General features: G+C 66.1%; 47 protein-coding genes and 1 tRNA gene. 22 read left to right on the forward strand and 26 right to left on the reverse strand.

Annotated elements, in window-relative coordinates; genetic code table 11:
* Positions 1-232: 232 nt before the first annotated feature.
* The 4 genes from AAG816_RS21970 to AAG816_RS21985 are packed head-to-tail and all read left to right on the forward strand — an operon-like array spanning position 233 to position 3,755.
* On the forward strand, positions 233-1,051 hold the full coding sequence (locus AAG816_RS21970; RefSeq protein WP_341991825.1) for an ABC transporter permease: 819 nt from the start codon (positions 233-235) through the stop codon (positions 1,049-1,051).
* 4 nt (positions 1,052-1,055) lie between these two features.
* On the forward strand, positions 1,056-1,862 hold the full coding sequence (locus tag AAG816_RS21975) for an ABC transporter permease subunit (RefSeq protein ID WP_341991826.1): 807 nt from the start codon (positions 1,056-1,058) through the stop codon (positions 1,860-1,862).
* Positions 1,859-2,914 (forward strand): ABC transporter ATP-binding protein, encoded by a 1,056-nt coding sequence (locus AAG816_RS21980; protein ID WP_341991827.1) that lies wholly within the window; start codon positions 1,859-1,861, stop codon positions 2,912-2,914. Before AAG816_RS21975 ends, AAG816_RS21980 begins: the two co-directional genes overlap by 4 nt.
* A gap of 7 nt (positions 2,915-2,921) precedes the next feature.
* Positions 2,922-3,755, forward strand: coding sequence for a phosphodiesterase (locus AAG816_RS21985; RefSeq protein WP_341991828.1), 834 nt, complete (start codon positions 2,922-2,924; stop codon positions 3,753-3,755).
* A 27-nt stretch (positions 3,756-3,782) separates the two neighbouring features.
* Here AAG816_RS21985 and AAG816_RS21990 read toward each other — a convergent pair whose 3' ends face one another.
* The 4 genes from AAG816_RS21990 to uraH all read right to left on the reverse strand — a co-directional run bounded on the left by AAG816_RS21990 (position 3,783) and on the right by uraH (position 8,416).
* Positions 3,783-5,060: a cation:dicarboxylase symporter family transporter gene (locus tag AAG816_RS21990; protein ID WP_341991829.1), complete on the reverse strand. Its 1,278-nt coding sequence runs from the start codon at positions 5,058-5,060 to the stop codon at positions 3,783-3,785.
* Positions 5,061-5,348: 288 nt separating this feature from the next.
* Positions 5,349-6,611: an allantoate amidohydrolase gene (locus tag AAG816_RS21995; RefSeq protein WP_341991830.1), complete on the reverse strand. Its 1,263-nt coding sequence runs from the start codon at positions 6,609-6,611 to the stop codon at positions 5,349-5,351.
* Complete coding sequence (gene puuE, locus AAG816_RS22000) at positions 6,608-8,056, reverse strand: allantoinase PuuE (protein ID WP_341991831.1); 1,449 nt, start codon at positions 8,054-8,056, stop codon at positions 6,608-6,610. The genes AAG816_RS21995 and puuE overlap by 4 nt, the downstream gene beginning before the upstream one ends.
* Before the next feature lie 6 nt (positions 8,057-8,062).
* Positions 8,063-8,416: a hydroxyisourate hydrolase gene (gene uraH / locus AAG816_RS22005; RefSeq protein WP_341991832.1), complete on the reverse strand. Its 354-nt coding sequence runs from the start codon at positions 8,414-8,416 to the stop codon at positions 8,063-8,065.
* 208 nt (positions 8,417-8,624) lie between these two features.
* Between uraH and AAG816_RS22010 the strand changes: the two genes are divergently transcribed.
* Positions 8,625-10,016 (forward strand): nucleobase:cation symporter-2 family protein, encoded by a 1,392-nt coding sequence (locus AAG816_RS22010; protein WP_341991833.1) that lies wholly within the window; start codon positions 8,625-8,627, stop codon positions 10,014-10,016.
* 40 nt (positions 10,017-10,056) lie between these two features.
* On the opposite strand, the gene AAG816_RS22015 is transcribed toward AAG816_RS22010, so the two are convergent.
* Positions 10,057-10,983 (reverse strand): LysR family transcriptional regulator, encoded by a 927-nt coding sequence (locus tag AAG816_RS22015; protein WP_341991834.1) that lies wholly within the window; start codon positions 10,981-10,983, stop codon positions 10,057-10,059.
* A gap of 136 nt (positions 10,984-11,119) precedes the next feature.
* Between AAG816_RS22015 and AAG816_RS22020 the strand changes: the two genes are divergently transcribed.
* Together AAG816_RS22020 and AAG816_RS22025 are read left to right on the forward strand one after the other, a co-directional pair.
* Positions 11,120-12,343, forward strand: coding sequence for a urate hydroxylase PuuD (locus AAG816_RS22020; protein WP_341991835.1), 1,224 nt, complete (start codon positions 11,120-11,122; stop codon positions 12,341-12,343).
* An 85-nt stretch (positions 12,344-12,428) separates the two neighbouring features.
* On the forward strand, positions 12,429-13,658 hold the full coding sequence (locus AAG816_RS22025) for an ArgE/DapE family deacylase (protein WP_341991836.1): 1,230 nt from the start codon (positions 12,429-12,431) through the stop codon (positions 13,656-13,658).
* Between the two features lie 57 nt (positions 13,659-13,715).
* Here AAG816_RS22025 and AAG816_RS22030 read toward each other — a convergent pair whose 3' ends face one another.
* The 4 genes from AAG816_RS22030 to AAG816_RS22045 form a co-directional block, all read right to left on the reverse strand.
* Positions 13,716-15,719, reverse strand: a complete 2,004-nt coding sequence (locus AAG816_RS22030) for a methyl-accepting chemotaxis protein (RefSeq protein WP_341991837.1) — start codon at positions 15,717-15,719, stop codon at positions 13,716-13,718.
* A 354-nt stretch (positions 15,720-16,073) separates the two neighbouring features.
* On the reverse strand, positions 16,074-16,814 hold the full coding sequence (gene truA, locus AAG816_RS22035; protein ID WP_341991838.1) for a tRNA pseudouridine(38-40) synthase TruA: 741 nt from the start codon (positions 16,812-16,814) through the stop codon (positions 16,074-16,076).
* A gap of 129 nt (positions 16,815-16,943) precedes the next feature.
* Entirely contained in the window at positions 16,944-17,867 is a 924-nt protein-coding gene (gene fmt / locus AAG816_RS22040) for a methionyl-tRNA formyltransferase (RefSeq protein WP_341991839.1), read from the reverse strand.
* Positions 17,868-17,902: 35 nt separating this feature from the next.
* The gene (locus AAG816_RS22045) at positions 17,903-18,421 is read right to left on the reverse strand and encodes a peptide deformylase (protein ID WP_341991840.1); all 519 of its coding nucleotides are present in this window, start codon (positions 18,419-18,421) and stop codon (positions 17,903-17,905) included.
* An 82-nt stretch (positions 18,422-18,503) separates the two neighbouring features.
* Here AAG816_RS22045 and rmuC point away from each other — a divergent pair, with 82 nt between their 5' ends.
* The 5 genes from rmuC (at position 18,504) to AAG816_RS22070 (ending at position 23,238) form a co-directional block, all read left to right on the forward strand.
* A complete protein-coding gene (gene rmuC, locus AAG816_RS22050; protein WP_341991841.1) occupies positions 18,504-19,712 on the forward strand; it encodes a DNA recombination protein RmuC in 1,209 nt (402 codons plus the stop codon).
* A 215-nt stretch (positions 19,713-19,927) separates the two neighbouring features.
* Entirely contained in the window at positions 19,928-20,809 is an 882-nt protein-coding gene (mutM, locus tag AAG816_RS22055) for a bifunctional DNA-formamidopyrimidine glycosylase/DNA-(apurinic or apyrimidinic site) lyase (RefSeq protein ID WP_341991842.1), read from the forward strand.
* A gap of 80 nt (positions 20,810-20,889) precedes the next feature.
* On the forward strand, positions 20,890-21,921 hold the full coding sequence (locus tag AAG816_RS22060; protein WP_341991843.1) for a hypothetical protein: 1,032 nt from the start codon (positions 20,890-20,892) through the stop codon (positions 21,919-21,921).
* A 135-nt stretch (positions 21,922-22,056) separates the two neighbouring features.
* The gene (locus tag AAG816_RS22065; protein ID WP_341991844.1) at positions 22,057-22,830 is read left to right on the forward strand and encodes an enoyl-CoA hydratase; all 774 of its coding nucleotides are present in this window, start codon (positions 22,057-22,059) and stop codon (positions 22,828-22,830) included.
* A gap of 321 nt (positions 22,831-23,151) precedes the next feature.
* A tRNA-Leu gene (locus tag AAG816_RS22070) sits at positions 23,152-23,238 on the forward strand.
* Positions 23,239-23,264: 26 nt separating this feature from the next.
* Here the strand turns inward: AAG816_RS22070 and AAG816_RS22075 are convergent.
* From AAG816_RS22075 to AAG816_RS22105, 7 genes are all read right to left on the reverse strand, one after another.
* Positions 23,265-24,344, reverse strand: coding sequence for a tyrosine-type recombinase/integrase (locus tag AAG816_RS22075; RefSeq protein ID WP_341991845.1), 1,080 nt, complete (start codon positions 24,342-24,344; stop codon positions 23,265-23,267).
* Positions 24,345-24,352: 8 nt separating this feature from the next.
* Positions 24,353-24,556, reverse strand: a complete 204-nt coding sequence (locus AAG816_RS22080) for a hypothetical protein (protein WP_341991846.1) — start codon at positions 24,554-24,556, stop codon at positions 24,353-24,355.
* Between the two features lie 5 nt (positions 24,557-24,561).
* Positions 24,562-24,759, reverse strand: a complete 198-nt coding sequence (locus AAG816_RS22085; protein WP_341991847.1) for a hypothetical protein — start codon at positions 24,757-24,759, stop codon at positions 24,562-24,564.
* Positions 24,756-25,340: a hypothetical protein gene (locus AAG816_RS22090; RefSeq protein WP_341991848.1), complete on the reverse strand. Its 585-nt coding sequence runs from the start codon at positions 25,338-25,340 to the stop codon at positions 24,756-24,758. The genes AAG816_RS22085 and AAG816_RS22090 overlap by 4 nt, the downstream gene beginning before the upstream one ends.
* 92 nt (positions 25,341-25,432) lie before the next feature.
* Positions 25,433-25,927 (reverse strand): hypothetical protein, encoded by a 495-nt coding sequence (locus tag AAG816_RS22095; protein ID WP_341991849.1) that lies wholly within the window; start codon positions 25,925-25,927, stop codon positions 25,433-25,435.
* On the reverse strand, positions 25,927-26,289 hold the full coding sequence (locus AAG816_RS22100) for a hypothetical protein (protein ID WP_341991850.1): 363 nt from the start codon (positions 26,287-26,289) through the stop codon (positions 25,927-25,929). The genes AAG816_RS22095 and AAG816_RS22100 overlap by 1 nt, the downstream gene beginning before the upstream one ends.
* Positions 26,286-26,480, reverse strand: coding sequence for a hypothetical protein (locus AAG816_RS22105; RefSeq protein ID WP_341991851.1), 195 nt, complete (start codon positions 26,478-26,480; stop codon positions 26,286-26,288). The genes AAG816_RS22100 and AAG816_RS22105 overlap by 4 nt, the downstream gene beginning before the upstream one ends.
* A 512-nt stretch (positions 26,481-26,992) precedes the next feature.
* On the opposite strand from AAG816_RS22105, the gene AAG816_RS22110 reads away from it, so the two are divergent.
* The 4 genes from AAG816_RS22110 to AAG816_RS22125 all read left to right on the forward strand — a co-directional run bounded on the left by AAG816_RS22110 (position 26,993) and on the right by AAG816_RS22125 (position 30,339).
* A complete protein-coding gene (locus tag AAG816_RS22110) occupies positions 26,993-27,682 on the forward strand; it encodes a helix-turn-helix transcriptional regulator (RefSeq protein ID WP_341991852.1) in 690 nt (229 codons plus the stop codon).
* Positions 27,683-27,917: 235 nt separating this feature from the next.
* Entirely contained in the window at positions 27,918-28,403 is a 486-nt protein-coding gene (locus AAG816_RS22115) for a helix-turn-helix domain-containing protein (protein WP_341991853.1), read from the forward strand.
* Between the two features lie 101 nt (positions 28,404-28,504).
* Positions 28,505-29,185: an Abi family protein gene (locus tag AAG816_RS22120; protein ID WP_341991854.1), complete on the forward strand. Its 681-nt coding sequence runs from the start codon at positions 28,505-28,507 to the stop codon at positions 29,183-29,185.
* Positions 29,182-30,339: a hypothetical protein gene (locus AAG816_RS22125; protein WP_341991855.1), complete on the forward strand. Its 1,158-nt coding sequence runs from the start codon at positions 29,182-29,184 to the stop codon at positions 30,337-30,339. Before AAG816_RS22120 ends, AAG816_RS22125 begins: the two co-directional genes overlap by 4 nt.
* Positions 30,340-30,448: 109 nt before the next feature.
* On the opposite strand, the gene AAG816_RS22130 is transcribed toward AAG816_RS22125, so the two are convergent.
* From AAG816_RS22130 to AAG816_RS22175, 10 genes are all read right to left on the reverse strand, one after another.
* Entirely contained in the window at positions 30,449-32,014 is a 1,566-nt protein-coding gene (locus AAG816_RS22130; protein ID WP_341991856.1) for a terminase TerL endonuclease subunit, read from the reverse strand.
* Entirely contained in the window at positions 32,007-32,438 is a 432-nt protein-coding gene (locus tag AAG816_RS22135; protein ID WP_341991857.1) for a phage terminase small subunit P27 family, read from the reverse strand. The genes AAG816_RS22130 and AAG816_RS22135 overlap by 8 nt, the downstream gene beginning before the upstream one ends.
* A gap of 2 nt (positions 32,439-32,440) precedes the next feature.
* Positions 32,441-32,794: an HNH endonuclease signature motif containing protein gene (locus tag AAG816_RS22140; RefSeq protein WP_341991858.1), complete on the reverse strand. Its 354-nt coding sequence runs from the start codon at positions 32,792-32,794 to the stop codon at positions 32,441-32,443.
* 1 nt (position 32,795) lies between these two features.
* On the reverse strand, positions 32,796-33,404 hold the full coding sequence (locus AAG816_RS22145; protein WP_341991859.1) for a hypothetical protein: 609 nt from the start codon (positions 33,402-33,404) through the stop codon (positions 32,796-32,798).
* 208 nt (positions 33,405-33,612) lie between these two features.
* The gene (locus AAG816_RS22150; protein WP_341991860.1) at positions 33,613-34,773 is read right to left on the reverse strand and encodes a phage major capsid protein; all 1,161 of its coding nucleotides are present in this window, start codon (positions 34,771-34,773) and stop codon (positions 33,613-33,615) included.
* 4 nt (positions 34,774-34,777) lie between these two features.
* Complete coding sequence (locus tag AAG816_RS22155; protein WP_341991861.1) at positions 34,778-35,281, reverse strand: HK97 family phage prohead protease; 504 nt, start codon at positions 35,279-35,281, stop codon at positions 34,778-34,780.
* Positions 35,281-36,486 (reverse strand): phage portal protein, encoded by a 1,206-nt coding sequence (locus AAG816_RS22160; RefSeq protein ID WP_341991862.1) that lies wholly within the window; start codon positions 36,484-36,486, stop codon positions 35,281-35,283. Before AAG816_RS22160 ends, AAG816_RS22155 begins: the two co-directional genes overlap by 1 nt.
* 50 nt (positions 36,487-36,536) lie before the next feature.
* A complete protein-coding gene (locus AAG816_RS22165) occupies positions 36,537-36,812 on the reverse strand; it encodes a hypothetical protein (protein WP_341991863.1) in 276 nt (91 codons plus the stop codon).
* 387 nt (positions 36,813-37,199) lie between these two features.
* Positions 37,200-37,736, reverse strand: a complete 537-nt coding sequence (locus AAG816_RS22170; RefSeq protein ID WP_341991864.1) for a hypothetical protein — start codon at positions 37,734-37,736, stop codon at positions 37,200-37,202.
* Between the two features lie 160 nt (positions 37,737-37,896).
* Entirely contained in the window at positions 37,897-39,198 is a 1,302-nt protein-coding gene (locus tag AAG816_RS22175) for a virulence-associated E family protein (RefSeq protein ID WP_341991865.1), read from the reverse strand.
* A gap of 820 nt (positions 39,199-40,018) precedes the next feature.
* Between AAG816_RS22175 and AAG816_RS22180 the strand changes: the two genes are divergently transcribed.
* From AAG816_RS22180 to AAG816_RS22205, 6 genes are all read left to right on the forward strand, one after another.
* Entirely contained in the window at positions 40,019-40,387 is a 369-nt protein-coding gene (locus AAG816_RS22180) for a hypothetical protein (RefSeq protein WP_341991866.1), read from the forward strand.
* A 2-nt stretch (positions 40,388-40,389) separates the two neighbouring features.
* Positions 40,390-41,127, forward strand: a complete 738-nt coding sequence (gene maiA / locus AAG816_RS22185; RefSeq protein WP_341991867.1) for a maleylacetoacetate isomerase — start codon at positions 40,390-40,392, stop codon at positions 41,125-41,127.
* Between the two features lie 54 nt (positions 41,128-41,181).
* The gene (locus AAG816_RS22190; protein WP_341991868.1) at positions 41,182-41,787 is read left to right on the forward strand and encodes a TRAP transporter small permease subunit; all 606 of its coding nucleotides are present in this window, start codon (positions 41,182-41,184) and stop codon (positions 41,785-41,787) included.
* A gap of 55 nt (positions 41,788-41,842) precedes the next feature.
* Entirely contained in the window at positions 41,843-43,708 is a 1,866-nt protein-coding gene (locus tag AAG816_RS22195) for a TRAP transporter large permease subunit (protein ID WP_341991869.1), read from the forward strand.
* Between the two features lie 115 nt (positions 43,709-43,823).
* Positions 43,824-44,915 carry a TRAP transporter substrate-binding protein gene (locus AAG816_RS22200; protein WP_341991870.1) on the forward strand — a complete coding sequence of 364 codons (1,092 nt, stop codon included), beginning with the start codon at positions 43,824-43,826 and terminating at the stop codon, positions 44,913-44,915.
* A gap of 89 nt (positions 44,916-45,004) precedes the next feature.
* Entirely contained in the window at positions 45,005-47,365 is a 2,361-nt protein-coding gene (locus tag AAG816_RS22205) for a xanthine dehydrogenase family protein molybdopterin-binding subunit (RefSeq protein ID WP_341991871.1), read from the forward strand.
* Positions 47,366-47,426 lie beyond the last annotated feature (61 nt).

The following is a 47,426-nucleotide window of genomic DNA, read 5'->3' on the forward strand; positions in this document are numbered from 1 at the left end:
AAACGCTCTCCTTCTGTGGCCGGTCGCCGGCGCGTGTGCCGGGACGGGTCCCGCACTGGGATCTTTATGCCTCCATCTTGCCGGGTGCCCGTGGGCAGCCGTTTCACCCCCCTCCCCAACCCTCCCCCGCAAGGGGGGAGGGGGCGCGCTGCGCGGGGGGGGAGGCGACCAGTTAGCCGATGATCAATACACACCGCGTCCGCGCGGTGGTCCTCGCTCCGAAGTGAAAGCCATGAATAGCGCCGACCGTCTGGCCCGCCTGTTTCTCCTGCCCTTGGGCGTGTTCGTCCTGGCCTTCTTCCTGCTGCCGCTGGTGCGGCTGGTCCTGGTGGCCGGGCAGGGGCCGAACGGGGCGTGGGAATATCTCAGCATCCTCACCAATGCCCGCCATCTGGGCACGCTGGTGGCCACCCTCGTTCTGTCCATCGCGGTGACGCTGGCGACATTGGCCATCGGCGTGGTGGTGGCCCTGTTCCTGGGCCGCAACCGCTTCCCCGGACGGGTGGTGCTGATCTCTTTGCTCACCTTGCCGCTGGCCTTTCCCGGCGTGGTGGTGGGCTTCATGGTCATCCTGCTGGCCGGGCGCCAGGGCCTGATCGGCAGCGCCACCCAGGCGCTGGGCATGGGGCGGCTGGTGTTCGCTTATTCCATGGCCGGGCTGTTCGCGGGCTATGTCTATTTTTCCTTGCCCCGCGTGCTGGTGACGCTGATGGCGGCGGTGGAGAAGTTGGATCCGGCACTGGAAGAGGCCGCCCGCTCGTTGGGGGCCAGCCGGATGCAGGTGCTGCGCGACGTGACGCTGCCGGGCATCGCGCCCTCGCTGATGGCGTCCGGCGCCATCGCCTTTGCCACCGCCATGGGCGCCTTCGGCACCGCCTTTACGCTCGCCACGCGCATCGATGTGCTGGCCATGAGCATCTATACGGAGTTCACCTTGAACGCGAATTTCGCCAGCGCCGCCGCGCTGTCGCTGTCGCTCGGCCTCATCACCTGGGGTGTGCTGGCGGCGACGCGCAACCTCTCCGGCGACCGCGTCGCGGCGGCGGGCTGAGACCATGCGCAGCCATCCCCTCGTGTTTGCTTTGCAACTGCTCATCACCTTGCTGGCGGCCGCCTTTCTGGTGGTGCCGGCGGCCACCTCCATCCTCGCCGGCCTCACCGTGAACTATTTCCAGGGCGTGCGCTCCGGCCTGACGCTGGAGTGGGTGGCGCAGGTGTGGGGCCTTTATGCCCCCACCATCTTCCGCTCCATTGGCCTGGCGCTCGGCACCCTGGCGGTGACCCTGGTCATCGGCGTGCCCGCCGCCTGGGCGCTGGTGCGCAAGCCGGGCCGCATGTCGCGGCTGGTGGAGGAAGTGGTGACGCTGCCCGTCGCCATCCCCGGCCTCGCCTTGGCGCTGGCCCTGATCCTCACCTATGGCGGGGTGCGGGAGTTCCGCGCCAGCGTGCTGTTCATATTGGTGGGGCATGTGCTCTACACCTTGCCCTTCATGCTGCGCTCGGTGATGGCGGTGCTGGCCGCCGTGGATGTGCGCACGTTGGAAGTGGGCGCGGCCAGCCTTGGCGCCTCGCCCTGGCAGCGCTTCATCCAGGTGGTGGTGCCCAATGCGCGGCCGGGCATTCTGGCCGGGGCGCTGATGGTGGTGACGCTGTCCATCGGCGAGTTCAACCTCACCTGGATGCTGCACACCCCGCTCACCCAGACCCTGCCCGTGGGGCTGGCGGACAGCTACGCCTCCATGCGCCTGGAAATCGCCAGTGCCTACACCTTGGTGTTCTTCATCATGATCGTGCCGTTGCTGATCGCCATCCAGATGCTGGCCGGCGAGCGGAAGGCCAAAGCCCGGAAGTCCCGCCCGTGACCGAAACCGCCCCCTTGGCCGCCCACGGCGCCGCCATCACCTTGACCGCCTGCGCCAAGACCTTCGCCGATGGCACCCGCGCCCTGGAGCCGGTGGACCTCGCCATCGCCGCCGGCGAGACCGTGGTGCTGCTCGGCCCCTCCGGCTGCGGCAAGACCACCACCTTGCGCATCATCGCCGGGCTGGAAGCCCCCGACGCCGGCGGCGTGGTGCGCTTCGATGCGGAGGACGTCACCGCCAAGCCGATCGAGAAGCGCAACGTGGGCATGGTGTTCCAGTCCTACGCCCTGTTCCCCAACATGACGGTGGTGGAAAACGTCGCCTATGGCCTGCGGGTGCGCGGCGTGGCCAAGGCCGAGCGCCTCGCCCGCGCCGCTGAAGTGCTGGAGATGATGCGCATCGACGCCTTGGCCAACCGCGGCATCGACCAGCTTTCCGGCGGCCAGCGCCAGCGGGTGGCCCTGGCGCGCGCGCTGGCGGTGCGGCCCCGCGCCATCCTGCTGGATGAGCCTTTGACCGCGCTGGACGCCGCCTTGCGCGAGCATCTGCGCGCGGAGATCGACGCTCTGCTGCGGCGCCTCGCCATCACCGCCATCTATGTGACCCATGACCAGGCGGAAGCGCTGGCGCTGGGGGACCGCATCGTGGTCATGCGCCAGGGCGCCATCGCCCAGATCGGCACGCCGCGGGAGATCTACTTCCAGCCGGCTAACGATTTCGTGGCCTCTTTCGTGGGCATCACCAATCGCCTGGACGGTATGGTGCGCAACGGCAGCTTCGAGGGCGCGGCGGGACGGGTTCCGGTGACGGGTCCGGATCGCGCGCACGCGACCTTGGCGTTCCGGCCGGAAGGCGCCCGGCTGTGCGGCGTTGCGGAGAGTAGCCTTCACTTCAAGGTCGAACAGGTGCATTTCCAGGGGGCGCGCCAGCGCGTCCTGCTTTCGGCAGGCGATGGCGCGCGAATCACCGTCGAGGCCTCGCCCGATCTGCCGCTTGTTGCCGGCGACACCGTGGGTGTTGCTCTGGATCCCTCCCGTCTTGCTCTGGTCTGATCACTCCATGCTCATTGCTCAGCTTACCGATACCCACATCCGCGTCCCCGGCAGTCTGGCCTATGGCGTCGTGGATACGGCGGCTTTCCTGGAGCGGGCGGTGGCCCATCTGCGGGCGCTGTCGCCCCAGCCGGATCTGGTGATCGTCACCGGCGATCTGACCGACTTCGACCAGCCGGAGGAATATGCCCGCTTCCGCGCCCTGCTGGCCGGCCTGCCCATGCCGATGTTCGCGGTGCCCGGCAACCATGATTCTTCCGCCGGCCTGCGCGCGGCCTTCCCCGAACTGGCGGTCCGTGCCGCGGGGGCTGCGGGCGACAAGCTCAATTACGTGCTGGAGGGGCATCCGGTGCGCGTGGTGATGCTGGATTCCTCCGTGCCCGGAAAGCCGCATGGCGAACTGGGGCGTGAGGGCCTTGCCTGGCTGGAAGCGCAACTGGCTGCGGCGCCGGAGCGTCCCACCCTGGTGGCGCTGCATCACCCGCCGTTCCTCACCGGCATCGGGCATATGGACGTGCAGAATTTGCGCGATGCGGACGGGCTCGAGGCGGTGTTGCAGCGCCATTCCCAGGTGCAGGCGCTGGTGTGCGGCCATGTGCACCGCGCTGTCACCACCCGCTTTGCCGGGCTGCCCGCCAGTATTGGCCCCGCGCCGGCCCATGCGGTCAGCCTGGCGCTGCACCCAGGCGCGCCGCCGAGCTTCCACATGGAGCCCCCCAGCCTGCACCTGCATCTATTCACCGATGGGCGGCTGGTGACCCACACCAGCTTCATCGGCCCCTATGACGGGCCGTATCCGTTCTTCGACCGCAACAACCGCCTGGTGGGGGCGCCGGCCTGACGGCGGCGCCGCCGGTCTTCGCGGCGCTTACACCGCCGCGGCGATGGCCACATCCTCGTCCGCGTCGGGGCCGCCGACGTGGACATTCTCGCCCTCCCAATGGGCCACCACCACGGTGGCGATGCCGTTGCCCACCACATTGGTGGCGGAGCGGCCCATGTCCAGGAACTGGTCCACGCCCAGCACCAGCAAGAGGCCGGCGGAGGGCAAATGGAACATGTCCAGGGTCGCGGCCACCACCACCAGCGAGCCGCGCGGCACCGCGCCCATGCCCTTGGAGGTAATGAGCAGCACCAGCAGCATGATCACCTGCTGCCCGAGCCCGATCTCGATGCCATAGGCCTGGGCGATGAACAGCGTCGCGAAGGTGCAATACATCATCGAGCCGTCGAGATTGAACGAATAGCCCAGCGGCAGCACGAAGCTGACCAGCTTCTCGCTCACCGGCACCTTCTCCAATTGCCGCATCATGCTGGGATAGGCCGCCTCGCTGGAGGCGGTGGTCAGCGCCACGATGAAGGGCGCCCGCACCAGGGAGATGACGCGCACCGCTGTCTTGCCCAGCACCAGATAGCCGGCGCCGAAGATCACCAGCCACAGCACCACCAGGCTGAGATAGAACGAGCCGATGTATTTGCCATAGGTGATGAGGATGCCCGGCCCGTGCTCGGTGACGATGGCGGCCATGGCGGCGAACACCGCCAGTGGGGCCAGCGCCATGACGAAGCCGGTCACCTTCAGCACCACATGGGACACTTCCTCGATCAGCGACACCAGGATGCGCGCCCGGTGGCCTACCGCCGCCGCCGCGAGGCCGAACAGGATCGAGATGATGACGATCTGGAGGATCTCATTGTTGGCGAGCGCCCCCACCGCGCTGTCCGGCACCGCATGCTTGATGAAGGCCTGGAGCGAGAAGCCGGTGGAGGACAGGCCGGTGCTGGCGCTGGCCGCGGGCAGCGGCATGTTCAGGTCCTTGCCCGGATGCAGCAGGTTGACCATGAACAGGCCTATGAACAGCGACACCAGCGAGGCGGAGATGAACCACAGCATCGCCTTGCCGCCGACGCGGCCGATGGTCTTCATGTCGCCCATGTGCGCCACGCCAGCCACCAGCGAGGTGAACACCAGCGGGCCGATGATCATCTTGATCAGCCGCAGGAAGATCTCGGTGACGATGGACAGGCCATCGGCGATGGGCTTGGCGTCGGCCGGATCGGGCCAGAGCGTGTGGTTGATGTAGCCGACGATGACGCCGAGGACCAAGGCGACGCCGATGACCAGCGTCAGGCGATGTTTACCCATGCGTTCCCCGCTCCGAATATCCGCCTGTCCGCCGTGCGGCGGGGCCTGCGCCTCAAGGTTTGGCATCGACGCCTTGCCCCGGAATTGCAGGTGGCACGACGCATCGGGTCCGCGCTGTCTGGCTGGGGCAGCTGGCGATGGGCCGCCCCCGCGGCACAGCTCGTGTCCAATCGGGCGGCAAACTGGCAGCTTGGCGAAAATGTGTCGAGGGGGATGGAGGGCGAAAAATGCCGTACTCCGCTGCCGACGCGCGTGCGGGCGGCAAAAACCGGATGGCGGCATCCCGGCCTATTCGGTGATGCGGGCCAATTCCTCGACGAAGGCGCACAGCGTCCGCGCCGCAAGCCCGATGTCCGCCGCGCTGGCGTCCTCGCGCGGGTTATGGCTGCCGTTGCGGGAGCGCACGAACAGCATGGCGATGGGCAGCGCGCCGTTCAAGGACAGGCCATCATGCCCGGCACCGGAGGGCAGATGGTGTACCGGAACCCCGGTGCGCGCCACCGCCGCCGCCAGCGCCGCCTGAAGGGCGGGATCGCAGGGGGCGGCCGCTTCCTCATAGGTTCGCTCGAACGCGACGGAGACGCCGCGGCGGGCGGCGATGGTATCAAGGCCGGCGAGGATATCGGCCAAGGCGGCGAGCCGCTGATGGTCGTCCGGCGCCCGCACGTCCAGGGAGAAGGACACTGTGCCCGGCACCACATTCACCGCGGCGCCGGGAATGGTCAGGGTGCCGACCGTGGCCACCAGGCTCGGCTCCTGCCGCCCACGGGCTTCGACGGCGAGGATCATCTCGGCGGCGGCCGTCAGGGCGTCATTGCGCATCTCCATGGGCAAGGTGCCGGAATGGCCCGCCTGGCCGCGCACCGCCACCCGCCCGCGCGACGCGCCGGCGATGGCGGTCACCACGCCCAGCGGCAGGCCGAGGCGCTCCAGCACCGGGCCTTGCTCGATATGGGCTTCCACATAGGCCCGCGCCGTGCGGGTGCGATCGCAGGCCGCGGTGGCGTCGGCCATCACGCCGAAGGCTTGCAAGGCGGCGCGGCGGGTGATGCCGTCCGCGTCCACATCGTCCAGCGCGGTGGGGTCGAAGCGCCCGGCCACGGCGCGCGACGAGGTGAGGGTGGAGGGAAACCGCACGCCCTCCTCGTCGGCAAACGCCAGGACCTCGATGGGAAAGGGCAGGCGCCGGCCCGTGGTGGCCAGTTGCTCGACCACCGCCAAGCCCAGCATCACGCCGAGATTGCCGTCGAAGATGCCGGCATTGCGCACGGTGTCGATATGCGAGCCCAGCAGGAGCGCGGGGGCGTGCGGATCCAGCCCGTCATAGCGGCCGACCACCGAGCCGGTGGCATCCAGATGCACCGCCATGCCCGCCGCCGCGAACCACTGCGCCACTTGCGCCGCTGCGGCCTTGTGGGCGGGGGACAAGGTGAGGCGGGTCATCTCGCCGGGCACGTCGGTGAAAGCCGCCAGCGCCCGCAGGCGGGCCAGGATGGCATCCCCGTCGCAGGGATCGGCGCCTGACGCCGGGGCGGAACGGGGGGCGGTCATCCGGCCGTGCCCGGCAGGATCAGGTCCAGCCGCAGGCGGGAGATGCGCTCGATCTGCGCCAGGGCTTCCGCCCGCTCCTGCGCCACGTCATGGGTGAGCCGGCGCTCGAAGGCAGCGATGATGTCGTCCCTGCTGCGGTCGCGGATGGCCATGATGAAGACGAAGCCGAATTTCTGCATGTAGGCGTCGTTCAGCGCGGTGAAGCGGGCCTTTTCCGCGGCGGTGAGCTGGTCGAGGCCGGCGGAGGCCTGTTCGTCGGTGGAGGCCGCGGTCAGGAGCTTCGCCGCCAGCAGCTTGCCGGCCAGATCGGGATGGGCGTGGATCACCGCCATCTGCCGCTCCAGCGGCGCGGCCCGCAGCACCGCCACCAAGGCCTCATGCAGGCCCGCGGCGGTGTCATGCGCGGCGGTGAGGCCGGCGTCATGGACCGCCTCGGCGATCCAGGGAGAATGCTCGATCACACCGCCGAAGCGCTCCACGAACACAGCGCGCGACAGGCGGCTGGGCACATATCCGCCCGGCGGGGGATGGTGGGCCACCCAGTGGCGTGCCACGTCCAGGCGCCGGGCCACCCACACATGGCTGTGGCTCTGGATATAGTCGAGGAAGCGGGCCAGAGCGGCGGCCCGGCCCGGCCGCCCCACCAGCCGGCAATGCAGGCCGATGGACAGCATACGCGGGGCGGTGGCGCCTTCCGCATAGAGCTGGTCGAAGCTGTCCTTCAGATAGGCGAAGAACTCATCGCCCGTGGCAAAGCCGGCGGGGATGGAGAAGCGCATGTCATTGGCGTCCAGCGTATAGGGCACCATGAGTTGCGGCCCATAGGCGCTGTCCAGCCAATAGGGCAACTCGTCCGCATAGGTGTCGGCGGAATAAAGGAAGCCGCCTTCCGCAAAGGTCAGATCCAGGGTCTGTTCGCTGGTGCGGCCCTGGTAGAAGCCCAGCGGGCGTTCGCCCGTCAGCTCGGTCTGCAGGCGCACCGCCTCGGCGATATGGGCGCGCTCGGTCTCCACCGGGATGTGGCGATAGTCCAGCCAGCGCAGGCCATGGCTGGCGATCTCCCAGCCGGCCTCGCCCATGGCGGCCACCGCCTCGGGATTGTGCGACAGCGCCTTGGCCACGGCGAACACCGTCACCGGCATGTTGCGGGCGGTGAACAGACGGTGCAGGCGCCAGAAGCCGGCGCGGGAGCCGAATTCGTACAGCGACTCCATGTTCATGTGCCGCTGGCCGGGCCAGGGCTCGGCGCCGGAAATCTCCGACAGGAAGGCTTCGGATTCGCCGTCCCCATGCAGCATGGAGCGCTCGCCGCCCTCCTCATAATTGATGACGAACTGCACGCAGATCCGCGCCTTGCCCGGCCAGTGGGGATGGGGCGGGGTGCGGCCGTAGCCCACCATGTCGCGGGGATAAGGCGGGAGGGCGTGCGAAAGGGTGCTGGTCATGGGGCCTCAGGAGCCGCGATAGGTGGAATAGCTCCACGGGGAGCACAGCAGCGGCACATGATAATGCCCCTCGCCGGCGATGGTGAAGCGCAGCGGGATGTGGTCCAGGAACGGCGGGTCGGAGACCTTGGCGCCGCCGGCGCGGAAATAGTCGCCCACCTGGAACACCAGTTCATAGGTGCCGGCCTTGAAGGCGTCGCCCGCCAGCAGGGGCGTATCGGTGCGCCCGTCCGCATTGGTGGTGCGATGGGTCAAGAGGTGCCGGCTGCCATCAGGGCCGATCGCGTACAGCTCCAGCGGCACCCCTGCCGCCGGAACGCCGGCCACCGTGTCGAGAACGTGGGTCGAGAGCCGCCCCATGGGCACATCTCCTGCGTTGCCGGGCCGACAGCATAGCTGGCTTCGGGGCGGTTCATTTTCCGAAAAAATCGGAAGATCTTCTCATTCCACGGCCATTCCGTAAGCTGGCAAAATGGCGTCTGATGCCTTGCAACGTAAGCGCAAAGCGCACGTCCCCGACGACCAAAAACGCCCTTCCCGTTAGCCTGCCTGCATTCAGGGGGAACTTATGACCGTAACCGTGAACCCGGTGGACGAAGTCCTGCCGGCGCCGAAGCTGGTCGCGCTCGGCCTCCAGCATGTGCTGGTGATGTATGCGGGCGCCGTGGCGGTGCCCCTCATCATCGGCCGCGCCCTCAAGCTGCCGCCGGAGGATGTGGCCTTCCTCATCAGCGCGGATCTGTTCGCCTGCGGCCTTGCCACGCTGGTGCAGTGCCTGGGCTTTCCCGGCGTCGGCATCCGCCTGCCGGTGATGATGGGCGTCACCTTCGCTTCGGTCGGTCCCATGCTGTCCATGGCGGCGTCGCCGGACATCGGCCTGTTGGGCATCTATGGCTCCGTGATCGCGGCGGGCATCTTCTCCATCATCGTCGCGCCGTTCATCTCGCGCATGCTGCCGCTGTTCCCGCCGGTGGTGACGGGCACCATCATCCTGGTGATCGGCATCTCATTGATGCGGGTGGGCATCAACTGGGCCGGGGGCGGCTTACCCATGCTCACCAAGGTGGTGAATGGCGAGGTGGTCCAGGTGGCCAATCCCAATTACGGCGCGCTGCCGGGGCTGGCACTGTCGCTGTTCGTGATGCTGGTGATCCTGGCGCTGATCAAATGGGGCAAGGGGTTCCTGGCCAATGTGGCGGTGCTGCTGGGCATCGTGGCCGGGGCCGTGGTCGCCGCCGGGCTCGGGATCATGCATTTCGAGAAGGTGGCCTCCGCCCGCTGGGTGGATGTGGTGCTGCCGCTGCATTTCGGCATGCCCACCTTCCACCTGGTGCCGGTGGTGACCATGTGCATCGTCATGGTGGTGGTGATGATCGAGAGCCTGGGCATGTTCCTGGCGCTCTCCGACATGACCGGCAAGGCGGTGGATCAGAAGGATCTGGCGCGCGGCCTGCGGGCGGACGGGGTCGGCACGCTGCTTGGCGGCCTGTTCAACACCTTCCCCTACACCTCCTTCTCGCAGAATGTGGGGCTGGTGGGCGTGACCGGGGTGCGCTCGCGCTGGGTGACGGTGGCCGGCGGCGTCATCATGCTTCTGCTGGGGCTTTTGCCTAAGATGGCGGCATTGGTGGAGGCGGTGCCCCTGGTGGTGCTGGGCGGCGCCGGGCTGGTGATGTTCGGCATGGTGGCGGCCACCGGCGCGCGCATCCTGACCCATGTGGATTTCAAGACCAACCGCTACAATCTGTTCATCGTGGCCATTGCGGTGGGCTTCGGCCTGATCCCGCTGGTGGCGCCCAACTTCTTCAAGGCGCTGCCGCACGAACTGCATCCGCTGCTGGAATCCGGCATCCTGCTGTCCGCCATCGTGGCGGTGGCGCTCAACGTGTTCTTCAATGGCATCAAGGGCGCGAGCGTCGATGAGGTGGTGGCGGCCGCCAAGCAGGCCGATGCCCATTGAGGGGGGATCTGTGCAGGGGCACGGCGCCATCCGCGGGCAGTTAGGGCCGCGGCGTCTCGCCCAGCTTGCCCAGTTCGGTGGCGAGATAGCGCCGGCCTTCGTCCACCAGCATGTCGGCGAAGGCCTTCACCTTCAGCGGCACCAATTGGCGGGCGGGATAGAGCACCGCCAGGGTCAGGGGCCGGGGCGGGTGGCGCTCCAGCACCGGCACCAGGCGCCCATCGGCGAGGGCGTCCGCCACTTCGAAGCGGGGCTTCACCACGATGCCCCGCCCTTCCAGGGCCCAGAGGGTCAGAACATCGGCGTCGTCGGCCTCCAGATGGCCGGTGACCGGAACGGCAAGATCCTTGCCTTTGTCGGTGAGCATCCAGCGATATTCACGCAGGCCGGCGAAACGAAGGAGCAGGCATTGATGGCGCAGGAGGTCGGCGGGTTTCTCAGGCGTGCCGTTGCGCTCCAGATAGGCGGGGGCGGCGCACAGCATGCGCTCGGCCTGCGCGATCTTGCGCATGATGGTGCTGGAATCCTCGAATGCCGCCAGCCGCAACTCGATGTCGATGGAATCCGCGATCAGGTCCAGCGCGTGTTCGGACAGGCGCAGGCGCACGTCGATCTGCGGATGCGCCTCCTGATAGCGCGCCGCCATGGGCGCCAGCAGGCGCCGGCCCAGGTGCAGCGGCCCCGCCACCCGCAGCGTGCCGCGGGGCAGGGCGCCCAGTTCGGAAATGTTCAGCTCCGCCGCCTCGATCAGGCGCAGCGCCTCGGTCACGGTCTCATAGAACACCCGGCCCTGCTCGGTCAGGCTCATGCGGCGGGTGGTGCGGTTGAACAAGCGGCAGCCCAGATGCTTTTCCAGCACCTGGATGCGGTGGCTCACCACATTGGGCGAAACCCGCAACCGCCGGGCGGCTTCCGAGAAGCTGTCGCTCTCCACCGCCTGGGTGAAGGCCCGCATGTTTTCGAGCACGGCGTCCGGCCCCCTGGTCTGCGCTTAGTCTATCCACGCCGATGCGCCGGGCCAACCGCGCCCGGATCGACAGCCTGTCGCATCTCCGCTTCTCTCATCCGCGCACTGCGCCAGCCATTCCCGAGGGCCGCCTGACATGGAACCCATTCTGCACGAGTTCGGCAGCCTGTTGCTGCGCTGGGCGCACATCATCGCCGGCATGGCCTGGGTGGGGGCGTCGTTCTATTTCATGCATCTGGATGCGGCCTTGCGCCCGGCCGCCGATATTCCCGCCGACAAGGGCGGGGAAGCCTGGGAGGTGCATGGCGGCGGCTTCTACCAGGTGAAGAAGTATCTGGTGGCCCCGAGCCATCTGCCCGAGCACCTGATGTGGCACAAGTGGGAATCCTACACCACCTGGATCACCGGCATGCTGCTGCTGGTCTGGACCTATTATTATCAGGCGACGCTGTTCCTGATCGATCCCGGCGTGATGGCGCTGACCCCTTTGACCGCCTTCCTTATCGGCGTGGGCGGCATTGCGTTCGGCTGGGTGTTCTATGACCTGGTCTGCCGCTCGCCTCTGGGCAAGAGCGCGGTTGCCACCGGCGGCGTGGTGTTCGTGTTCGTGGTGGCGATGGCCTATTTCTTCCAGCACGTGTTCTCGCCGCGCGGGGCCTTCATCCATACCGGCGCGGTGATGGCCACCATCATGACCGCCAACGTGTTCCTGGTGATCCAGCCCAACCAGCGCAAGGTGGTGGCGGCGCTCAAGGCCGGCCTGCCGCCGGATCCGAAATACGGCAAGGCGGGCAAGCTGCGCTCCTCGCACAACAACTATTTCACGCTGCCCGTCGTCTTCCTGATGATGTCCAACCACTACCCGCTCACCTATTCCACGCCCTATGCCTATGTCATCGTGGCGCTGGCGCTGATCGGCGGGGCGCTGATCCGGGTGTTCTTCAACCAGCGCCATGGCGGCAACGGCAATTGGTGGTGGTGCTGGGGCGTGGCCGCGGCCTGCCTGGTGGCGGCGGTGGCCATCTGCGCCACCACCTCGCCGGCAGCCCGCGCCGCGCTGGGCTTGCCCAGCCTGGTCACGACCGCGGAAGCCGCGCCGACGACGGAGGTGAATGTGCCGGCGCCGGTCCAGGATATCGTCATGGGCCGCTGCGCCATGTGCCACATGGCCGAGCCGGTCTATGAGGGCATCGCCATCGCCCCGCGCGGCATCCTCTTGGATACGCCGGAGGCCATCGCCCGCAACAAGCCGCTGATCCTGATGCAGGCGGTGCTCACCCACGCCATGCCGCCCAACAATGTCACCGAGATCTCGCCGGAGGATCGCGCGGTGCTCAAGGCCTGGGCCACCGCGCCCTGAATGCGGCTGGCATGACCTGCCGCCTTGACCTGCTGCGTCGCCGGGGGCATGCCCCCTGTCGGAAACGTAAAGAAAGAGATGCCTCATGATCAGCCTTGATGTCGCCCGCCTGCGTGCGCTCATTGCCGAGCGGGCCGACGACCAGGCCGCATTCCTGGCGGAACTGGTGAAGGTGCCGTCCGACAATCCGCCCGGTGACTGCGCCCGCCATGCGGCGCGCGCGGCGGAATTGCTGGAAGCCATGGGCTTCGAGGTGGAGCGCCACACGGTGCCGGAGGATCTGGTGCGGGCGGCCGGCATGGTCTCGGTCACCAACCTCATCGTGCGCCACCGCTTCGGCGACGGGCCGATCATCGCCCTCAACGCCCATGGCGACGTGGTGCCCCCCGGCGAAGGCTGGAGCCAGGATCCCTATGGCGCCGCCGTGGTGGACGGGGTGATGTACGGGCGCGGCGTGGCGGTGTCCAAGTCGGATTTCGCCACTTATGCCTTCGCCCTGGACGCGCTGAAGCGCTCCGGCCTGCCGCTGAAGGGCGCGATTGAACTGCACTTCACCTATGACGAGGAAATCGGCGGCGAAGTGGGGCCGGGCTGGATCCTGTCCGAGGGGCTCACCAAGCCTGACGCGGTGATTTCCGCCGGCTTTGCCTATGCGGTGGTGGTGGCCCACAACGGTTGCCTGCATCTGGAAGTGGAAGTGAAGGGCAAGTCCGCCCACGCTGCGCTGCCCCACACCGGCGTCGATGCGCTGGAAGCCACCAGCCGGGTGCTGGATGCGCTCTATGGCTATCGCGCCTCGCTGAAGGGCACGGTCTCGCCCACCAAGGGCATCGGCTCGCCGCAGATCACCGTCGGTCTGATCTCCGGCGGCATCAACACCAATGTGGTGCCGGACCGGGTCACCCTGCGGCTCGACCGCCGCATCGTGCCGGAAGAGAACCCGGAGACGGTGGAGGCCGAAGTCTCGGCGGTGATCCGCTCGGCGGTGGCGACCTATCCCGGCGCCTCGGTGGAGATCCGCCGCATCCTGCTGGCCCGGCCGCTGGTGGCGAGCGAGGAAAGCCTGCGCATCGCCGATATCCTGTGCCGCACCGCCGAGGCGGTGATCGGCGAGCCGGTGGCCACCAATGGCGTGCCGCTCTACACCGATGCGCGGCTCTATGCGGAAGCGGGCATTCCGGTGGTGCTCTACGGCGCCGGCCCCCGCACCATCGAGGAAGCCAACGGCCACCGCGCCGATGAGAAGCTGCGCCTCTCGGACCTGACGCTCGCCACCGAAGTGGTGACGCTCACTCTGGCCGAAGTGCTGGCGTGATCAGATCGGCGGCCCGGATCAATAGGTCCGGGCCGCCCGTTGACGTCCGTTTGCGGCTCAGGCCGGCTTGCGGGTCCAGAGCGTCTCCAGCTGGGTCACGAAATCGCTGGCGACGCCCTGGAGCTTCACGGTCTGGGTCTTCAGGGTATCGGCGGCCGAGCGGCTGCTGCGGGCGGCGTCCAGGGTGGCTTCCGCCTGGGTGAAGACGGTGTCGAGCTTGTCGCGGGCGAGGTCCGCATGCTCCGAGGTGCGCTGGGCATGCTCGGCGACGACGGCGGTGGAAGAGCTCTGCTCCTCGACGCTGGCGGAAATGCCGGTGACATGGCCCTTGATGGCCTCCACCTGATCGGAAATCTGGCGGATGAAGTCCGCAGCCCCGTTCACCGCTTGCTCCATGGCGCCGATCTGGGCACCGATCTGCTGCGTGGCGGTGGCGGTCTGCTGGGCCAGGGATTTCACTTCCGTCGCCACCACGGAGAAGCCGCGCCCCGCCTCACCGGCGCGCGCCGCCTCGATGGTGGCATTGAGCGCCAGCAGATTGGTCTGCTCGGCGATCTGCTGGATGATGCGGGTGATGTCGTTGATGCGGGAAGCGGACACCGCCAGTTCGCCGATCACCGCGTCGGTCTCGCGGGCCCGGTCCACGGCGGCCAGGGTGAGGCGCACGGATTCATCCACCCGCCCGGCGATCTCGCGGATGGAGGCGGCGAACTGGGTGGAGGTGGAGGCCACTTCCGAGATGCCGCCACTGGTGGCTTCCACCGCGGAGCGGGCGCCCCGCGCGCTCTCCTTGGCGGTATCGGAGATCTGCAACAGGCTTTCCGAGTGCCGGCCCACCTGATCCACGTCGCGCATGACGTCGGAGACGATGGAGGACACATTGGCCTTGAAGGCATCGGAGAGCGACTGCGAGAGGTTCTGCCGCTCAACTTCCTCCCGCCGCGCATGGGCGGCGCTTTCTTCTTCCAGGGCGCGCACGGCGATCAGATTGGCCTTGAACACCTCCAGCGCGCGGGCCAGCAGGCCGATCTCGCTCTTCTCGTCGCGGCCGGGAATGTCCACGTCGGTGGAGCCGGCGGCCACCTGCTGCACCACGACGGCGAGCTTGCGCAGCGGGCCGGCGATGGACCAGCCCACCAGCACCGCCACCAGCGCGCCCACCACCAGCGCCCCGAGGGAAACGGTGAGAATGGCGGTCTTGGTTGAGGTGCCGAGGTTATAGGCGGCGTCGACCGTGGTGCGCTGGAGCGCGCCCTGCTGGTCATTGACCTGCCGCACCAGGCCGGCCAATTCGTTGCGCGCCACGTCCACGGTCTCGCGCCGGATCTGGGCGCGGGCCAATAGCGTGGGCAGCAGGCTCTTGAGTTCGGTGATGTAGGCGGTGGCCGTCTTCCTGGCGTCTTCATAGGTGGTGCGATCGGCGGGGTCGGTGGAGGCCTTGGCCAGATCGTCGAACTGCGCGGCCACCCACTCCCAGTCCTTTTGCAGGGTCTCGGCGGCCTTGCGCACCTGCTGGAGATCGGTGGCGGCAAGGCCGGGACCGGTGTCGGTGACGAACCGCGCCAGGGTGAGGCGGGTGGCGTTCACCTTGGCCTGGATGCTGGCGATGGCGGCCGTGCCGTCGGCGTCGAAGATGAGCTTGCGGCGTTCGATCAGGTTTTCGAACACCTTGTCGAAGGCGGGGTCGAGGGCGCTCAGCGCCTTCAGATTTGCCAGAGCGGCGGCGGTCTTGGTGGTGGCCTCGCGCATGCCGGCGGCGTAGCGCCCATAGATGCGATCGGCAGCCTCTTGCCCGCTGGCGGCGATATATTGCGCCCCGCCCTTCAAGGCGGTGTCCAGCGCGCCGCTCTGGCCCTCCAGCATGGCGGCGTCCACGGCCGGCCAGATCTGGGTGAGATGGCGTTCCAGATCAGAGGTCGCCGTGGTGCGATCGATGGTCTGGCGGATCTTGGCGAGATCGTCGGAGAGCTGCGACAGGGTCAGGAAAGAATAGATCCCAACACCAAGGATCAGGAGGATCAACAGGCCAAAACCGACTGCGATACGGGCAACGACTGACATGTTTTTGAGCAAATGGAAGCGGCGTCCTGCGGTGCCCGTAACGTCGGTGCCTAATGTAATGGCCATTCCGCAAAATCCCCACGGCAATATTCAGGAAGGTTTGGTAATGTTTTTATCTGGCCGGGAATTCTAGAAATCGCTCCGTTGCATTGTCCAATCATGAAATTTAATCGCCGCTGATTAGTCAGCCTTATGATCAATTTTAGGAGGTACAATAATAATATCTTCCGCAGGGGTTGCAGCGTTTCCCTGCCTCCCCCCGAGTGTGAACACGCAGGCCGCAGGGCGTCGCGTGGAGGCACGGTCGCCGCTGGCAGGTCAGGGTCGGGCGAGCTCCAGCGGCGAAAGGCCGGATCAGGGGTAGCTGACGGCCGCCAGATAGAGGCCGTGCGCCGGGGCCATGGGGCCGCAGCGGCGGCGGTCGCGGGCGGCGAGGGCATCGGCGAGGGCGTCGGGGCTCCAGCGGCCCTCGCCCACCCGCACCAGCGAGCCCACCATGGAGCGCACCTGATGATGCAAAAATGAGCGGGCCGAGGCGACCACGCGGATTTCATCGCCCTGCCGGCTCACGTCCAATTGGTCGAGGGTCTTGTCCGGCGAGGCCGCCTGGCATTCCGCCGCGCGAAAAGTGGTGAAGTCGTGCTTGCCCAGCAGGCGCTGGGCCCCTTCGTGCATCGCCTGCGCATCCAGCTTCTGGGGAATGCGCCACGCCTGGTTGCGCTCCAGGGTCAGGTCCGGGCGGCGATTGATGATGCGGTAGAGATAGTGCCGTTTCAGCGCCGAGAAGCGGGCATCGAAGTCGTCGGGCACCAGATCCACCGCCACCACCGCCACCGGATGCGGGCGGAGATGGGCGGTCATGGCATCGCGCACCTGGTCGGTGCGCCAGGCGCGGGTCAATTGCACATGGGCCACCTGCCCGGTGGCGTGGACCCCCGCATCGGTGCGCCCGGCGCCGGACACATGCGCCGCCTCGCCGGAAAAGCGCGCCACCGCTTCGGCCAGAACACCCTGCACCGTGGGCAGGTCCTTCTGGATCTGCCAGCCGGCGTAGGGCGTGCCGTCATATTCGATGGTGAGCTTGTAGCGGGGCATCAGGAGGATCCGAAAAGTGGGAACCGGTTTTCGGAAAAATCCGACGTCAAATCAGAAGCTCAAGGCATAGGCGGGCGCCTGTGCTCGCGCATCATGCCTGAGGGAGAGATGGCAGGACGGCGGGCGCCGTCAAGCCAACAGCGTTCCCGCCGGCACATCATTGCCGTTCAGGAAGGTGGCCGCGCCCATGGGCTGCTTGCCGGCCTTCTGCAATTCCACCAGCCGCACCGCGCCCTCGCCGCAGGCGATGGTGAGGCCGTCATCCAACGCGGTGCCCGGTGCGCCGGAGCCGGTAGCCAGGGTGGAACGCAGCACCTTCACCCGCCCCTGGTCGGCGCCGAACGGAAACCAGGCGCCGGGAAAGGGTGACAGGCCGCGGATGATGTTGTGCACCTGCCGTGCCGGGCGCGACCAGTCGATGCGGGCTTCGGCCTTCTCGATCTTGGCGGCATAAGCGATGCCGTCGTCGCTCTGGGGGGTGAAATGCAGGCCGCCGCGCTCCAGCGCCGCCAAGGCCCGGCCCATGAGATCGGCGCCGATGAGGCTCATGCGGTCGTGCAATTCGCCGGCGGTCATGTCCGGGGCGATGGTGATGCGCTCCAGCAGGCCCACCGGCCCGGTGTCGAGGCCGGCTTCCATCTGCATCACCGCAACGCCGGTTTCCGCGTCGCCGGCCATGATGGCCCGCTGGATCGGTGCCGCGCCGCGCCAGCGCGGCAGCAGCGAGCCGTGCAGATTGAGGCAACCCAGTTCCGGCGCCTCCAGCACGGCGGGGGGCAGGATCAAGCCATAGGCCACCACCACCGCCACCTGGGCATCCAGCGCGCGGACCTGGCTTGCCGCCTCCTCGCCCTTCAGCGACTTGGGCGTGAATACCGGAATGCCGAACCGCTCCGCCACGGTGTGCACCGGGGAGGGGGTAAGGTCGAGGCCGCGGCGGCCAGAGGGGGCGGGGGCACGGGTGAACACCGCCACCACCTCGTGCCCGCGTCCGACGATCTCGCTCAAGGTGGGCACGGCAAAATCCGGCGTGCCCATGAAGATGATGCGCATCAGGCGACCTTAACTCTGACAGGCGTGGCGCGGGATCAGGCCTCGGCCTCGCGCCGCGCCGCCTTGGTGAATTTCTTGATGACCCGGTCGCGCTTCAGCCGGGAGAGATGGTCAATGAACAGAATGCCGTTCAGATGATCGATCTCATGCTGGATGCAGGTGGCCAGCAGCCCCTCGGCCTCGGTCTGCTGCATGGCGCCCTTGAGATCCTGATAGCGCACGGTGACGCGGGCGGGGCGCTCCACTTCCTCGTAATATTCGGGAATGGACAGGCAGCCCTCATTATAGATCGAGGTCTCCTCGGATACCGCGATGATCTCCGGGTTGATCAAGGCGATGGGATCCTTGGGCGCGTCGTCGCGCGCGACATCAATGGTGATGACGCGTTTCTTCACGCCCACCTGGACGGCCGCCAGCCCAATGCCGGGGGCGTCGTACATGGTCTCCAGCATATCGGCGACGAGTTTCTCGACGTCGCGGTCGATCTTGAGCACCGGGGCCGAGATCTGACGCAGTTGGGGTTCGGGGATGATGAGGATCGGACGAATAGCCATGATTGCCAGATAGGCGAAGGTAACGCTCCGGTCAATATGTTCGCCGTTTGTTCGTTTTGCGGAATCGCGTTACATAGCGGCCATGACCGACGCGCTGTTCTTCCTCGGCACCCATGCGGTGACCGCCATCGAAGCCCTGGCGGGTGTGCTGGGCGCGCTGGTGCTGGTGTTGCTCCTGCTGCTGGCACGCCGAAGCGGCGGGCGGGGCGAAGATGCGGCGGTGCTGGCCTCCGAGCAGGCGGCGCGGGCGGACGCGCTGGAGGCGCGGTTGCGCGATCTGGCCCGCTTCCAGTCGGAGACCTCCGGCCGGGTGCAGGCCATGACCGAAGTGATGTCGCAGCGCCAGAGCGAACTGGCCCGCGCCGTGTCGGAGCGGCTGGATTCCACCTCGCACCGCCTGGGGGAGAGCTTCAACACCGCCGCCCGCGCCACCCATGAGAGCCTCACCACCCTGGCTGAGCGGCTGCTGCTGGTGGAAAAGGCCGAGCGGAGCCTGACAGACCTGTCTTCCCAGGTGTTGTCATTGCGCGACACCTTGTCCAACAAGCAGGCCCGCGGCGCCTTCGGGCAGGCGCGCATGGAGGCCATCGTCGCCGACGGCCTGCCCAAGGACAGTTTCGCCTTCCAATACACCCTGTCCAACGGCAAGCGGCCGGACTGCGCCATCTTTCTGCCGGGCGATCCGCGCCCGTTGCTGGTGGACGCCAAGTTCCCGCTGGAGGCCGTCACCGCGTTCCGCGAGGCGCAGACCCCCGAGGGCCGCCGCGCCGCCGGCACGCGCCTCTCCCAGGATGTGATGCGGCACGTCACCGACGTGGCGGAAAAATACCTCGTGCCGGGCGAGACCCAGGACATCGCCATCATCTTCGTGCCCTCCGAATCCGTGCATGCGGAGCTGCATGAGCATTTCGACGCGGTGATCCAGCGGGCGTTCCGGGCGCGGGTGGTGCTGGTGTCGCCCTCGCTGTTGATGCTGGCGATCCAGGTGGTGCAGGCCATCGCCAAGGATGCCCGCATGCGCCAGCAGGCCGATGCCATCCGCCGCGAGGTCGGCCTGCTGGTGGGCGATGTGACGCGCCTGCGCGAGCGGGTGGGCGACCTGTCCAAGCATTTCACCCAGGTGGGCGACGACGTCTCGCGGGTGATGGTCTCCGCGGACAAGATCGCCAAGCGCGGTCTGCGGCTGGAGCAATTGGAGTTCGAAACCCCGCCGCCGGAGCCGACCCGCCCGCCGCCATCCGCGGCCATGGTCCCGCAGCGCACCGCGCCGTTGCACGGGCCTGCGGAGTAGCGGTCCGTTCGAACCGCGCGGGCTGCGGCGTGGTCGCGCCGTGCTGATGGCTTGGGCAAATCGGTGCCCGGCTCTTAAGCCTGTCGCCTAAGTTGTGGCGGGGATGGCAGTGCATTGTGCCTTGCGCTGCCGCAATGCGCCGGTAGCCTTGAGAATCTGTCATGATTCGAGCAGCCGCCAATGGCTGGCTTTGCGGCGTGGGGTGCCAACAAAAAATGCCTGAACTCCCAGAGGTGGAGACCGTCCGCCGGGGATTATTGCCGGTGTTGCAGGGAGCCGTCATCGAAAGCGCGGAGGCCCGCCGTCCCGATCTGCGCTGGCCGCTGCCGGACAATTTCGTCGAGCGGCTGGCCGGCCGCCGGGTGGAAGCCGTAGGCCGCCGCGCCAAATATCTCCTGGCGGACCTGGATGGCGGCGAGGTGCTGATCCTGCACCTGGGCATGTCCGGCTCCATCCGCATCGAGGGCGCCGCGGTGAAGGGCCGCCCCGGCCTGTTCCATCATCCCCGCGCCGAGCCCGGCGCCCACGACCATGTGGTGTTCCATCTCGCCGGCGGCGCCACCATCACCTTCAACGATCCCCGTCGCTTCGGGGCCATGCTGCTGGTGCCCTACGACCACATGGATAGCCATCCGCTGTTGCGGAGCCTGGGCCCGGAGCCGCTGGGCAACACCTTCCACGCGGAGTATCTCGCCAAGGCGCTGGCAGGCCGGCGCACCACCCTGAAGGCGGCCCTGCTGGACCAGAAGCTCGTCGCCGGCCTCGGCAATATCTATGTCTGCGAGGCGCTGCACCGGGCGCATCTCTCCCCGCTGCGCCTCGCCGGCACGCTGGCCACCAAGACCGGGGCGCCCACCGCGGAGGCCGAGGCTTTGGTGGCGGCGATCCGCGACGTGCTGCGCGCGGCCATCCTGGCGGGCGGCTCCAGCTTGCGCGACCACAAGCAGGTCAATGGCGAACTGGGCTATTTCCAGCATGCCTTCAAGGTCTATGACCGCGAGGGCGCGCCATGCCCCACCTTCCATTGCAAGGGCCATGTGCAGCGCATCGTGCAGGGCGGGCGCTCCACCTTCTACTGCGCCTCCTGCCAGCGTTGAGGGGCTCTCGCCGCCGGGCAAAGCGGCTATAAGCGCGCAAGGCCGGTGGCCGGGAAATCGCGAAAGCGGCAGGGGGACGCATGACAGGATCGGATGTGGGCGAACCGGTCGATCCTGTCGGCGCCGATGCGCCCCCGTCAGGGCCGAAGAAGACCCGCAAACCCTATGTCTGGACCCCGCCGCAGGTTCCCGGCTGGGCGGATCTCAAGGCCGGGGGCGCGCGCCGGGCGGCGTGGCTGCGCTACTGGCGCGGCGCGGGCGTGCAGGATCTAGCGGACTTCGCCCTGCATGCCTTGTTCCGCATCCTGCCCATCGGCCTGGTCTCGGCCATCGGCGGCGCGCTGGGCCGGTTCGTGGGGCCGCGCTTCCACCCCGAGGCGGTGGTGCGGGCGCGGGCCAACCTCAAGCGCATCGACCCCAGCTTGAGCGATGCGGAGGTGGAAGCCCGGATCGTCAGCCATTTCGACAATGCCGGGCGGGTGATGGCGGAATTCTCCATCCTGCACCGGCTGGTGCAATCCGGGCGGATCACGGTGGAAAATGCCGAACCGCTGTTGCGCCGACACCGGGAGGGCCCGCTGCTCATCGTCGCCTGCCACACCGGAAACTGGGAGGCGGTGGGCGCGCTGATGCAGTCCGCCGGCATCGAATGGTCCGCGGTCTATACCCCGCCCGGCCGTCCGGCCCAGCAGGTGATCGCCGAGCGGGTGCGCCGCCAGTTCGGGGTCCACATGCTGCCGCCGGGCATGCCCGGGGTGCGCCCCACCATCCGCACCCTGGAGGCGGGCGGCGCGGTCTCCATGTTCTGCGACGAAGTGCACGACGGCAAGGTGATGGCGCCGTTCTTCGACCGGGCGCCGCATCTGGACGGCAACCTTGCCATCGCCTTGCGCTTTGCCCGGCTCACCGGGGCACAGGTGTTCGTGGGCCATGGGGTGCGTCTGAACGGCGCTCGCTTCCACGTCACCTGCTCCGATGCGGTGGCGCTTCCTTCCCACACCGACCCCGCCGCAACCCTGCTGGATGATGTGATCGCTCTGAATGCGATCCTTGAGCCCATCGTCCGCGCCAATTGCGGCCAATGGTATTTTCTCGACAACGCCTTCGAATAGACCGGCGCGCGTCTGCGCCCTTGGGCGGGCTGGTTGCGGTCGGCGATGTGCGTATAAAACATCCTCCTGATGTGGACGCGGGCAACGGAGCGCTGAAGGGATCATCCCGGTGGCTCCGACCGCAAGGGAGGTTGCATGGCCTACGAAACGATCCTGGTGGAAACCCGCGGCCGCGTCGGCCTCATCCGGCTCAACCGGCCGCAGGCGCTCAACGCGCTGAACGGGCAGATCATCCGCGATCTGAATGCGGCGCTGGATGTGTTCGAAGCCGATCCGGCCATCGGCTGCCTGGTGGTCACGGGCTCCGAGAAGGCCTTTGCCGCCGGCGCCGACATCAAGGAAATGAAGGACTTCACCTATCCCTCCACGTATGTGGACGACTTCATCACCTCCTGGGAGCGCCTGTCGCGCCTGCGCAAGCCGGTGATCGCGGCGGTGGCCGGCTTTGCCCTGGGCGGCGGCTGCGAACTGGCCATGATGTGCGATTTCATCCTGGCGGCGGACACAGCCAAGTTCGGTCAGCCGGAAATCAAGATCGGCGTCATGCCCGGCGCCGGCGGCACCCAGCGGCTGACCCGCTTCGTCGGCAAGTCCAAGGCCATGGAAATGTGCCTCACCGGCCGCTTCATGGACGCGGCCGAGGCCGAGCGCGTGGGCCTGGTCTCGCGGGTGATTCCGGCCGCCGATCTGGTGGAGGAGGCGATGCGCGTGGCCGCCGCCATCGCCGAGATGTCGACGCCGGTGACCATGATGACCAAGGAGAGCGTCAACCGCGCCTATGAGACCACGCTGGCGGAAGGCATCCGCTTCGAGCGCCGGGTGTTCCAGGCGCAGTTCGCCCTGGCGGACCAGAAGGAAGGCATGGCGGCGTTCGTGGAGAAGCGCAAAGCCAACTTCCACCCCGAGTGAGGCGCGGCCAGCGCGGGAAGCGGGGCAAGGCCGCGCGCGATGCGGCCTTGCGGCCCGTGCCGCGTGCGGCGATCCCCAGCCGGCAAAGCGCTGCGTCAGGATGTCCACAGGCTTCTGGTATCGCGCGCGTTTTTGCCTTCCCCTGCTTGAAACCCGCATCAGGGCTCGGATTTTGGCGTCCTCGGGCTGGGCTCGGGCGGGGGCGTGCGGCTCGGTTTCGAGGGCGGGGCGCGGTTTCTGTCGGTGGCTCTTGAAGGGGGCGTTGACAAGGCGGGAGGCTCCCCCTTAGAAGGACCACTCCCGACGGCCTAACGGCCTCGGGCCCAGGTGGCGGAATTGGTAGACGCGCTGGCTTCAGGTGCCAGTGGCTTAACGGTCGTGGAGGTTCGAGTCCTCTCCTGGGCACCATGCATTTTTTAACCTCCTGAGATCGTTCAGATTTTGGAGTTGCCGCCCGCACCTGAAACCAAGGTGCGGGCGTTTTTGTTTGTGCTTCGGTTCGGCAGAAGCATGTGAGCGGCCTCCGTTGCGAGGCGCTTCTGGTTCGCTGCCTTGGTGTAGTGAACCGCCATCTTCCCCGTGCTCCATCCGAACAGAGCCATCAGCTCGCGTTCGCTCGCGCCGTTCTCGGCAGCGCGGGTCGCGCCCGCTTTGCGCAGGCCGTGGGCGGAGCCGGGAACGCCCGCTTCAGTGCAGGCCTTGCGGAACCAGTTGCCGAACGATTCCTTGGCGAAGGGCTGACCGCGCTCCGTGATGAGGAAGGTCAGGTCTCCGGTCTTGGTGGCATCGATGGACGCGGCCAGGGGTGCGAGGAGAGGCAAGGTGACTTGCTCGCCGGTCTTCTCGGTGCGGATGGACAGAAAGCCGTCGCGCGCGTGCTGGCGCCCGAGCTTGACGGCATCGCCGCGCCTCAGGCCGGTATAGAGCAGGAGGTCGAGCGCGAGGCGCTGGCGGGTGCCTACGGGCCATTTGGTTTCGAAGCGGCGCACCTCCTCCTCTGTCCAGGTGTGGAAGCCCACGTCGTCGTTGCGGCCCTTCAAGAGCTTGACCTCTTTGGTAGGGTCGTTCGTCACCAGTCCGCCGTCACCCGCGGCCCAGCCGAAAAAGCCGCGCATGGCCTTGAGGAAGTTGTTGGCGGCATGGGGCGTCTTCTGGCGGCGCTCGCGGCCATTGATGATGGCCCGTTGGGTGATGTGGCCGAGCGGCTCATTGCCCGCCGTCTCCACGATCTGGAGGAAGATGTTCTCGCGCGCACGGCGGGTCGCCGGTGCCAGGGAAGCCCAGGCAGAGCTTGCGCGGTAACGGTCGATGGCCCAGCGAAGCGAACCCTTCTGCGGTCCGTTCTCACGGGCGGCAGCGCCTTCCAGTGCCGCCCGGTACTGTTCCCAAAACTCGGGCGTGTCGTATGCCGCGCGCAGCCGGATGCGCTTGCCGTGGTCGCGGCGAACGTACCAGGTGATGACGCCGTGGCGGCTGCGTTCGCGATGCAGATGGGGCGGGTTGGGGCGCGGCATGTCAGCTCTCAGAGGATGATGTCATCGCCGGCCTGCTCGTCCGGCTTGGGCGCCTTTCCCGCTTGGCGGGGCGCGTTGTCCTGAAGCGGCTCAATGACGAATGCGCCGGATTCGATGCGGACGGTCACGTTCTGGAGAATGCCCGCGTCCTTGCAGGCCCGCAGGGTGCGAGCGAGGTCGGACTGCACAAAGCTCGCGCCACGGCGGGACATGATGGTCATTCCTCTCGGTTGCTCAGGGTGAGCTTGTGGACGGTCTGGCGGTCGATCTGGAGCGGGGACGTGCGCCCCCGGCACCCGCTCTTGGTGACGGGCACGAGGCCCTTCTTAACCATGCGGCGCAGAGTCGATTCAGAGACGCCGATCTCGTAAGCGATCTGCTTCGCGGTCTTGAGGGGGCGGACGGCGGGGCTCATTTGCGGCCCTCCGTCTCGGTCGGGCCGGACGCCTCGATCACCAACTCGCCCTCTTCGTCGTCTTCGTTGAGGTCGATGGAGAGCTGGTGGATCACGGCGCCGCCGATGACGGTCTGATCCATGATGGAGGCACCGGCGAAGCCCTCGACGGTGCCGAGGCCCTTCTCCATCTTCGCGATGTCCTCTTCCTGAAAGAAGCGGCGCGCGGGGCGGCCGCCGTCGTATTCGATCTCAGCGAAAGTGTGGGAGTGGCAGAGGCGCACCGACTTCACCACGCGCGCCAGCTCCTCGGAATCGAGGATGTCGGTCAACGCTTCGGCAAAGGTCTCGCCTGCGGATCCGACTTCGCCCAGGCCTGCAAAGCGCGTGACCGCATACGCGGCATCGATTGCTTTGCTGGCGCCGGCAACGGCGATCAGGATCGTCGCCACGTGCTCGGCGCCGATCTCGGGCGCATGGCGGCCGCGGCCGCCGGTGGGCAGCATGCGGAGCTTGCGCAGCTCGCGGAAGCGGAGATCCAAATCCGCGGATGTGCGGCCGGAGAGGGAGGGGAGGAGCAGTTCCAACTCGCGTGCGTGCATGGTTCAATTCCGTATTGCGAAAAACACGAATGATAGTTTTAGCATTGACGCTGCGTGGGTCAATCTGTTTTCGTGATTTTCGCAATAGAACGTTAGCCGCGCGCAACATTGATCCGGCTGTCCACGTCTTGCCAGGGGTCCGTATGGTGCCCGAGCAGATGGGTGACGCCGTGGGTTTCGGCCCAATCGGGGTCCTCTTGCGCAGCCGCAGCCGTGAGAACGCCGCTCACGGACGCAAGCAACCGTTCCAGGGCGCGTCGCTTCATCGTGTCGAACGGGTCGAGGGTATCGCCTAAGTCCCCCAGGAGAGCATAGGCAGCTGCGCATTGAATGGCCGCTGCCGACAGGCTGGCGGCGCAGAGGGACGACAGACACTGCCGTGCCTCAAATAGGCGGTCGCCGGCATGGGTCGAGGCGTTTTCGAAATAGGTTTTTGCCACCGGATCGGCCGAGCGAAATCCGCGTGCCTCCAGGCTGGCGCACTCCGCTGCGGCGCGCCCGATCTCGCGCCCGAGTCCGGTGATGATGCCATCTGCAGCGTGGATGGGAGCCGGTGTCGCCGATGTCTTATTGGTGCGGCTGGCCATCACGCAATCTCCCCGTCGAAATAGGCCAGGGCGGCGGCGATTACCGTAGGGGCAGCGTCCAAGTGCGTGTGCTCCAGCTCGTCGCAGAGGAAGCGCAACGCTACCAAGGCGCCGGTGCGGGTGGTGGCGGCGGGGGCGTGAGACAGGGCCGCGTAGGGCGGGCCATAGGTCCGGGCTATGGCCTCCGCGTCGGGGTGGCGCAGGGCGTTGTAGGCGTCATTGCCGGCGCGACAGGCGCGGATCAGATCCAGCAGCGGATCGGGGATGGTCGGTGAGCCGGCGGCGAGGCCAGCCAGCGGCAGGGTGCCGAGGAAGGCGGCAGTGGCGGCGCCCGTCAGGAGGAGGCGGCGAGGCGTGTTCATGCGGGCTGGTCCCCTTCGCAATCCTCGCGCTCCAGATCTGCGCACTCTTCGAGATCCGGATCGCCGTCCATCTCGTCCAAGAGGGCGAGCAGGGTATCGACGGCGGCTTCCATGCGGGCGCGTAGGCGCTGCGTGTCCACCATCACGAACTCGGGGACATAGCTTCCCCGTTCACCAAAATGCGTCCGCATCGGCGTTTTCCTGTGGTATTAGCTGTCAACAGATTATGTTGATAGGCACGACCTTGTGGGTCGTCAACAGAAAATGTTGATACATGACACCAGCGCAATGCCGAGCGGCGAGAGCCTTAATCGAATGGACCCAGCCTCGCTTGGCGGACGCAGCGAGGTTGGGCCTTTCTACGGTTGTAGACTTCGAGAAATCGCGGCGTCCAGTTTCGGTCGAGGCGGTGACTGCCATCAACCAAGCTCTCGAGCGCGCGGGGGTTGAGTTCATTCCGGAGAACGGCGGCGGGGCAGGGGTGAGGCTCAAAAAAGAGTCTCTCTAATTGACTCCACCCATTTGTGCCTGTGCGTTTGTCGGCAAAGACCTGTCGCCTATCGTCCTGCGACGCTTTCCCTCCGAATAGGCATTCGTCCGCCACGCGCTTCAGCGTTCCAGCTGGATTGTCAGGCCGTTGTCGGGTCGCTGTCGTGTCCGCGGGCCGTGGCGCGGCTAGGATCAGGGTCCAAAGGAGACGCCGATGCCCCAAGACCCAGATTTCGAGGCGCGGAGCCCGACCAAGGCAGAGCTGGCGATCATCGTGCAAATGCTGCGCAGCTCGCGGGGCTGGACCCAAGAAACTTTGGCAGAGATCGCCGGTTTGAGTGTTCGCACCGTTCAACGTATCGAGGATGGGCAGGGCGGCAGCGCTGACACATTGCGAGCTGTCGCGCGGGCGGTGGAGGCGCCCGACATGGACTTCCTCATCCGGGCGCAGCAGTTTCCCACCGAAGCGGGACTCAAACGCCGCGCTGAAGCTTTCGAGCGCGAGTATTTGATGCTGGACGCTACTCCTGCACCCACGGGGCGAGCCATGGAGGCATTCATGTGCAGTTTGAACATGCTCTCCTGCACGGATAGCGAGATCGAGGACGAAGCCCTCCTCGAAGCGGCGGCATCACTGTTCGACTATTTGCGCGATTACCTGGACGTGAAGTCGGAGGTTAGCCACCAGCAGCGTCTGACCGTCGCAACCGAACTGGAAGCTATCATTCGTCGGCTTCGCGACGGCGGATGGACGCCCTTCGTTGCGGTTCGCCACACAAAGCTCATGAACGACCAGTGGGTCGAGAAGACCCCGTGGCCGGTGACGATCGGTTACTTGACGCTGTTGCCAAAGGGGCAAGCGAACGCCCAACTTGCCGTACCGCGGCGCATCAGCCTCGAATAAGGCGGCTTTACTGAGCTTGGGTGGGGTGTTCTGGTGGCCTAGCCTATGGTGCGGTCATGACCCACCTAGGGCGATCAGACGACCACGGAAGTAGCACTATACGAATAATCACAAGGCGAATGATCACGAATTAACGAGGAGTGGGTGGCTTTCTCAGTGACCCACCCTGCGTGTCTGGCGACCATTGTGTCGCGGGGCAGGTGGTCCCAGGTTCATTCGCGAAAGGAAGACTCCTATGGCTGAACCTGCCTCTTCTGTCGTCGATTTTCGCAAGCCCGCCAAGAAAGCCAATTCCACGGAGCGCATCTGGGGTAAGGCCGTCACGGGTCACGGCTACGCTGGCATCCCCAACATCCTGATTCGCGGTCAAAGCCGGTTGGGCCTATCGCCGTTGCAGTTCAACATCGTGGTGCAACTGCTGGAATACTGGCACGATCCGGCCCGCCCGCCATTTCCCTCGAAGGAGGAGATTGCGGTGCGCATGGGGGTGAAGCCCAAGACCATCCAGACCAATATTCGCGCGCTGGAAAAGGCCGGCTTAGTGAAGCGCGAGCTGCGCAGGACCATCGCCGGCGACTGGAACTCCAATATCTATCACCTGGACGGCCTAGTGGGCCGCATACAGAAGATGGAGCCGGAGTTCGCCAAGGAGAAGGAAGAGCGCCGGGCAGCGCGGCGACGGGTTGAAACCCCGACTGGCAAGCGCGGTAACATGACCTAGAAACGAATTACCCCGGCCGCATGCTAACGCAGAGGCGAAACCGGGGTGTCCGCTGGTATATATAAATGAGACCCTACCCCTTCGCAAGGTGGAACTGATCCATGGCGCAGATCGACGACATGGAGCAGGCCCTATCCCTGGAACGCTTCGGCCGCTACGTCGCATGGGCCAATGGCGATCGGGCACGCGCGCTGGTGCTCTATACCCTTAATGCTCAGATATCGGAAGCGCTCTACATCGCCATGCAGACTCTGGAGGTCAGCTTGCGCAACCGAATCCACACTGTGATAGCGGCCAATCACGGCGAGCGTTGGTTCGAATGTCGCGGCCTGATCACAACTCCGCACCAGCTTTCTCAAGTTGCCGATGCCATTGCTGAGCTGCAGGGTCAGAACAAGGAGCCAACGCCCGGCCGCATCGTCGCCGCCATGAGCTTCAGTTTTTGGACAGCGATGTTCAGCCCTGTCTACGAAGATTTATGGCGTGCGACACTGAAGGACATTGCCCGACGTAACGGCAAGACCCTCGCGCGGAAGGACTTCTCGCGACCCTTGACACAGGTCCGTTTGCTTCGAAACCGGATCGCACACCACGAGCCTATTCTACACTGGGATCTTCGGTCGCATCACCGAGCGATTCGAAACCTAACCGGTTGGCTGTCGCCGCCGGCTCTCACCTGGAGCGCGCCTCTGGACAGGTTTGAGCAGGTCTACCCGGCCGATGACCTCGCCCTTACGCGGCTCAGGTCTGAGAACTGTCGCGCATTAGGACCGATGGCATGATCGATCTCGACAAGGTCAGGGCTACTGCAGCCAGAGCAATCGCCCCGCTTCGGTCGGCGGACAAGAACACGCCTGCTGCCAAGAATTTCCTCTTTAACGCGGTACGCACCGATGCAAGCCGTTCGCTGCCCCCTTACTACCTTGTCTATTTCCTTCTGGTGGATCTTCTGGGTTTTAAAAACCTCGGCCAGTTTGAGAAGATCGCATGGTCAGTGCCGGTGGAGTTCAACGGCAAGGCCTTTCTAATCGAGCACCGCAAGTTTGGGCTTGGCATCTTCGCCGGCAAGCTTCCTGAAGACGAGGAGGACGCGGCACAGATCGCTGGACTCATCTCGCGCGCCACCAAGGCGGCGCAGCCATATTTCGTCTGGCGTGCGGAAGAGGCAGCCAAGGCCTCGGAGTTGAATGTAGTGAATCGTTCGCATGCGTTGTATGTGCGGTTTGAATTCTTTGAGGGATTGTACACGTCGAAAATATTGGAGTCTATAAAGCGAAAAAATGAATATATAGAGAAAAAAATTAGCAAAAATTCATCGATAATTATGCATCCATCTGCAGATCTGAAGCGCGAAGCTGAGCATTATGCAGTGGCGACGATCGAGAGTTTCTTCAGTTGGACTGAGCATGCCTTCATCTTAATTGCAATACTTCTAGGTCGCTGCGTCACTGGCGAGGGTGTGAGGCAACTCGCGCAGGCTGATTGGGGGACAAAGTTTAAGGAGGCGCTAGACATTACTGATCATGAGACCAAGACGTTTTACGACGGCTTGGTTCACGTCCGCCGACAGGTTCGCAACTTCGTCGCTCACGGATCCTTTGGCAAAGATGGGGAAGCCTTCGCCTTCCATTCTCAGGCCGGTGCCGTTCCGATGCGGATCGTCGATGAGCACCGCGGACCACATTTTCAATTCGGCGCCGGAGCAGGTTATGCGGATGAGACAACGATTGGTCTGCTTCGACAATTCGTTGACCACCTATGGTCCGGGTCGCGCGCGCCAGCCTATATCTACATCCAAGAGTGCCAGCTTCCCTTGGTCCTAACGATGGCAAAGGACGGCACCTATGAGCGCAGCATGTCGTCCATCGATGGTATGAAGGAGTTTGCCCACTATCTTTCTACGCAGGCAGATCGGGCTGCCAATATGGACTTCTGAGCGCCTCCGCTCGGGTAAATGCACCGCTTAGCCACCTCGGAATAAGCGGTTCGTATTTGCGCGGCTTAATGCGAGTTCGCTAGCTAAGTGCCGCATAACGATGTCCGGCCTACATCACCATCATCTCCGGCGCCCATTCCTCGCTCTCATAGACGGAGCGCGCCTCGCCGGCCGCCGCGCGCGCCACGGCCATAGCGGCCGCAACGGCCCCGTCGATGCGGTCCCGGCTCTTGCCCTTGTGGAACATGGCGTTGCCGGCGGTGTCCGTCTGGAGCGCGATGTTGTCGAAGTTCCACCGCAGCACGGGATGCCCGCCATGGGTCAGCCGGCGGCCGATGATGGCGCGCTCCAGTTCCTTCACCGACGGCGCCATGGTCACCCAGCCTTGGCGCATCTCCACCGCCGGTAGCCCATCCTCCAGCAGATTGTTGAGCATGTTGCGGGCGAGATGCGGATCGAAGGCGATCTCGCGCACGTCGAAGCGCTCGCACAGGTCGCGGATGGTCTGTTCCACATGGCGGAAGTCCACCACATTGCCGGGCGTGGGATCGATGAAGCCCTGTTCCGCCCACGTCACATAGGGCACGCCGTCGCGCTCGGAGCGTAGGCGCAGATTGTCCTTCGGACAGAAGAACCAGGGATGGACGATGTAGCCCTCGGCCCCGTCGCGCCAGGCCGCCACCACGCAGGTCAGATCGCCGTTGGAGGACAGATCCACGCCAAGCCAGCAGGGTTCGCCCTGAAGCGCCTCCAGATCCACCGGCGCGGCGCCGGCGTCATAAATGCCCATGTCCACGAACGGGTCGGCGCTGTGGTCCAGCCATATGTTGAGGTTGAGTTGCCGGAAGGCCTCCCGGTCCCCCGGCCGCTGGCGCGCCTCGCGGGCGAGCTGACGCAGGCCTTCAATGTCGGGATAGCCGTGGGCAAGGCCGGGGTTGACCTGGTGCCAGATGGCCTCACTCGTCCAATCGCAATCCCGGTCCGCCTCGAACAGGATCGGCAGCGTTGCCGGATCATCGATCTCGCCGCGGGCGACCTTGCGGGCATAGTCCACGATGTCGTGGGCGATGTTCTCCTGTCCCCGGCCGGCGGTGGTGGCCACCACCAGAAGCGAGCCTTGCGACTTCACCAGACCGGATTTCAGCACGTCCCACAGGTCACGCTTTTTCCAGGCGTGCAGTTCGTCCGCCAGCACGAAGGCCGGCGTGCGCCCGTGCTGTGTGCCGGCGTCGCACGAGATGGCTTCGTAGAAGGTGCGCCACTTCGCATTGGTGATGCGGTTGCGGTATTCCTGAAGCGTCATGCGGGCCTTGAGCGGCGGCGTCACATGGATGATTCCGATGGCTTCCTCGAAGCCGATCCGCGCCTGCTTGCGGTCGGAGGCCGCAGAGATCACCTCGCCGCCGGGGACGCGCTCGGGGCCGAAGGTGTGCAGCAAGGCCAGGGACGCGGACAGCGAGGTCTTGCGGTTGCCGCGCGGCAGCAACAGCACAACGGTCTTCACCACGCGCGAGCCGTCCGGGTGGCGCGGCCCATAGATCCGCCGCACGATGCGTTCCTGCCAGGGATCGAGCTGGAACGCCCGGCCGGGCAAGCGGCTCTTGGGATGGCGCAGGGCACGGAGGAACTGCACCGCCCGTTCCCCATAGCCGAAGGGATCGGGGATCTCAGTCAAGGCCGAGCCCACCAAACAGGCCGAAGCCATAGCCCTCATCCGCGCCGCCGCCGCCCCGGATCGCCGGGCGCCCGCGGCTGGCAGGGGTCAAGCCGAGCTCCGCCGCGATCTGGCGCGCCTGCGTCATGCCGTCCGAGCGGATGGCAACCGCCGGGTGGCGTTTCGGCCCGCTGGAGCCGGTAAAGGTGAGGCCCTCCCGTTCGATGATGCGCGCGGCTTCCGCCACCTGTCCGATGGCGGTGCAGTAATTGGCGAAGCTGGCGAGGTCCGCCAGGGTGAGGGTCCGCCGCTCGGTGAGCAGGATGGGCAGCACCCGGTCCCACTCCGTGCGCGCATCCGCGGAGAGCCAGGTGGGCGCCTCCGGCATGTCGTCGGGCGGATCATCGCCCGTCATGGGGATGCTGGTGGCCTTGCGTCCGCGCATGGTCAGAACTCCCGCGCCAGGTGGAGGCGAGCCCGGCGCTCCTCCGATTGCTTGGCCCCATCGTGGCAGGGCTTGCAGAGCGGCTGCCAGTTCTCCCGGCTCCAGAACAGGCGCTTGTCACCCTTGTGCGGGGTAACGTGATCCACGACCGTTGCCGCTGTCCCGCAGCGGGCGCAGGAAGGGTGATGGGCGAGGAAGGCCGCCCGCGCCTTGTCCCATTGGCTGTCATAGCCCCGCGCGCGGGCGCTCGGACGGCGGGCGTCTGCCTCCGCCTTGCGGCGGCGCTCGCAGGGGCAGCGCTCGCCAGAGGCGATGCGATGGCCGCAGCCGCAGATGCGTGGGGCGTGGCGGGGCATATCAGGCTACTCCCGGCAGGCGATAGGTGGAGAGCAGGCCTTCCACTTCCGCTGGCAGCCGGCCGCTGAAGCCGGCGCCATAGGATACGTCGCCGATGCCGTCCACCTGTTCGCTGCGCAAAGCGGGATCGCGGCCGCGCGCGAACCAGTAGTGGCGGGCGAGCACCAGGGTTGCCCGCTCGATATCATAGGGCAGGGTACGGCCCTCCTCGCCCGGCGGGATGAAGCCGGCGCGATAGGTTACGGACACCCGGCCGGATGGCCAGGCGAGCCGCCGGCCGTGGCTGCCGAGCCGGAACAGGAAGCCCGCCGCCGCATCGATTTCGATGTTGGAGGTGGGCTGCACATCCTCGCCAAACGCCAGATCCTCCACCGAGGCGATGGGCCAGCGGGAGAGCATGAGGCCATCTACCGGAGCGGAGACATAGACGATCTCCCGCATGGTCTGTGCCGCCAAGGGCCGGCCGCACCAGGTGGTGACCGCTTGGCTCGCGGCGCGGATCAGTGAATCCAGTTCGTCATCGGCGGGCACCGGGAGGCCAAGCTCGCGCACCAGCTCCGCACGGGTGGTCAGAAGCGCCTCGGGCGCAGGTTCAACTACGGTCAGCATGGGCCTCTCTCCTTCCCCCTGTGAGCGGGAGGCGAGCCGGGCTCGCCTCCCGTTGGACCCTTGGCGGTGTGAAACGCACCGCTGGTGTCCGCGACCGCGCCGACCTTGACCCCCAATGTTCTCGCTGGGGCGAGGGGCGCCGGGGAGGTCGGCTTTTCGATGTTGGGCAGGCCGCGACATGCCCTCATGTCCTGGCGCCCTTAAGCTCTCAGCTCACCGCCATGGCGAGCTTGCGCAACGCCTTGGGCTGGGCCACGGCGCCGCCCACCCGCCGCGTGGCGTGGATGCGGGTGATGCCGTTGGTGGCGAGCAAGTAGGGATTGACCAGGATAGACAACGCCACCCGGTCCACGATGCGGTAGCCGGTCGCCAGATCACCGAACAGGATCGGGGTGGCGGCGGCGGCGATGTCCGGCATGTCCACCGCTTCCACCACGGGGCGGCCGAGGATGGTCTCCGGCTGGCCCGCCTGGAAAGACGGCTGCCAGATGTAGGCGCCCTGCGCATCCTTCAGCTTGCGGATGGCGGCGAGGGTGGTGCCGTTCATGAGCCAGGTGCCGCGATTGCGATAGGCGGCGGGCAAGGCATACATGAGCGTGATCAGGGCATCGCTGGCGAGCGTGGTCGCGTGGCCATTGGCCGTCACGCCGATGCCGTTGGCCGTCAGCAGGCCTTCCGGCTCCAGCACGCCATCGCCGTCGATGAAGGCTGCGCCCTCCTTCTGGCCGAAGTCCTCCGCCAAAGCGAGGCGCACCTCCGCCTCTGCCACGCCCGCGGTGTCTGCGAGCAGTTGGTTGGAGATGTCCACGAAGGTATTGACCTCGCGGATGGGGATCTCCAACTGGCCGAAGCCCGGCTCGGAGCCTTCCTGCGCCTGCGCTTCGCCCTTCCATTTGGCGTTGGTGATGCCGGTGCGCTTGGGATAGCTGACGGCGGGCGCTGCCGTGGTGCGGACGCTGGCGAGCGCGCGAATGGGGGAGAAGTCCACGAGGTCGCGGATGAACTCGGAGGACAATTCCGGCGGGGCGAGGTAGCCGCCCTGCGTGTCGCTGGAGACGGTCAGCGCCTTCAGCTCGGTCTCCATCATGCCCTTATCGCCCCGGCGCAGATAGGTACCGAAGGCCTTTCGTTCCTCGGTCGCCTCGCCGGCACCCGGCGCGCCGCCGGTGGGGCGGTTGAAGCGGGCTTCCATCTTGTCCAGGCGCGCGGTCAGGGTGTCGGAAGCGCCGGCCTTGGCCTCCACCTTGTCCAGGCGGGCGACCACTTCGCCCCGGAAGGCGTCCAGGGCCTTGGTGACGATGGCGGCGGGATCGTCCTCCTCGCCCTTGTGCTCGGTGACGCCCGCGGGCGCCGGGATGCAGTGAAACATGGGTCTACCTCTTGGAAAGCGCCGACGCGGCGCGGTGGATGGCCTCGGCAATGGCGAGGGCGTGAAGGGCGGATTTGGCGCTGGTGACGCGGGCGCCGGGGTGCATGGGCACCGAGACGAGGGAGCACTCCAACAGATCGAGCGCGCTGATGGTCCGGCCGCCGCCTTTGCGCGGCGCGGCCTTGCGGGTGACAAAGCCGATGGAGAGGCCACCCACGGCGCCGGAGCGCACCAGGGCGCGCACCTCGCGGGCGCGGGACACGTCTTCCACCAGCAGCCGGCCTTTGAGGCGCAGGCCGTCCTGCGCTTCCTCTGCCCCCTCCCACACGCCCACCGGGTCGTTATGGTCATGGCCGAACAGCATGGGCAGCGGCAGGCGGGCGCCGGCAAAGGCCCCTTTCTCGATCACGTCGCCCACGCGGTCGGGCGTGCCGAAGGGCCAAGCAAGGCCTTCGATGGCGCCGGCATCGTCCACCAGCATCTTGCTTACGAACAGGGCGCGATCCATCACGCGGCCTCCGCTTGATCGGTACCGGCCGGAAATCCGGCGGCAGACAGGGTGTTGGGGTTCTCGAAGCGCTCGCCGCCGGCATAGGGCGGGCGGTTCTCCATGGCGCGGGCCTCGTTGGGGTTGAGGACGCGGGAGGCGATCAGCTTCTGATAGGCATCGGCCCGGCTGGCGAGATCAGCACGCAGCAGGTCATCCACGAGGAACTCTGCCAGGTACTCCCGGCGCTCGTCGGGCGTGAACAGGGCGCGGCGGATGGCGCCCTGCCACACCTCAAGCCAGGGCAGCAGGGAGTAGGTGAGGAACTCCTGCCCCATGTCGCCCACGTTGGACCAGGTGGCCCGCCCCAGCTCGAACAGCATGTGCGGCGGCACGCGGAAGGCGCGGGCAATCTCAAGGATCTGGAACTGCCGCAGCTCCAGATACTGGGCATCCACCGACGTGAGGGTGAGGGGCGTATAGCTGGCGTCGCCATCCACGATGGCGGTGCCGCCGGAGCGCCCGCCGCCATGGGCGAGCTGCCAGCTCTCCCGGATGCGCTTGATGGTCTCCGGCTGGGTGCGCTCCTTCAGCGACAGCACACCGGAGGGCCGGGCGCCGTTGCCGAACAGGCGGGCGCCGTGCTGATCCAACACCAAAGCGAGGCCGATGGCCTCCCGTGCCGTGGTGAGCGGCGCCACGCCGCCGGGCGCGCGAATATGGAGCACGCTCTCGCGGGCGAGCGGCGCCTCCCCCAGGCGATAGATGGGCTCGCCGGTCTCGGCATAGGTGACGGCGACGCGGGCGGGATCGAGGCGGAGGATCTCCACCACCTTGCCGCCCACGCGGTTGACGAAGCCGAAGCCGCCCTTGTCGTGGGTGAGCGCATCCACCGTGAGGGCGAGCTTCAGATCATAGGCGCTCGCCCAATCGTTGGCGTCGTCGTGGAGCAGGCCATAGGCCGGGTGGTCGGAGGCGCGCTCCTTGGCCCCGTCCGTGCCGCGGCGATAGGTGATGATGGGCAGGGTCGCCACAGCTTCCGCGATGATGCGGATGGCGCAGGCGGCGGCCGGGTGGCGCATGGCGGTGGCGATGGACACCGCCACCCCGGCGGCGGTGGGCGCGGCGCCGGAGAGCAGCTCCAGCAGCGCACCGTCCCCAGAGCCGAGGCTCGGAGCAGCCTTGGCCTCGAACAAACGGGAGAGGGTTTTGAAGGGATTGCGCATCCTCAAGGTTATGCGCCGATCCGCGCCCCGTCAGGAGGGGGCTGCTTTGGTCAACTTCGGTCAACTTCGGTCAACAAATCCCGACGAGTCGACCAGTCAGGCCGAGCACACAGCCTTGATCCAAGAAAGACATAGGGAGCGCTGCGGTCGAAATGAAGCGTCGCCTCGACCTCGAAGTCCCCGACGTCTTGGAACAGGATCACCCTGTCGCCTTCCTGGAGAGCATAATTGTCGGCCACATCGGCCAGCGGCTTCCCATCCAGATACAACAGCCAGAACAGATCGTCGGCCGTGCTGTCATTGAAATCGCAATAGACCTTGAGCATGCCGCAAGCTTACGCACCCGGCTGTCGTTCGCAACAACCCGTTGCGAAAACTTATGCCCTGGAACGGCATTGCTTGGGCGCGATAAAAGGCGATGACGGTGGGGAGCGAGGCGACCGATCAGAGCCATCGCGGCCGCACCGCGCCTCCGATGAGAAAACGTCCGCCGTTGCGGCCTTCGCGTTGTCACGTACGGCAGCGTTTTATGTCGCCGGAGGCGGGCCAACGCCACGGCTCGGTAAGAAATCACTTAACCCACTGATCTCAAAACTAAAAAGAACCATTTAGGCGCCATCGCGCGCGAACCTACCCCACCGGTCCGAGGCCCCGAGGGGGAAGTCGCGAGGTGCCCCCGGGGCGCCTTGGGCTTGCCCGAGCGCGGGCGAGCGTCAGGCAATCACGGGCGTGGCGTTGGGAAAGGATTTAGTGATTTCTTGAAAGGTGATGACGGCGCCGAACTTCGATAGGTGTGGCGCGTAATCCGCAAGCCTTGAAGCGCAACAGACCAGAACCGTAGATGCGTCCGTGTGCGGCAGGACAGCATCGGGTGGGTTCGTGGTCCAGCAAGCTGCCCGGAGCGTGTAGTTGGTCGCTTGATCCTTCTTGGTTGAGAACTTGTCCTTGGGTTGTTTGATCTCAAAATGCACGGCGAAGCGTGAACCTGCACCGCTGTCAAAGAGTGCGAGCAGGTCTGTTTCCTGCCCGCTACATCCCTGGCAGCGGCACCGTTCAGTGAAATGGGATCTCCACCACGTCTCAGAAATTTTGCTCCGCTTGGCCTTCATCTCCTCATGGAGCAGCACGACCGTCTCTGCACAGCCGGAGAACTTTGTCTGCCGAAGCACCCACGCGCGAAAGTCCGGATCCGCGACGAGAGCGTTTGCGAATGGCTCTGCGTAGGTGAACTCAGTCGATCCATACCGCATCGCCCTCTCTCCTTGTCCTCTGCCCTTATGCCCGCCGCTGATGGTTAGTGACGCAGTGACGGACAGTGACGCAGTTTTGTATTGTTAGAGGAAACGTGTGCGCGCGCATGCTGCTCATATGGGAAAATGCGTCACTGTCCGTCACTGCGTCACTCGGCAGTCACGCTGCCCCAACAGCTGGGTAGTAGTGGCGCACGCCACCTGTGCCGCGCTTCTGCACCCATCCCAGCCGCTCAAGACAGCGCGCGATGCGGCGCTGCTCGGTCGTCCCGATCTTCGCAAGGTCAATGTACAGGGCGCTCTGTGCTACTTCATTAACGGTCACCTTCGGCTGCCCTGCAAGCCACTTCTTGATTGGCTCCTCCCACGCATCTCCCTCGAAGCGCTCCTCCTGTTGCGGCTTGATCTGCTCGCGTTCGAAGTCGGCAGAGGGCCACCAGGGGCGCCCGTCGAGGTAGAGGTGGACCGCCTCCGCAAACAGTTGGTCGCGGTCTCGCTGGAGCATGTCCGTATTGATCTTGCCGACCTTCACCGGCCAGTAGCGGCGCCCGCCGGTCTCGTCACGCAGGTAAGTCGCTTTGTTGGTGGTGCCGATGAACACGCACTGGCGCGGCATGATGACTTCCATGCGCCCATAGGGCGGGCGGAATCGTTCCACCGGCCGCGTGAGGAAGGCCTTCAACGCTGCGTCTTCCGCTCGACTGATGGCCGAAAGCTCCGCGATCTCGATCAGCCATTTGCCCCGCAGGTGCAGGCTCACATCCTTGCCGCCGGTCACGTCCGGCATGTTGTCGGAGAACCACGCGCCGCCAATGATGCGGCACGCGGTGGACTTCATGGCGCCCTGCGTGCCCTCCAGCACGAGCATGTAGTCCGCCTTGCAGCCGGGATTGAAGATGCGCGCGGCCATGGAGATGAAAAACATGGTGCCGATCTGCGACGCATAGAGCGTGTCCTCGCAGCCGAGATAGGTATGCAGCCACTGACACAGGCGGGGCAGGCTGTCCCAGGTCAACTCTTGAAGGTATTCACGGACGGGATGTATGGCTTGTTCCCGCGCGCGCACGTCCACCGCCTGAAAGGTCGTGTCCCGGCCGAGGCGGGGGAGACCTTCGAGCTGGAGATACTCTTGGAGGCGGTTGATGTCGGTATCGGTCACTTGGCGCGGCCTGAAATCATCGTCGGGCGGCTCGAAGCCGACACCTCCCTTGGGAATGGGCGCGTTTATGATGACGGCGTTCTCCATCTCATCGAACGAGAAGAGATCCGACAGGGCCAAGTCGCAGCGCAGGGCATGCAGTGCGTTGGCGAGGTTGGGGATCGGGTGGCCTTTGTCATCGCGCGTGCAGTCCGCGAGCCAGCCAGACGCGGGCACCAGTTTAGGGCGCATCGGCATGCCGTGATTCTGCTGCGGGCGCGAGGAGGCGGCCTTCAGCGCGGCAATGATGTCCATGTCACCCATGGAGCGCCTCCGCCATGTCGCTGGAGGCGAATTGTGCTGGCGCAGGGCGGCTCGCATCGTGCGGGCGCCGCTGAAAATTCGCCTTGAAGATCAAGGGGCAGTGGATCGCCCGCACGTGGGTGTAAGTATCGGGCCGGAAAGCCGATTTTGCCTCACTCTCCTGGGGGCTGCTGGGAGACGGCCTGCGGATCTCGACGGATGGGCGCGGCCAGTGGATGGGCGCCGTGTTCATCGCGCTGCTCTGGCGCTCCCTGACATTCGGATGCGTCGGCCCCAACGCCGGCGAGGCCGGCTCCCAGGGTCGGGCCGGGATCGGCAGGTCGGTCACCTCTTACACTCGTACGAGGCCCCATTCGGCCCTTGGCGGCAGAGCGCCTGAGGAGGTCCATACGGTCTGCGAAGGCGTCGACCTGGCGGCATGGCGGACACCAGAACCAAGCCTAGCCTCGCCGCCAAGCTGTCCGCGCAAGGGGGCCACCTCAGTCGGGCACGGCGGTGTTGCAAGACGTGATCTCAGCCTGCATCGTGACCAGCGGCCTGTCGCTGAGGGGGGTGGTCGCGCTCCCCTGGCCGCGCGAGCTCGGTCGCGTATTTCACTCAGTGTACATCGTTTATGGTGTCGGGATCGCTCAATTCGATAGCATGGAGATGCCCAATCCCATGCCGGAATGCTGATCTATTTGGCAGTCTGGAACTTTTCGACATCGGTCATTGACAGCTAAAATGCTCAGTGTACATCTATTATCTGTGTCGCCTTCGAGGCGGCGCCCCGGACGCCTCGTCCCCATGAAATGCGCTTGTCCAAGCAAGGAGGCATCAGATGGCACAGGAGCCGCTCGCGACTAAGGGCAATTACCTGCACATTTATGATTTCAAGATCCATCCCGGTGTGGAAGCGGAATTCATTAAAGAATTCGAGGATTTCGACTATTCGGATGGAAATCCGATGCACAAGTCGTCCGCTCAGGTCAAGGATGGCGTTCTGCTGCGCGATACGCTCGATCCGCTCCGTTTCTACTTGATCGCCGAATGGTCCGATATCGAGGAGCACGGCCGCATCCGCAAGATCCTGGCCGAGGAGATCAAGCCCTCCTTCATTCGCCATATCGTCGGCGGCTCGTTCGTGCCGCGCTATGCGGAGGTGGTCTCCAGCACCCCGGAGGAAATCCTCAACAAGGCTGCAGGCTAAAGATGAGCGCCCTGCGCGCGGCTGCTGTTGCCGCGCGCAGGGCGGGCCGCGGTTTGCCGGCGGGCCGGTGTTCGCCCAGTTCAGATGTTCAGAGGGCGCCGATGATACTGTACGGTTTCTTTCGCTCCTCCACATCCTATCGCCTCCGCATCGCGCTTGCCTTCAAGGGGGCGGCGCATGACGCGCGGTTCGTCAGCCTGCCCAAGATGGAGCACAAGAGCGCGGACTATCTGGCGATCAATCCGCAAGGTCTGGTCCCCGCGCTGGTGGATGGCGACCATGTCTATACTCAGACGCTCGCCATCATGGAATATCTGGAGGAGGCTTATCCGGAGCCGCCGATGCTGCCCGCCGCGTTGCCGGCGCGCGCCTATGTCCGTAGCATCAGCCAGATTGTGAGTTGCGATATTCATCCGCTCAACAATGTGCGGGTCCTCAAGTATCTGGAGCAGCGCCTTTCGCTCGGCGAAAACGAGCGTATGGCCTGGTATGCCCATTGGATCGGCGAGGGCTTTCGCAGTCTGGAGGCCGCGCTGCGGCACGAGGGGCTCTCCGGCCGCTTCGTCCTCGGCGACACCCCTGGAATGGCGGATATCTGCCTGGTGCCGCAAGTGTTCAATGCGCGCCGATTTAACTGCGATCTCTCCGATTACCCCACCGCCCTGGGTATCTTCGAGAACTGCATGCAACTGGACGCTTTTACCACGACCCTTCCGCAGTATCAGCCCGACGCCTTTTAGAGTTTCGCTTCCGCCGGCTCAGAAATTCGCTCTTTCCCCCAGAGGAAGCTTGCGATGAAAATGTGGCTTCGCCTTTCGCGCGGCATTGATGGGCTGAATACGGCCATCGGGCGCATTGCCTGTTGGGCCATTGTGGCCGCCATCGTCGTGTCCACGGTCAATGCGCTCATGCGCAAGATCTTCGGCCTCTCGTCCAATGCCTGGCTGGAGTTGCAGTGGTATCTGTTCGGTGCGGTCTTCATGCTGTGCGCGCCCTGGACCCTGCGCTTGAACGAACACATCCGCATCGATGTGGTGGCTGAAAAGTTCGGGCGCCGGGCCAGCAACATCATCGAAGTCACCTGTCACGTCCTGTTCCTGTTGACGTTCTGCGCCCTGATGATCTGGCTGTCGGTGCCGTTTGTGTGGAATTCCTTCCACACGGCCGAGGTCTCCACCAATGCCGGCGGGCTGCTGTTGTGGCCGGCCAAGCTCATCATCCTGGTGGGGTTCGTGCTGTTGTTCCTGCAAGGGGTGAGCGAGCTCATCAAGCGCATCGCCATCATGCGCGGCGACCTTGCCGACGAGGGCGGCGGCGATGCCCATGCCGCGGAGGCGGAGCGCATTCTGACCGAACTGGCCGAGACCGACGCCCGCATCGGCGGGGCCAAGCCATGCTGAGCGCACCCCGCCGGATCGCCCCGTCCCACCCCATCCGCGCAGGAGAGCGTCCGTCATGGCCGCGCTGATCGCCCAGAACCTTGCGCCGATCATGTTCGCGATGCTGATCGTGTTCATGCTGCTGGGCTATCCGGTCGCCTTTGCCCTGGCCGCCAACGGCCTGCTGTTCTTCGTGGTCGCAGTGGAATTGTCGCCCTATGCACCGCAGACCATTACCCTGTCCTGGCCACTGCTGCAGGCATTGCCGGAGCGGGTGTTCGGCACCATGGCCAATGAGGTGCTGCTGGCGATCCCCTTTTTCACCTTCATGGGCCTGATCCTGGAGCGCTCGGGCATGGCGGAGGATCTGCTCGACACCATCGGCCAGTTGTTCGGCACGGTGCGCGGCGGGCTGGCTTATGCGGTGATCTTCGTGGGCGCGCTGCTGGCGGCCACCACCGGCGTGGTGGCGGCCTCGGTGATCTCCATGGGCCTCATCTCGCTGCCGATCATGCTGCGCTATGGCTATGATCGGCGTCTGGCGGCCGGTGTCATTGCCGCCTCCGGTACCCTGGCGCAGATCATTCCGCCTTCGCTGGTGCTGATCGTGATGGCCGATCAGCTCGGCCGCTCGGTCGGCGACATGTATGAGGGTGCCTTCGTGCCTGGCCTGCTGCTGTCGGGCCTCTATGCGAGCTTCGTGTTCCTGGTCACGCGCTTTGCCCCGCAGGCGGCGCCGGGCCTGCCGGTGGAGGCGATCGGCTTCCGTGAACCCTCCGGTGCCCGCGGGGTCTGGCAATTGGGCGTGCTGGTGGCGTTTTCGGCCGGCGTCGCCACGCTGCTGATGCGGCAAACCGAGATCAAGGCGGGGGCCGACTTCGTCATTCTCACCATCTGCGTCGCCACCGTGGTGGCTCTGGTGTGCGCGCTGCTGAACCGCTTTCTCGGCGCGCGGCGCATCGTTCTTTCGGGGGCGCTGACGCTGGCCCTTCTGGCCGCCTATGTGGCGCTGGCCGATAGCGGCCATGAGGCGCTCGGGCTCGGCGCGGATGTCCTGGCCGCCGGCGCTCTCTATGCCTTCATCGTCGGGCTGCTGGAACGGTTAACCGGCGTGCGGCTGGTTTCGTGCATGGCCGAGCAGGTCACCTTCTCCATGGTGCCGCCGCTGCTGCTGATCTTCCTGGTGCTGGGCACCATTTTCCTGGGCGTGGCCACGCCCACGGAAGGCGGGGCCATGGGGGCCATGGGCGCCATCGCCCTGGCGGCGCTGAAGCGGCGACTGGAGCGCAACCCCAAGCGCTTCTCCTTCGCCATCCTGCGCCATGCCACGGAGACCACAGCGAAGCTGTCTGCCTTTGCGCTGTTCATCGTCATTGGTGCGCGGGTGTTCTCGCTTACCTTCTACGGCATCAACGGACATCTATGGGTTGAACATCTGCTCACCAGCATGCCGGGCGGCCATCTGGGCTTCCTGGTGTTCGTGAACGTGCTGATCTTCCTGCTGGCCTTCTTTCTCGATTTCTTCGAGTTGGCCTTCATCATCATCCCGCTCATTGGCCCGGCGGCGGAGAAGCTCGGCATCGATCTCATCTGGCTGGGGGTGATGCTGGGGGTGAACATGCAGACTTCGTTCATGCATCCGCCGTTCGGCTTTGCCCTGTTCTATCTGCGCTCGGTGGCGCCGAAGCTGGCCTATCTGGACAAGGTGACCGGCAAGCGCATGGAGCCGATCACTTCTGCCCAGATCTATTGGGGGGCGATCCCGTTCGTGGTGATCCAGATCATCATGGTGGCGGCGATCATCGCTTTCCCCGGCCTTGTCACCCGCGACAAGGCGGCGGCGCCGGCGCTGGATGCCACGGCCATCGATCGCCAGATGGACAATCTCGATACCCCGGGCGCCGGCTTGCCGGACCTGGGTCTGCCCCAAAGCAAGCTTTGAACCGCGGCTCATCAAGAAGACCGCATCCATAAGAACGACCTTCCGTTTGCGCGTGTCTGTCCAAGCCTTCCCGCCCGGATCGGGTGTGCAGGCGACAACGAAAGAGGGGATCCTGATGAAACGACGCCTGTTTCTGGCCCAGATGGCGGCGGGGGCCGCCGCTACCGTGGCCGCCGCGCCCGCCTTGGCGCAAACCCCGCTGCCGTCGATCAAATGGCGCATGGCCACCAGCTGGCCCAAGAGCCTCGACACCATCTATGGCTCCGCCGCCACCATGTGCCAGCGCATCTCGCAGCTCACCGAGGGGCGTTTCGAGGTGTCGCCGTTCGCGGGCGGCGAGATCGTCGGTCCGGCCCAGGTGTTCGATGCCACCAAGAACAAGACCGTGGAGTGTTGCCACACCCTGACCTCGTTCTTCACCGGCAAGAACCCGGCCTTCGCCTTTGACGGCGGCATCGCCTTCGGCATGAACGCCCGCCAGCAGAATGCCTGGTATTTCGAGGGCGGCGGCAAGGCGCTGATCACCGAGCTGTTCGGCAAGGACAATCTGGTGCCGTTTCCCTGCGGCAATACCGGCGTGCAGATGGGCGGCTGGTATCGCAAGGAAATCAAGAGCGTGGAGGACCTCAAGGGCCTCAAGATGCGCATCGGCGGGCTCGGCGGCACCATCCTCGCCAAGCTGGGCGTGGTGGCGCAGCAGATTGCGGCGGGCGACATCTACCCTTCGCTGGAGCGCGGCACCATCGATGCGGCCGAGTGGATCGGCCCCTATGACGATGAGAAGCTCGGCTTCGCCAAGGTGGCCAAATATTACTACACCCCCGGCTGGTGGGAGGGCAGCGCCCAGATCACCGCGCTGGTGAACAAGGAGGCGTGGGACAGCCTGCCGGATCTCTACAAGATCGCCTTCGAGACCGCCGCCAGCGAGCAGAACATGCGCATGCTGGCCAATTACGACGCCAAGAATCCGGAAGCCCTGCGGCGCCTGCTGGCAGCGGGCGTGGAGTTGCGCGCCTTCCCGCAGCCGGTGATGGATGCCTGCTACAAGGCGACGCTGGAAACCTTCGACGAACTGGCGGCCAAGAGCCCGGAATTCAAGACCATCTATGGGCCGTGGAAGGCGTTCCTGAACGAATCCAACAGCTGGCAGCGGCTGAGCGACTATCGTCTGGACAGCATCCGCTTTGCCGCGCCCAAATGGACGTAAGGCGGATGTCCGCGGCCTGATCGGCTGCGCCTCTGGCGGCCACCCTGCGGGGTGGCTGCCACTGCGGATTGAACCGGGGGGACGAGACCATGTCGGCTGAAGGCGTGACCGGCGAAGGCATCGGCGCACGGGTGCGTCGCAAGGAAGACGCGCGCCACCTCATGGGGCGCGGGCGTTTCGTGGGCGACATCCGCATGCCGGGCCTACGCGACGTGGCTTTCCTGCGCAGCCCGGTGGCCCATGCCCGCATCACCGGCGTCACCAAGCCCGCCGGGCAGGGGGCGCAGGTGTTCGTGGCACAGGATGCGGCGGGTGTGGGCGCCATCGTCACCCGCTCGGCCATTCCCGGCTACAAGGTGTCCGCTTATCCCCCGCTCGCCACCGACAAGGTGCGCTTCGTGGGCGACATCGTCGCCATGGCTGTGGCGCCCACCCGCGCGGAGGCGGAAGACCTCTGCGAGGCGACGCTGTTCGATTATGAGGAACTGCCGCCCATCGTGGATTGCACCGCCGGGCGCGCGCCGGGGGCGGCGCTGCTGCACGAGGCGTGGAAGGACAATCTGTTCCTGGAGACCGCCTTCGACAGCGGCGGCGTGGACGAGGTGGCGGCCACCGCGCCGATCAAGGTGGAGAAGCGCTTCAAGACCGCCCGCCAGTGCATGCATCCCATGGAGGGCAAGGGGGTGCTGGCCTATTGGGATTTCCAGGCCGACCAACTGGTGGTGGTCACCTCCACCCAGGTGCCGCATCTGATCCGCACCGGGCTCAGCGATTGCCTCGGCCTCGATCAGGGCCGGGTGCGGGTGATGCAGCCGGATGTGGGCGGCGGCTTCGGCTACAAATGCCTGCTGCAGCCGGAGGAGGTGCTGGTGGCCTGGCTGGCGCTGACCTATCAGGCGCCGTTCCGCTGGATCGAGGATCGCCGCGAGCATCTCACCGCCGGCGCCAACGCCCGCCAGCATGAATATGTCATCACCGCCTATGCGGACGCGCGCGGCCGCCTGCTGGGGCTGGAGGCGGAGATCAGCGTGGATGTGGGCGCCTATTCGGTGTGGCCGTTCACCGCCTGCCTGGAGGCGGCGCAGGCGGGCGGCAACCTGCCGGGGCCCTATGTGCTGCCCGCCTATCGCTGCAAGACTTATTCGGTGGCCACCAACAAGCCGCCGTTCGCGCCCTATCGCGGCGTGGCGCGGCCGGGGGTGTGCTTCGCCATCGAGCTGACCATCGATGCCATCGCCAAGGCGGTGGGCCGCGAGGCGGTGGAGGTGCGGGCGGAGAACCTCGTGACGGCAGGCGCCATGCCCTACACCAACATTACCAAGAAGTTCTACGACAGCGGCGACTATCCCGCCTCGCTGGCGCGGGCCCGCGACATGGTGGATTTCGCCGCCGTGCGGGCGCGGCAGGCGGTGCCGGAACCGGACGGCCGTCAGATCGGCGTCGGCTTTGCCACTTACACCGAGCAGTCCGCCCACGGCACCAAGGTATTTGCCTCCTGGGGCATTCCCATGGTGCCCGGCTATGAGCAGGCCACGCTGCGCCTGACCCCGGGCGGGGGCGTGGAGGTGCGGGCTGGCGTGCCCACCATCGGCCAGGGGCTGGAGACCACGCTGGCGCAGGTGGCGAGCGAGATCCTCACGCTGCCGCTGGCCAAGATCAAGGTGGTGCTGGGCGACACCGCCACTACGCCTTATTCCACCGGCGCCTATGCCTCGCGCGGCATCGTCATGGCCGGGGGCGCCGTCTCCAAGGCGGCGGCCAAGCTCGCCGAGCGGGTGAAGGCGATTGCCGCCCACCTCATGCAATGCCGTCCGGATGAGGTGCGGGTGGCTGACGGGCAGATCCATGGGGTGTCCGCCAGCATCAGCTTCCAGGATGTGGCGCGGGCCTGGTATCTGCGGCCCGAACTGCTGCCCGAGGGCGTGGATACCGGCGGGCTGGAGGTGACCGAGGGCTATAAGCCGGAGGTGGACACCGGCGTGTTCTCCTATGCCACCCATGCCTGCGTGGTGGCGGTGGATCCGCGCACCGGTGCCACCGAGATCCTGGACTATGTGGTGGTCGAAGACTGCGGCCGCATGGTCAATCCCATGATCGTGGAGGGGCAGGCCTATGGCGGGGTGGCCCAGGGCATCGGCACCGCGCTGTTCGAGGAAAGCACCTATGACGATCAGGGCCAGCCCCTGGCCTCGACGCTGATCGATTATCTGCTGCCCGGCCCGACGGAACTGCCCAAGGTGCGCATCGCCCACACCGAGACCCTGTCGCCCTTTTCCGCCCATGGCATCAAGGGCGTGGGGGAGGGCGGCGCCATTGCTCCGGCCGGCGCCGTGGTCAACGCCATCAACGATGCGCTGCGGCCCCAGGGCGCCGTCCTTACCGAAATTCCGGCCACCCCGGCGCGGGTGCTGGCGGCGCTGCGCGCCGCAACCGTGGGAGCTGCCGCATGAAGGCCGCGGCATTCGATCTGGCGCCGGCGGCGCACCTCGCCGACGCGGTGGCGGTGCTCAC

Source organism: Azorhizobium sp. AG788, from assembly GCF_943371865.1.
Lineage (GTDB): Bacteria > Pseudomonadota > Alphaproteobacteria > Rhizobiales > Xanthobacteraceae > Azorhizobium.

What these genes read in the sequence shown, in the direction of transcription:
- AAG816_RS21970 (WP_341991825.1), top strand. Translation starts at nt 233, where the DNA reads ATGAATAGCGCCGACCGTCTGGCCCGCCTGTTTCTCCTGCCCTTGGGC.
- AAG816_RS21975 (WP_341991826.1), top strand. Translation starts at nt 1,056, where the DNA reads ATGCGCAGCCATCCCCTCGTGTTTGCTTTGCAACTGCTCATCACCTTG.
- AAG816_RS21985 (WP_341991828.1), top strand. Translation starts at nt 2,922, where the DNA reads ATGCTCATTGCTCAGCTTACCGATACCCACATCCGCGTCCCCGGCAGT.
- AAG816_RS21990 (WP_341991829.1), bottom strand. Translation starts at nt 5,060, where the DNA reads ATGGGTAAACATCGCCTGACGCTGGTCATCGGCGTCGCCTTGGTCCTC.
- AAG816_RS21995 (WP_341991830.1), bottom strand. Translation starts at nt 6,611, where the DNA reads ATGACCGCCCCCCGTTCCGCCCCGGCGTCAGGCGCCGATCCCTGCGAC.
- puuE (WP_341991831.1), bottom strand. Translation starts at nt 8,056, where the DNA reads ATGACCAGCACCCTTTCGCACGCCCTCCCGCCTTATCCCCGCGACATG.
- uraH (WP_341991832.1), bottom strand. Translation starts at nt 8,416, where the DNA reads ATGGGGCGGCTCTCGACCCACGTTCTCGACACGGTGGCCGGCGTTCCG.
- AAG816_RS22010 (WP_341991833.1), top strand. Translation starts at nt 8,625, where the DNA reads ATGACCGTAACCGTGAACCCGGTGGACGAAGTCCTGCCGGCGCCGAAG.
- AAG816_RS22020 (WP_341991835.1), top strand. Translation starts at nt 11,120, where the DNA reads ATGGAACCCATTCTGCACGAGTTCGGCAGCCTGTTGCTGCGCTGGGCG.
- AAG816_RS22025 (WP_341991836.1), top strand. Translation starts at nt 12,429, where the DNA reads ATGATCAGCCTTGATGTCGCCCGCCTGCGTGCGCTCATTGCCGAGCGG.
- AAG816_RS22030 (WP_341991837.1), bottom strand. Translation starts at nt 15,719, where the DNA reads ATGTCAGTCGTTGCCCGTATCGCAGTCGGTTTTGGCCTGTTGATCCTC.
- truA (WP_341991838.1), bottom strand. Translation starts at nt 16,814, where the DNA reads ATGCCCCGCTACAAGCTCACCATCGAATATGACGGCACGCCCTACGCC.
- fmt (WP_341991839.1), bottom strand. Translation starts at nt 17,867, where the DNA reads ATGCGCATCATCTTCATGGGCACGCCGGATTTTGCCGTGCCCACCTTG.
- AAG816_RS22045 (WP_341991840.1), bottom strand. Translation starts at nt 18,421, where the DNA reads ATGGCTATTCGTCCGATCCTCATCATCCCCGAACCCCAACTGCGTCAG.
- rmuC (WP_341991841.1), top strand. Translation starts at nt 18,504, where the DNA reads ATGACCGACGCGCTGTTCTTCCTCGGCACCCATGCGGTGACCGCCATC.
- mutM (WP_341991842.1), top strand. Translation starts at nt 19,928, where the DNA reads ATGCCTGAACTCCCAGAGGTGGAGACCGTCCGCCGGGGATTATTGCCG.
- AAG816_RS22060 (WP_341991843.1), top strand. Translation starts at nt 20,890, where the DNA reads ATGACAGGATCGGATGTGGGCGAACCGGTCGATCCTGTCGGCGCCGAT.
- AAG816_RS22065 (WP_341991844.1), top strand. Translation starts at nt 22,057, where the DNA reads ATGGCCTACGAAACGATCCTGGTGGAAACCCGCGGCCGCGTCGGCCTC.
- AAG816_RS22075 (WP_341991845.1), bottom strand. Translation starts at nt 24,344, where the DNA reads ATGCCGCGCCCCAACCCGCCCCATCTGCATCGCGAACGCAGCCGCCAC.
- AAG816_RS22080 (WP_341991846.1), bottom strand. Translation starts at nt 24,556, where the DNA reads ATGTCCCGCCGTGGCGCGAGCTTTGTGCAGTCCGACCTCGCTCGCACC.
- AAG816_RS22085 (WP_341991847.1), bottom strand. Translation starts at nt 24,759, where the DNA reads ATGAGCCCCGCCGTCCGCCCCCTCAAGACCGCGAAGCAGATCGCTTAC.
- AAG816_RS22090 (WP_341991848.1), bottom strand. Translation starts at nt 25,340, where the DNA reads ATGCACGCACGCGAGTTGGAACTGCTCCTCCCCTCCCTCTCCGGCCGC.
- AAG816_RS22095 (WP_341991849.1), bottom strand. Translation starts at nt 25,927, where the DNA reads ATGGCCAGCCGCACCAATAAGACATCGGCGACACCGGCTCCCATCCAC.
- AAG816_RS22100 (WP_341991850.1), bottom strand. Translation starts at nt 26,289, where the DNA reads ATGAACACGCCTCGCCGCCTCCTCCTGACGGGCGCCGCCACTGCCGCC.
- AAG816_RS22105 (WP_341991851.1), bottom strand. Translation starts at nt 26,480, where the DNA reads ATGCGGACGCATTTTGGTGAACGGGGAAGCTATGTCCCCGAGTTCGTG.
- AAG816_RS22110 (WP_341991852.1), top strand. Translation starts at nt 26,993, where the DNA reads ATGCCCCAAGACCCAGATTTCGAGGCGCGGAGCCCGACCAAGGCAGAG.
- AAG816_RS22115 (WP_341991853.1), top strand. Translation starts at nt 27,918, where the DNA reads ATGGCTGAACCTGCCTCTTCTGTCGTCGATTTTCGCAAGCCCGCCAAG.
- AAG816_RS22120 (WP_341991854.1), top strand. Translation starts at nt 28,505, where the DNA reads ATGGCGCAGATCGACGACATGGAGCAGGCCCTATCCCTGGAACGCTTC.
- AAG816_RS22125 (WP_341991855.1), top strand. Translation starts at nt 29,182, where the DNA reads ATGATCGATCTCGACAAGGTCAGGGCTACTGCAGCCAGAGCAATCGCC.
- AAG816_RS22135 (WP_341991857.1), bottom strand. Translation starts at nt 32,438, where the DNA reads ATGCGCGGACGCAAGGCCACCAGCATCCCCATGACGGGCGATGATCCG.
- AAG816_RS22140 (WP_341991858.1), bottom strand. Translation starts at nt 32,794, where the DNA reads ATGCCCCGCCACGCCCCACGCATCTGCGGCTGCGGCCATCGCATCGCC.
- AAG816_RS22145 (WP_341991859.1), bottom strand. Translation starts at nt 33,404, where the DNA reads ATGCTGACCGTAGTTGAACCTGCGCCCGAGGCGCTTCTGACCACCCGT.
- AAG816_RS22150 (WP_341991860.1), bottom strand. Translation starts at nt 34,773, where the DNA reads ATGTTTCACTGCATCCCGGCGCCCGCGGGCGTCACCGAGCACAAGGGC.
- AAG816_RS22155 (WP_341991861.1), bottom strand. Translation starts at nt 35,281, where the DNA reads ATGGATCGCGCCCTGTTCGTAAGCAAGATGCTGGTGGACGATGCCGGC.
- AAG816_RS22160 (WP_341991862.1), bottom strand. Translation starts at nt 36,486, where the DNA reads ATGCGCAATCCCTTCAAAACCCTCTCCCGTTTGTTCGAGGCCAAGGCT.
- AAG816_RS22165 (WP_341991863.1), bottom strand. Translation starts at nt 36,812, where the DNA reads ATGCTCAAGGTCTATTGCGATTTCAATGACAGCACGGCCGACGATCTG.
- AAG816_RS22170 (WP_341991864.1), bottom strand. Translation starts at nt 37,736, where the DNA reads ATGCGGTATGGATCGACTGAGTTCACCTACGCAGAGCCATTCGCAAAC.
- AAG816_RS22175 (WP_341991865.1), bottom strand. Translation starts at nt 39,198, where the DNA reads ATGGGTGACATGGACATCATTGCCGCGCTGAAGGCCGCCTCCTCGCGC.
- AAG816_RS22180 (WP_341991866.1), top strand. Translation starts at nt 40,019, where the DNA reads ATGGCACAGGAGCCGCTCGCGACTAAGGGCAATTACCTGCACATTTAT.
- maiA (WP_341991867.1), top strand. Translation starts at nt 40,390, where the DNA reads ATGAGCGCCCTGCGCGCGGCTGCTGTTGCCGCGCGCAGGGCGGGCCGC.
- AAG816_RS22190 (WP_341991868.1), top strand. Translation starts at nt 41,182, where the DNA reads ATGAAAATGTGGCTTCGCCTTTCGCGCGGCATTGATGGGCTGAATACG.
- AAG816_RS22195 (WP_341991869.1), top strand. Translation starts at nt 41,843, where the DNA reads ATGGCCGCGCTGATCGCCCAGAACCTTGCGCCGATCATGTTCGCGATG.
- AAG816_RS22200 (WP_341991870.1), top strand. Translation starts at nt 43,824, where the DNA reads ATGAAACGACGCCTGTTTCTGGCCCAGATGGCGGCGGGGGCCGCCGCT.
- AAG816_RS22205 (WP_341991871.1), top strand. Translation starts at nt 45,005, where the DNA reads ATGTCGGCTGAAGGCGTGACCGGCGAAGGCATCGGCGCACGGGTGCGT.